Origin of the sequence: Trichococcus ilyis (assembly GCF_900109135.1) — a bacterium.
Classification (GTDB): domain Bacteria; phylum Bacillota; class Bacilli; order Lactobacillales; family Aerococcaceae; genus Trichococcus; species Trichococcus ilyis.
On the sequence record NZ_FNYT01000027.1, the window covers coordinates 1 to 41064 of the forward strand.

The window sequence follows — 41064 nt, forward strand, 5'->3', positions numbered from 1 at the left end:
TTTTGTTCCATTCGGACAGGAAATGGTTGAACACGAACCGGGAGCAGCCGATGGTCTTGGCAATCAGGATTTGTTGTTCCTGATTGGGGTAGATCCGAAACTTGTAGGCTTTGTGGATCAGCATTGCCAGTCACCTCCTTCTGCCACCTATTATACACGAACATTTGTTCTTGGTCGAACGGGAGGGCCTTCTTTAACAACAAGATTTTTCGAAAAGAATAGGCTGACGCCTACCGCCATTCATCTCCCACCTACTCATTGGGCTGTGCCTTTTTCATTCCTAGAGGTGGGAGTCTTCTGGCGGAAAATGATAAAACAGCATAGGAACGCAAATGACAGCTTTCATTTGCGTTCTTTATTGATGGCGTTCGACAAATGCTACCAAGGCGCCCCTCCCGCGCATCTGAAGGCAACAAACAGGGATGTTGCGCTAAGAATAGGGCCTGGGTGGGATCGAATTGTCGAATACACTCCAGCATTCAACAATTTCGCCTTCTGCAGACGTCAAACAATCGAACGTCCTCTCAGCGTTCGACAAATTTGGCCACTTCACGAATAAAATTGTCGAATAGGCAACCAGCGTTCGACAAATTCGGCCGACCGCCCTCCAATCAAAAGGGCGGCAGCGCCAATAAAACCAAAAACGAACGCAAAGAAGCGGCCGCCCGGCAATGGGCGGCCGCTTCTTTAGGTTGTGCGCGACATAAACATAAAGCAGCAATCCTGGAATCCGTCCGCAACTCTGGCGAAAGGGCACCCGCCGGAGTTCGTCGGTAATAGCAAGCCTCAACTCCTGCGAAGCCGGCTCCATCGGAGAACGCAAGCAGAATGTTGGCTGAACTTCGGCGAAGCCTCCGTTCACCGGAGGAGAACAGTGCAGATCCCTGTTTCTGTTTTTTTTGCAGCCTATTCCCCTAGCCCCTCAACAGAGCATCAACCAGTCTCAGCCATATTTCCTCATCGAAACCGCCTGGATCAGCACAATCGCCAGGCTGGTCAGCAGGGCGACGAAGACGATGCTTTGGATGCCGCTGAGGTTGATGACGACGGCAGCCAAGCTGGCGCCGAACGCACCGCCCAATTGGATCAAGGAGCCGTTTATGCTCAGCATGAAGCTGGATTTGTTGTCGGTCACTTGGGCGATGCCGGTGTTGAGCTGAAGACCGGTGAACCAGGCGCTCATCAGCCACACGATGATGAAGAGCACGCTTAGCCATTTCGACGGTTGGAAAACAAGGATCAGCAGCATCGCCGCCGTTTGGAGCACCGCCCCGAGCATCATCGACTTGGCATATCCGATCGCATCCGAGACGTGGCCGCCGATCAGATTGCCTACGAAAGTGGCGAGGCCGAGCGCAACTAGTATCAGGCTCATCAGCGGCTCGACGGAAGGGAAAAGCAGCAACAAGTACGGCGTTGCATAGGTGTAGAACGCATTGTAGCCCATGAACATGGTCAACGTATAGGCAAGCAGCAACAACGTTTTCCCGTCCTTAAAGAACTGCAGCTCGTTTTTCAGATTCAGTTTGGTGGCCTCGTGGTCCGCTTTCGGCAAATATTTCAGGAAATAAGCCAGAGACAGCATCATCATGCCGTTCAAAATCCAAAAAATGCTGCGCCAATCGAAGACAGCGGATAAGACCCGAGTCAATGGAACGCCGATGACAAGCGCCAAGGAGCTGCCCATGATGTAGAAGGCCAAGGAACGACCTTGCCTATCCTTGGGGGAGAGCGCCAAGACCGTCGAAATGGCCAAGACACCATAGCTGTTGGCGGAAATCCCCATCAGCAAGCGCACGATGAGCAGCTGGACAAAGCTTTGGGCATAGATGAGGGCGAAGGTCGTCAAAATCGTCAGCAACAGCATGAGCTTCAGCATCCGGCTGCGTTCGACCTTCCGGAACAGGATCAGAGTGATCGGCACCCCGAACGCCGCCCCATAAGAGTACATCGTGTTCAACAGTCCGGACTCTGCCACCGAGATGCCCAGCGAAACAGCCACTTTGTCCAAAATACCGCTGAACACAAAAGCCGTCATCGCCAGCACAAAACTCATCGCGCTGAAGACCAGTAACATAAAATTTGGTTTTTTCATAATATTCTCCTTCAGGAAGGGATTTCCAACCCTATTTTGTTTGCGGTTACAAAACAACGTGCCCGGAACCTCCGGGCAGCTTTTCCGCATATAAAACTAGTATACAGGTTGAACTGAACTTTAAGTCAAGCTTATTCGTGAGAATTTCTGTCGCCGTAATCAGCGGCTGGAGAATGCTGATACAAAAATGTAAAGTAGAGAGCGACAAATTCGTAAAGTTAATCGGTACAAAAACGTAAAGTAGATACCAACAAATTTGTAAAATTGAACGGGAAAATATGTAAAATTGAAACGGAAAATATGTAAAATTGGATTTGCAAAAACGTAAAATACGTGCTAACATTTTTGTAAAGTTAAGGCCTACAAAAACGTAAAGTGAGTGAGTCGCATGTATGAAAAACGAATCATTGACGAGTCCTTAAAAAGCTACTTCGAGGATTTGCCAGCCATATTGATTGAAGGCGCAAAAGCCGTAGGAAAAACGGAGACTTGTTCGCACCTGGCGAAGACCGTCTTCAGCTTGGACAACGAGGCCACTCGGATGCTCCTGAAAGGCGACCCTGAAATCATTTTGAGAGAGGAACACCCGGTTCTATTGGATGAATGGCAATTGCTCCCAGAAATATGGACGTTTGTCCGACATCAAGTGGATAAAGGATTACCTTCAGGCAGCGTGCTTTTCACAGGCAGCAGCATCAAAGTCAATTCCCGGATCCATAGCGGAGCAGGCCGAATCGTCAGGATGAAAATGCGGCCCTATTCGATAGAGGAAAGGAAAATGTCTGAAGAATATATTCGGATTTCCCAACTTTTTGGATTATCGGATACGAAGAAAATCAGCGGGAAAACGGATAATAAAATCACAGATTATTTAGATGAAATTTTTAAATCGGGATTTCCGGGTATCCGAAGTAAAGCGGAACGTACGCGAAAATTACTGTTGAGCAGTTACACAACAAACATTGTGGAGCATGAATTCAGCGAGAACGGTTTTACGGTCAAAAAGCCGGAGAGTCTGCTCGCTTGGATGAAAGCCTATGCTGCGTCCATCGGTACCTCAACCAGTTTCCAAACCATCATCGATGCTGCTATGGCTAACAATAGTGAGGCGCCAAGCAGGCCGACCGCAAATAATTATCGCGAGGCTCTAAAGATTTTGTACATCATTGATGAAGTGCAGCCGTTTTTAGCAATCGGCAAACTCTATCCCAATTTAGCGAAAGCGCCAAAACATTTCATGCTGGATCCCGCGATTGCGTTGAGCCTGCTTGGGGTGAGCCGCGAACAACTGGAAACCTACAAGGTACCCAAGCACGTCGGAAAATTCAATCAAACGTTGATAGGTCAACTGCTGGAGTCGCTAGTGTACCAGAGCTTGATTGTCTATGCCGATGCGAATGATGCGCAGCTGTATCACTTTCGGGACGCAAAGGGAACGCGGGAAATCGACTTCATTCTGCAAAAAGGCAATTCTCTGATTTTGTTCGAAGTAAAAGCCGATCCAGATGCGAAAGATCAGTATGTAGAGCACTTAAACTGGTTTGAGGATACCGTAAACGATGAATTTCAAGTAACCAAGGTGCTACTGAATACAGGCCCTTATGCATACACGAGAGAATCGGATCGGGTGCATGTGATCCCAATTGCGATGCTAGGGGTTTGATAGGAGTGGGACAAATTCACGTGACCGACAGCATGTTGTAGTGCTTCAGCAATCGGATGTCTTCCTTGGACACTTTCAATTTTTCGATCAGCTGCGCATCTTCCTTCAAGGGGGTTCGGGAGAAAAGCATTTTTACCGCGATTGGCATCATCGGGCGCGAAGATAGGCCGAAAAACAAGCCCCATTTCGTGTTGGCGTCCAAAAATGAAGCCAATATGCTGATTGTCACTTGCTCCATGTATGTGTCCTGGTTCCGGAGCACAATATTGGTATGCGCGTCGTAATGCTCGATGTTGCCGTAATACGTGTTTTCGCAATCCTGATAATGGTCATAATCCTTGATATTCATATACATGTAGATGTTGTTTTCGCCTGCCTCTTCCGTAGGGACGATGTCGAAAACGCACGTGATGACTTGGTTTGCGCGCCCGTCGTACACGTAGGAATAGAATTGGTTGACCCCGGAGAAGAAAGCTGGATTCAGGGGCTTCACATTTTTTGGATCATTATTTTCGGCGGCAGGCAGCAGTTGGTTAATGTGGACGCCGATTATATCCGCCAGCTCATACAAGGTTGCGATGTCGATGACGATTTCGCCGCGTTCATATTTTGAGAGCGTCGCTTTGCTTTTGCAGATTTTTGCGGACAGTTCCAGCAGCGTCATGTTTTTGCGCTTCCGAAAATTCCGGATCCGCATGCCGATTTCCTGATTGATATTAGTCATACAAGGTGACCCCCAAAGTTTCGTATAAATTGAAAAAAGTCTGAATTTCGATGCTTTAAATGATAGAACGATTATAACATAGGCGAACGGGTCGGAAAATCTAGTCTGAATAGATTTTTTGCCTCGTTTTTTCCATTCTGAAGAAACTTTGGCTGGTTTGTGCGGGGTACTCCGATGTAATAGATTATAGATACAAATCTGAAAGAGAAAGTTGGGCGCCAGAATGTATGATTTTGACGAAATAATCGAACGAAGAAACACCAATGCGATGAACACGGATGGCTTCAGGGAATACATCTTCCGAGATGACGGCTCCATGACGTTTCCTTACAAGGACGAAGAATTCATCCGCATGTGGGTGGCGGACATGGAATTCGCCACACCGGATGTGATCATTGATGGGATCAAAGAACGGTTGGAAAAGCGGATTTTTGGCTATACGCGTATTTTTGGAAATGAATACTATGGTGCCTTTTCTAATTGGTGCAGAACAAGATACGGCTGGAACTTCGACAAGCAGCATTTGGTCATGTCGAATGGGATCATCCCCGCGCTGTACGAATTGGTCGACTACATCTGCGCGGAAGATGAAAAAGTCCTCTTCCTGACGCCTTCCTATGCCTATTTCAAATATGCAGCGGACTACAACAACCGGGAAGCGGTGGCGAGCGACCTGATCAATGAGGCCGGAAGATACCAGATCGATTTCGCGGACCTGAAGAAGAAGGCTTCGGACGAAAAAGTGAGCCTGTTGATCTTGTGCCACCCGCATAATCCTACCGGCAGGATCTGGACCGAGGAGGAGTTGCGGAAGATCGGGGAGATTGCCGTCGAACACAAGCTGTGGGTCATTTCGGATGAAATCCATTGCGATCTGCTGCGAAGGGGCAAGCAGCACGTCCCATTCGCAAAAATCATCCCGGACTACGACAAAGTGATCACATGCATGGCCCCAAGCAAAACGTTCAATATGGCAGGCTTGATGATTTCGAACATCATCATCCCGAATGAGGAATTACGTAGCGTCTGGTCAGCCAGACACTATAACTTCGACAATCCACTGAGTGTCGCGGCCGCGCAGGCAGCCTACGAGAAGGGCGGTGACTGGCTGGAGGAGCTCACGGACTATTTGGACGGGAATTTCTCTTTCACCAAAAAACACCTTGCGGAACACCTGCCGGAAGCGACCATGGAAGTATCTGAATCAACCTATCTCGCCTGGGTGGACGTGAGCCGCTATTTCTCGGAAGCAGAAAACTTGCCGCTGTTCTTCGCGCACGAAGCCGGTGTCCTTTTGGAAGGCGGCGACATGTTTGTCCAAAACTCGGACGGCTTCATCCGCCTGAACCTCGCCTGCCCCAGAGCCGTTCTGCAGGAAGGGCTAAGACGAATCAGCGAAGCGATCAATCGGTCTTGTGTGGGGCAACAGCAGCTCATGACAACGAGGAAGCAACAAAATATCTGTGAGGGGGTTACACTTTCCATCCCGGCACCGTCTTTGTAAGTAGAGACCTACGATGCTCCGATCACGGACATGGGGCGGCGGTCGGGTCCGAGACCGAAAAAGAAAGTAGGATGGAAATGATGGAGAAAATGATAGACGTATTTGCGATGGGATATGGGACCGTTCCGAGAATGGTGATGACTGACAGAGAACTGACGGTAGAGGCGAAAGCGATTTATGGGTACTTTGCCGCATGCATCGGAGCAGGAGACACGCATTTCCCTACGGTGGAGGACATCTGCAAAGACCTGAACATGGGCATGGAACGCTTCCAGAAGCACAAGAAACTTCTGTTGGCTAAAGGCTACCTGACCATCCAAAAGGACCCTGCCGCAAATGGGAGATTCGGCAGGAATATTTATGTGGTTCAGCAGATGGATTTGTTACAATATAAATGAATACAGCACAATCTAAACTCTACAAGGGGTAATTATTCTTGTAGAGTTTTTTTCTGTGTAAAAGAATCCTTCAAATCCAATGTAGTAGAAATCTGTTCTGTTTTCAGCATAACTTTGCAGATAAATAAATGCTTTTGAAAATAGTTGCAGCAAGCAATTGTCTATACCCGTTAGTTTATACCGATAACCTGCAATCCAGAGTTATCCAAATTAACGAATTGTATAGAATAAAAGGTGTTATAATCAAGGCCATATCAATATTTGTATGTGCTGAATCAATCAACTTTGAGTAGCTATGATCAACTAATTTCATAGAGTGATTTTGCAACATGTCAAAAAATGAAGCGCTATCATTGTTGCAGGAACTTGTCATATTCAGTTACTGCAATGGGATCTATAATCATAAGTGTAGTTTGATAACGCTAACAAAAAGAAAACTCGAGTTAAGGAAGTGCTTATCAGAATGCTTACGAAGCGGCAAAAAAAAATATTGGATCTAATGATCCACCAAAATGATTTTCAAACGGTGGATTATTTTTCAAAGAAATTAGGTGTTTCAAAAAGGACAATACATTCCGAGATTAAGATAATCGAGGATTATGTAAAAAGTTCAGGTGAATACATCGAAAAGAGGAGGGGTGTCGGAATCGCCTTGAGAAAGGTGAATGAAGAAATTGACCCAATGGAAATGGATGAGGAGGCAGATGTGTATTCAACCATTTCCAGAAGAATCGAAATCATGAAGTACTTGCTTTTTGATGAGAAGGTCAGCTTCAGCAGCCTTTCAAATCATTTCATGGTCAGTAAAACATCGATCAAAAATGACTTAACGTTTGTGATGAAGGTCCTGAGTGAAGGAAACAACTGCAAGCTTCAGGGAGATATTAATGGAACAAGGTTAATTGGAGCGGAAGAGGATATCCAAAAGGCATTTCTTCAATTCAATCGATATGTTCTGAGCAACTCTGATTATTATATCGAAGATGAAATCACGAAAAAGATGAAGTTGCTGGAAGTGTATTACGGGGAACAACCAATCAGTGTCTGCTCCAACATTTTATATAACTACGTAAGAAACCACGCAAATGTTATTTCAGACTATTATGTTCAAAACGTTTTGAATATTTTTGTCATCTTGATGTATCGGATAAAAATGGGCCATCATATCAGCGTGACTACTGCAGTAAATCATTCGGGAGAGGATGCATTTTTTGAAGAGAGCGCAAATGAATTGTTGAATAAAGCGGCGTTGAGGCTTGATTTATCGTATACCCCTGAGGATGTGAAATATCTTTCCCATCATTTGATTTTGAATCGGTTCGAATCACTACCAGAGCAAAAAATTGACGTTTTGATAGTCGACAGCCTGCTGGATCGCGTTTCGGAATCATTGAACATCAATTTTTCCGGAGATGAAAAACTGGGCAGTCAACTAAGGAATCATATTCCACCGATGATTTATCGTTTGCGGGCGAAGAACAAAATTGAAAACCCATTCACTTCCCGTATCAAAACGGAATTTTCCCTTACCTTCAATGTGATTTGGGTGGTGTTGAGTGAATACGAAAAGGAACTTGGAATTACCTTTAATGAAGATGAAATCGCCTTTCTGACGATTTATTTTCAAGCGGCTATCGAGAGAGCCAAGGCGAACCGCAGAATACTGGTTGTCTGTCAAATGGGAATCGCGACTTCGGAACTCTTGATCAACAGGATTAAAAATGTTCTGCCATCACTGGATACATTAGAAGCTGCATCAGTAATGGAATTGGATGAGATTGATTTGCACTCCTTTGACTTGATTCTGTCCACTATCAATATCGACCTCCCAAACAAAAAAGTCATCTATGTCTCGCCCTTCTTGAATGATGAAGATTTATCAAAAATCGGAAGTGAGTTGTATAAACCCACCAAGCAAGTTGTAGAGAGACCTTTTTCGGGATTTGATAATTTAACAAAGTATATAGATGCAGAGTTCACTTATCTAAATACCAATTTCACTTCCAAAGAAGAGTTGATTGCAGGTATCGGGAAAAAATTGATTCAAGCCGAATACATCACACAGGAGTTCATAGAGAGTGTAAGTAATCGGGAGACAGCAGGCGGAACGGATTTGCCCACCGGGGTAGCTGTACCCCATGGAAATTCACATTATGTGAATAGAACAGTTGTTGCAGTCATCAAAAATGCCAAAAAGTTTAAGTGGAAAAATTATTACGTAGATGTTGTCTTTATGATATGCATTTCAAAACAAGATACGAAGGAAACCCGGAATATTCTGGCGGATATATACAATATCATAGATGGCCCAGAGAGGCTCAAAGGTATCAGAAGAGCGTCTTCTACAGATGATTTATTAAAAGGATTTAGGAGTGAGGTATATGGAACAAATGCAGGAGAAGGGTAACAGTGTCATTTCAAGAGAATTGATTTTTATCGATGAAGAATTTTCAACCAAAAATGAGGTCATTGCATTTATCGTCAAGCAAGCCGAAGCGACCGGATATGTGAGTGAATTCAAGGATTTTTATGATTCAGTCCAAAGAAGGGAAGCAGAGGTTCCTACGGCAATAGGTTATCAGATTGCGATCCCTCATGGAAAGACCGGTTCGGTCAAAAACCCATTCATAGCCTTCCTTCGGACGAAGGATGAATTTCAATGGACCGCAGACAATGAGGAAATGGTTCGTTTAGTATTTTTGATTGGTGTGCCACAAGAGAGTCCAGGGAAACTGCATCTGAAATTCATTTCCCAGTTGAGCAAGAAATTACTGGATGATGAATTCAGAGAGAAGCTATTAAACCAAACTGATAAGGGTAAAATTTTTGAACAATTGAATTCAATAGAAATTTAGGAGGAAAAGAAGATGAAAGTAGTAGCTGTTACAGCATGTCCAACAGGAGTAGCACATACGTATATGGCGCAAGAGGCAATCGAAAAAGAATGCAGAAAACGTGGTTATGAAGTCAAAGTAGAAACCCAAGGCAGCATGGGGATCGAAAACGAACTGGAACAAGAAGAGGTGGATGCAGCAGATGTAGTGATTCTGGCGGTAGCAATCAGCATTGAAGGAGAAGATCGTTTTGAGGAAAAAATGGATGCCGGAAAGGTGATTCAAATCGATCCAGGTGAAGTGATCAAACATCCTGCGGACCTACTGGATAAAGCTGAAAAATTATAAACATTGTACTTATCAAAGAATGAGGAGATGACGGAAAGTGAAAAAGGAAAATAAGGTTTTCAAGGATTTACAAAAAGCATTTAATACGGGTGTTTCCTACATGTTGCCAGCAGTTGTAGTCGGGGGTATTTTTCTTGCCACTGCATTAGCTACGGGTACGGCAACTGACGCAGGGATGGAAGTCACTAATCCTTTCATGAAGAATCTCCTTGATTTAGGGATTGCTGGTTTCTCGATGATGATTCCCCTTTTGTCGGGTTATATCGCATACTCTATGGCCGGAAAACCCGGCATCGCACCCGGAATGATTTTAGGTTATGTTGCGAATAACCCTATCGGGGAAAGTCAAGTGAAAACAGGATTCCTTGGAGCGATGATTGTGGGTATTGCTGTGGGATACGTAGTCAAATGGTGTAAAACATGGAAAGTGCCAGCAACAATTCGGACCATTATGCCGATATTAATAGTTCCCGTGTTTACAACGTTTGTAGTCGGGCTTGTCTACATCTATATCATTGCTGTGCCAATTGGAGCCGGAATGAATTGGTTGGTTAGCGTTCTTGGCGAAATGCAGGGCGGCAGCGCAATTGTTTTAGGCTTGATTATTGGTGCCATGACAGCGATTGATATGGGTGGCCCGATCAATAAAACGGCCACGGCCTTTACATTGGCTTTAATGGCAGAAGGTATTTATGCACCAAACGGGGCGCATCGGATTGCAGTAGCGATTCCGCCTTTGGCAATGGCCATCTCCACATTCATCGATCGCAAAAAATATACTTCCGAAGACAAAGACTTAGGTATTTCCGCCTTCTTCATGGGTTTGATCGGTATTACGGAAGGTGCGATTCCATTTGCGGTCAAAGACATCAAACGGGTATTGCCTGCGATCATTATTGGTAGTGCTGTCGGTGGAGCGTTGGGTATGGCAAACGGTGTTGAAGCGTTGGTTCCTCACGGAGGCCTGATTATTTTGCCGGTCGTAAACGGCAAACTATGGTATTTCTTGGCAATGATGATCGGTACATTGGTATCAGTAGCTATTCTGCACTTTACTAAGCCGAATCTGGTTGAAGAAACACAAGGAAAGAATAATGAGTTCAAAACGAATTCTGAAGATACAGAGATCGTTAAATAATAAAAAACAATACCAGGGGGAAAAGATAATGACAAAATTACCTATCAAAAGCGTTGTAGAAGGACTATTAGAATTACAAAAGACCGGTGAAAGTGCCACTATATTGGGAATTGGACCGATGTCAAAAAATTGTGTGCAAGCTACATTAGAATTATCAAAAGAAGATGACTATCCGGTAATGTTTATTGCCAGCCGCAACCAAGTGGATGCGGATGAGCTGGGCGGCGGCTATGTGAATGGCTGGAATCAATTTACATTTGCTGCAGCTGTCGAAGAAGTAGCGAAGGCAATCGATTATGATAACTTATACTATTTGTGCCGTGACCATGGTGGACCTTGGCAGCGTGACCAAGAGCGAAACGACCACATCCCTACAGATGAAGCGATGGTATTGGGGAAAAAATCTTATGTCGCGGATATAGAAGCAGGGTTCGACCTATTGATGATCGATCCGACCAAAGATCCATTTGAAGTAGGCAAGGTGATTCCATTGGATACTGTTTTGGAAAGAACGGTAGATTTGATCGAATTCTGTGAAAAGGAACGTAAGGCAAGAAACCTTCCGGAAATCGGATATGAAGTCGGTACGGAAGAGACGAATGGCGGTTTGACGTCTACGGAAACCTATGAAACGTTTATTCTACGCTTGAAAGACGAATTGGAAAAACGTGGGTTGCCGATGCCAACGTTCATCGTGGGACAGACAGGTACATTGATCCGGAAAGGGCAACAAGTCGGGACGTTCAATTTCAAGAATGCTTATGATTTGGCACAGATGGCTAAGAAATACGGTGTGGGATTGAAAGAACATAATGGCGACTATTTGGATGATGTAACTTTATTGGAGCACATCCCTTCCCAAATCACAGCCACAAACATTGCCCCTCAATACGGAACGGAAGAAACACGTGCTTATATGAACCTGGCTGAAGTGGAAGCGAAATTGGTGGAATATGGTCTGGTCACGGATCAATCGAATACGCGCAACATCATCCTGCTCAATGCCATCAAGAGCGGACGCTGGAAGAAATGGATGGTTGGGGAGCAAAAGAATTTGACTGCTGATCAAATCATGGCAGATGCTGAGTTGACCGAGGAAATCCTGGATGTGGCCGGACACTATACATTCAATGATGACGAAGTAAAAGTTGAAATCGAAAAAATGTACAAGAATTTAGCTGAACATAATATCGATGGACAACGTTACGTCATCGACCATATCAAGAGACCGATTCGAGACTATGCTGAATGCTATAACTTGAAGGGTGCTACTTCGAGAATCAAAAAAGTAGCTGAGTAGAGCCGTTTGTATCAGCTCAATAATTAATAATAGAAAATGAATAGAGTATCTGAACGAGTGACACTACTAAGCACTCATTGGATACTCTTTTTTAAAAAGGATGAGTGAAAAAATGTTTGAAAAAGTAGACGTGAAAGCGATAAACACAATCCGTACCTTGAGTATAGATGCAGTTGAAGCCGCAAATTCAGGGCATCCTGGCTTACCGATGGGAGCCGCTCCGATGGCTTATGTGCTCTGGTCAAAATTCCTGAAGATCAATCCGCTCACTTCAAGAGAATGGACAGACCGGGATCGTTTTGTTCTTTCAGCCGGACATGGATCTGCAATGTTGTACAGTTTGCTGCATTTGTCAGGGTATAAAGTCTCACTTGATGACTTGAAACAATTCCGTCAATGGGGTTCAAAGACACCAGGACATCCGGAAGTCCATCATACGGATGGTGTAGAGGCGACCACCGGACCATTGGGCCAAGGGATCGCGATGGCGGTCGGTATGGCGATGGCGGAAGCACATCTGGCGGCTACTTACAACAAAGAGGATTTTCCGATAGTCGACCACTACACATACGGCTTGTGTGGCGATGGTGATTTGATGGAAGGCATCTCCCATGAGGCGTGCTCGTTAGCAGGACACCTTAAACTGGGTAAACTGATCGTATTGTATGATTCGAATGATATCTCGCTCGATGGGCCAACGGATAAATCCTTCACGGAAGACGTTGGAAAAAGATTCGAAGCTTATGGTTGGCAACATATCTTAGTGAAAGACGGCAATGATTTGGATGCGATCTATGCGGCTATCGAGACTGCCAAGGCCGAAAAGGATAAGCCGGCATTGATTGAGGTGAAGACGGTCATCGGGTATGGATCGGCCAGCCAAGGAACTTCCAAAGTGCACGGTTCTCCCTTAGGGAAAGTGGATGCCGAAAATGTTAAGACTTTTTATGGGTTTGATAAGGACAAGAAATTTGATGTATCCGAAGAAGTATATGCGCATTTCCGGAATGAGTTAGTCGTCAGAGGGGAAAAAGCCCAGCAAGAATGGGAAGAATTGTTTGCTGGCTATAAAGCGGCCTATCCCGAACTGGCTGAGCAGTATGTAATAGCCCATTCAGGGGAGCTCCCGGAGGACTGGGATAAGAATCTGCCGACTTATGAAGTGGGTGCGAGTGCCGCCAGCAGGGTCACCAGCAAGGAAACCATCCAGGAGTTGGCTAAGGCGATACCGTTCTTATGGGGCGGGTCCGCAGATCTGTCTTCTTCGAACAACACGATGGTAGCCGGTGTATCCGATTTCGAGCCATCAGACTTCTCCGGCCGCAATATCTGGTTCGGTGTGCGCGAATTTGCTATGGCCGCTGCCATGAACGGCATCCAACTGCATGGTGGGACAAAAGTTTACGGCGGAACATTCTTTGTATTCCTAGACTATCTGAAAGCGGCAGTGCGTTTGAGTGCCATCCAGAAAGTGCCGGTAACCTACGTGTTGACCCACGATTCAGTGGCTGTAGGGGAAGACGGACCTACCCATGAGCCGATTGAACAACTGGCGAGCTTGCGTTGCATGCCAAACGTACATGTCATCAGACCCGCCGATGGCAATGAGACAGTCGCAGCATGGAAAGTCGCGATGCAGTCCAAGGAGACGCCTACCGTCTTGGTGCTGAGTCGACAAAACTTACCAGTTATTCCTCATACTAAGGAACTGGCTGAGGATGGTGTGGCAAAAGGCGGTTACGTGTTATCCAAACAGCAGGGCGATAAACCTGACGGCATCCTGATCGCAACCGGATCGGAAGTCCACCTTGCGATCCAAGCGCAGAGCAGCCTGTGGGCACAAGGCAAGGATGTCTCCGTCGTTTCGCTGCCTAGTTTCGATCTGTTCGAACGCCAATCAGCGGAATACAAAGAATCCGTGTTGCCGAAAGACGTGAAGAAGCGCGTATCGGTGGAAATGGGTGCTAGCTTCGGATGGGAACGTTACACCGGAGATCAGGGTGACAGTATCTCGATTGATACCTTCGGAGCCAGTGCACCCGGTGAGACGGTCATCCGCGAATATGGGTTTACGGTAGAACGAGTCGTTTCTGTTTTTAATGCGTTATAGAAAAGAGAAGGGGATAAGACTCATTGGAGTTTTGTCCCTTTTTGTACTAATGTAAAGATAAATGAATTACACATTACGGAGGAGGATAAGTATGGTGACAACTTTCATATTTGATGTTGATGATACATTGTACGATCAACTGGAACCCTTCAATAGGGCGTTCAAAAAACATTTCCTGCGCTTCAAGGATGAAGTGGACATAGAAAATTTGTATAAACTGAGCAGAAAATACAGCGACGAAGCGTTCGAATCAACCGGCTACGAAATCAAGAAGCTGAGAAAAATGCACATCTACCGCATCTCGAAGGCTTTCGAGGAACTAGGCATCCGGATAACCGAAGAGGAGGCGTTGTCTTTCCAACTGGACTACGAAACGTTCCAAAATGAAATCAAGCTGATCGATGAATTCCCTCAAATCTTTGAACTGCTGCTCCAGAGGGGCGCCAAACTCGGGATCATCACGAATGGCGCGGATGCTAACCAAATGAGAAAAATCAAGCAACTGGGCCTCGGAAAGTGGATCGCTCCCGAAAATATGTTGGTATCGGAAATTGCCGGAGTTTCCAAACCCAACAAAGAAATTTTCGAAGCGCTAGAGGAAAAGATGGGATTTTCAAAACACGATGTGTACTACATCGGCGATAACTTCAACAACGATATTGTCGGCGCAGCCGCGGCAGGGTGGAAAACAATTTGGGTAAATTTCCGGAAGCACGCAGCAAGGGATCCGAAAATAACAGCAACGTATGTGGTGGAGCAACCAATGGACTTGTTGAAATTATTGGATCATTTAACAAAGATAAACTTGTAGGGCATTGATGTTCTATATTCACATCGGAATTATGCAACGACTGTTCTAGATTTTTATTTTTTTGTAATAATCAGGGTAAAGAATCATTAACTATCGCACTATGAACTGGGCTCCAACCAGGCAAGCCGCATTTCCAGCAAAGAAATGATCCAGGCTATCTCGAAAACGGTTCCCGCTTTCTGGGGCGGTTCGGCCGACCTTTCGTCCTCCAACAACACGATGGTCGCTGCCGAGAAAGACTTCGAACCCGGCCAATACGAAGGCCGCAACATCTGGTTCGGGGTGCGCGAATTCGCCATGGCTTGCGCCATGAACGGCATCCAGCTGCACGGCGGCAGCAAAGTCTACGGCGGCACGTTCTTCGTCTTCACGGACTACCTGCGCCCGGCAGTCCGGCTCGCGGGCATCCAAAAAGCGCCCGTGACCTATGTCTTGACCCATGATTCGGTGGCTGTCGGGGAAGACGGCCCGACGCACGAACCGATCGAACAACTCGCCAGCGTGCGCTGCATCCCGAACGTGCAGGTGATCCGTCCGGCCGACGGCAACGAAACGGCGGCAGCCTGGAAACTGGCGCTGGAAACGACGGACAAACCGACGATCCTGGTCCTGAGCCGGCAAAACCTGCCGGTGCTGGAAGGGACCACCACAGATGTCTTCGAAAAAGTTGCCAAGGGCGGCTATATCGTTTCCGATTCCGAAAAGGCTGTCCCGGAAGGCATCCTGATCGCGACCGGTTCGGAAGTTTCGCTGGCGGTCCAGGCCCAAAAAGCCCTGCAAGCGCAGGGCCAGGATGTCCGCGTCGTCTCCCTCCCGTCATTCGATTTGTTTGAACAGCAATCCGCTGCCTACAAAGAAGCAATCCTGCCGCAAGCCGTGACTAAACGCGTGGCGGTCGAAGCCGGCGCCACATTCGGCTGGGAACGTTATGTCGGCTCTGCAGGAAAAATCATCGGCATCGACCACTTCGGCGCTTCCGCGCCGGGGGACAGAATCCTGAAAGAGTTTGGGTTCACGGTTGGAAATGTCGTAAACATGTATAGTAGTTTGTAAAAAAATCAGTTCGGCCTCTCCAAAAAGCGATTTTGAAGGGGCAGGACTGATTTTTTTTGAGATTGATTGGCCGACAAGGTTTACTGACGGTTATATTGAAAAGATGAAAGCTTGGTTGGAATATTGAGTTTATGTATATATTCATGAATACAATTTTTCGCGCCGTTAATACAAAAAAATGAATAGCAATCATTTTTCATAACATCGATAATATCCGCCAACTTAACTGCCTGACATATTTTGAAGGATTCCAATTGATTCGGAGTGTCTGGCATAAGGATGATGTTGATGCGTTTCAACTGTTATGTAAATATTTTTATACGGGAATAAAAAAGTGCGGGAAAGTGTGAACGAAAAAATAAACTAATGTTTGACAGCGCTTACTTTATTGGTATAATAGGTGTCAGGTAATATATCATGCAATTTCGGAGATGCATAAGATATTGCTGAAAATGAACTTGGGGGTATTATAATGCAGGAAGTAGTGGAATTATCGGAAAACAGTCCAGAGCAACTGGTGGTACTGATTCAGCAAGGGCATGCAATGTATTTTGAAGAACTTTTCTATAGGTTTTTGCCTTTGGTGAAAAAGTTCAACAAAGTGTATTATCTGCGCTCTTTGGAACAAGAAGATTTTTGGCAGGAGGCGCGGATGGTTTTGCATAAAGCGGTGCAAGCGTATGCTCCCGAGAAAGGTCTGCAGTTTGCAAGCTTCTACAAATTGACGCTGAAGCATCATATTTTCAGTCTGATCAGGAAAGAAAGTGCGGTCAAGCGAAAGATCGATAAAGGCTCGGTGTCGTTGGATGAAATATTGGAGAATCAATACAGCAATCATACGGAATTTTCGTTCGAAGGAGTTGCTTCGACGCGCTTTTCTCCTGAAGAAATCGTGATGGTGAAGGAGAGTGCATCCGGTTACTTCGAAAGTTTATCGGAATTTGAGCAAGCAGTTTTTGTGCGTTTCCTCAAAGGGTCCGCTTTCTCGGCAATTGCTGAAGAATTTGATTGTGACGTAACATCGATCAAGAACGCCTATGATCGATGCCACCGTAAAATGAGACGTTTGTTGGAATGATATCCTAATGAATCCTCGCCGGAAATGATTTTCCGGCGAGGTGTTTTTTTCTTTCCGGAAAAACAGGCCCTGAGTTCATTTCTGGGGCCTCATTGTGCTACACTTTAAGTACGAATTTGATAAAGTTGGGATAAGCTGATGAACAAAAATAAACGTTTGATCTATATTTCATTATTGGCGGCGCAGGGTGTTGTCATAACGCTGCTGGAGCGGGCGATTCCGTTTCCGTTCGCGTTTGCGCCGGGTGCGAAGCTGGGGTTGGCAAACATCATCACCTTGTTGGCGATCTTTACATTGCCTTATAAGGATAGTTTCAAAGTTGTGTGGATGCGGCTGTTGATTTCCACTTTGTTGGGCGGGACATTATCGACCTTCCTATACAGTTTTGCGGGGGCTTTTCTGAGCTATGGCGGGATGCTTTTGGTCCGGCTGTTGGGGCCGAAGCGGGTCAGCATGATCGGCATCAGCGCGGCCGGCGGGATTCTGCATAATGTCGGCCAGCTGGCGGTGGCGAGTCTGATTGCGCAGTCGTTCAGTGTGATGCTCTACTTGCCGATCCTTTCCGTGACCGGCATCTTCTCGGGGATCGCGGTCGGGGTGGCGGCGAATTATCTGCTGGAGCATGTCTCGACGATCCGCCAGTTCCAGCTGGAAGAGGCCGCTAAAAGCAAATTGACGAAGGCGTGGTATGAGGCTTCGCTGGTCTACAGGGAAGGGCAGGACTAGCGGTTTATTGCGGGGACATCTCGGTTGCGAAAGGTTTTAAGGCGACGCGTGAGGAAGAAAACAAAGTGAAAAATATGAGGAAATGCTCATAGATAAACTTTTTCATGCTACTTCCGGGTTATGCATGGACAATTATTCACAAATGCACTATACTTATAAATGTGGTTATTTTAAATAAGTGAACTGGCGCAAAGCTGCGCTGCACATAGAAAAAGGAGACTACAAGGATGAGTAAAAAGAATATTGTGGTTGTGGGAGCAGGCTTTGCCGGTGTGGCCGCCGCGAAGAAGCTGTCCCGCCATTTCAAGAAAAATCCGGATGTCCTGATCACCTTGATCGACAGACATTCCTACCAGACGTACATGACCGAGCTGCATGAGGTGGCAGCGGGACGCGTACAGCCCGATGCGATCCAATACGATCTGCAGCGCCTATTCAGCCGCAACCGCAACGTGGACATCGTCACCGACGAAGTGACCCACGTCGACCGCGAGCAGAAAGTCGTGACGACCAGCAGCCACAGCTTCAATTATGACTACCTGATCCTGGCGATGGGCGGGGAGCCGAACACATTCAACGTGCCGGGCGTCGATGAGCATGCCTTCACGATGTGGTCTTGGGAAGACGCGAACAAAATCCGCCGTCATATCCAGGATACGGTCGAAGCCGCTTCGAATGAGCACGATGATGCCAAGCGCAAAGCGATGCTGACGGCTGTCGTCAGCGGGGCCGGGTTTACCGGTGTCGAATTGGTCGGGGACCTGATGGAATGGAAAGACCATCTGGCCAAAGCCAACAAACTGGATCCGGCTGAGTTCAGCCTCTACTTGGTCGAAGCCGCACCGCAGATTCTGGGTGTCGTGACCGAGAAGGAACAACAAAAAGCCGAAAAATACATGCTGAAGCAAGGCATCCAGATCATCAAAGGCAATGGCGTCGCCAACGTCGAGAAGGACCGCGTCGAGTTGTCCGACGGAACAATCATTCCGACGCATACTTTGATCTGGACGGCTGGGGTAAAAGCCAACACGGATGCAGCGGCTTACGGCATCGAACAAGCAAGAGCGGGCCGTTTGGTAGCCAATAAATATATGGAAGCGAAAGATTCCGATGGCGTCTATTTGGCAGGGGATTTGGTCTACTATGAAGAGCCCGACAAAGACAACGCGCCGGTGCCGCAGATCGTGCAGTCCGCCGAACAGACGGGACACACAGCGGCCGCCAACATCATCGCTTCGATCGAAGGCACAGAGAAGCACGAACACAAAGGCACGTATCAAGGCTTCATGATTTCGATCGGTTCCCGTTACGGCGTGGCCTACTTGATGGACAAGATCCACTTGAGCGGTTTCTTCGCGATGCTCGTGAAGCACATCGTGAACTTGTTCTACTTCATGACGATCGGCTCAGGCTATTATTTCGTGCAATACATTTATCATGAATTCTTCCATATCAAAGAAAAACGCAACATCTTCCGCGGCCACCTGTCCCGCTTGGGCAATGTGCTCTGGGCCTTGCCGCTGCGCGTCTTCTACGGCAGCATGTGGACCTGGGAAGCGGTCAAGAAGATCTACGGTCTCTACGGCACGACTTCCTGGTTCGGCGATGACATCGTCCTGCCTTTCGCCTGGCTGAAGGAAGCGACGACCGGTGCCTCCCAAGCGGTAACGGAAACGGCCACTGCCGTCAGCCATCCGGTCTTCGGTTTGAGTTACGCCTACGGGGAAGAGCCGATGATGATCTTCAAAGAAGCGCCGGAATGGTTCAACAGCATCATGAAGATCATGATCCCGAACGTGGAAATGGCGTTGTTCTTCCAGAAGTTTATGACGATCGTCGAGTTGCTGATCGGCTTGGCCATCATCGCGGGCTTGTTCACCTTCCTGGCGAATGCCGCAACGATCGCCTTGGTGGCTGCGTTCTCCTTGTCCGGTATGTTCTACTGGGTGAACATGTGGTTCATTCCGGTTGCCATCGCCCTGATGAACGGTTCAGGCCGAGCCTTCGGGTTGGACTACTACGTGATTCCGTGGATCCAGAAGAAACTTGACAACTGGTGGTACGGTAAGACAAAATCAATCTATAGACCGGGCGTCGGTCAATAATAACGATCTGACAGGGTTAAGGTGGGGAGACTTGCCTTAGCCCTTTTCTTTTAAGCAAAAGAACGAAGAGGTGACGGGAAATGAGGAAATACCTGAAAATGATCCGCAGAGGCGATCTTTTCATCATCCTGCTTTTGATGGCGGCTTCCTTCCTGCCGTTGGGGATTTTCGGCTATCATCAGGCCAATGCGGAGAGCGCTGACAAAATCGCGGTCGTCAGCGTGGACGGCAATGTGGTGAAGGAATTTGTGCTGAAGGACGACGGCAAGACGGAAACCTATGTCTATCGCGACGACCACGGCCACGAAAATGTGATCGTGCGCGAAGGGGCGACGGTCCGGATCGAATCCGCCGACTGCGATGACCAGTTGTGCGTGCGGATGGGCGCGAAGGATGGCATCGGGGAAACGATCATGTGCCTGCCGAACCGCGTGCTGGTTGAGGTGCGCGGAGCCGACGGAGCGGCCAACGATGCCGACGAAGAGGCCCTCGACATCATTTCCTGATCCCCGCTTAAGGCAGAACAAAAGGAGTTTCACGATGAATATTCATGCGATGTGGGACCGGTATCCGCTGCTGCAGGCGGAATTGGTCGCCACCAATGAGCTGTTGGAAAAAAACATAACGATCAAAAATCAGGCGGTCAGGGAAGCGATCCTCGCTCGGCTGCTTTCGGGTGGGAAAATGCTGCGGCCGGCCTATTGCCTGCTGTTTTCATACTTTTCCTCGCAACGGGATGCGGAAAGGGCGCAGGCGATTGCCGCCGCGGTGGAATTGTTGCATACCGCGACGTTGATGCATGATGACGTGATCGATGAGGCTGGCACCCGCCGAGGCCAGACGACAATGAACCGGGCATTCGGCAATCAGATCGCCGTCTATGCGGGGGATTATCTCTTCACGGTCTGTTTCCGCTTGTTGTCTCAATATGCCGACAACGCAGCTGTGCTGAAGATTGACACGAACGGGATGGAAAGCATCCTGATCGGCGAGCTGAACCAGATGGATATGCGCTACAATCCGAACATGCGCATGCGTGATTATCTGCGCCAGATCCAGGGCAAGACGGCTCAGCTGTTCGCTTTGAGCTGCTATGCCGGTGCCTATGGAGCGGATGAGGACGAGAAGTTGGCGCAACTGGCCTATCGGATCGGCCACAACATCGGCATGGCCTTCCAGGTCATGGATGATGTCTTGGACTACACGCAGGACGAAAAGACCTTGGGCAAACCGGCTCTTAGTGATTTCCGCAATGGCATCTACACGGCGCCTGTACTTTACGCAATGCAAGCCGACCGTAAAGCCTTCGCTGCCTACGTCGCCAAAGGGGCGGATGTGACAGCGGAGGAGCTGGCGGAGATCCACGATTTGGTGGAACGCTGCGGCGGCAATCGCGCTGCCCAGGCTTTGGCCAAGAAGTACACGACCAAAGCGCTGAAGCTGATCAAAAAATTGCCGGACCAGCCCGTAAAGGAAACGCTAACGAAAATAACTGAGCAATTGCTTTATCGCAATATGTAGCGGTATCCTTGTTGGGATGGCCTGGATTGACAGTATTTATTTTCCGGATAAATCATCAGAAAATAATGCTTTTTTGATAAATATAAGGATTTTATTTGGCTAAAGATGTAACAAATGGTATGATAAGTAAGTGGAAAGATATCGGGGGCTTGTGATTGGCGTCACATATCTAGCCATATAACAAAAAAGAACAGGGTGGGATAGATTATGGAATTAAAGAAAACGTTATCTACGGCAACTCTTTTGCTGGCATCAACTTTCGTACTGGCAGCCTGCGGCGGCGCGGACACTGACACTGAGGCAGAATCTTCTGCAGCGGCTTCATCCGAAGTTGTGGCTGAGTCTTCTTCTGAAGCTGTTTCAGAAGCGGCGGCTGAACTGCAGGACGGCACATATACATTAGTTGAAAAGAACTTTGACACACGCGGCTGGAAAACTGAATTCTCGATCACTGTAGTGGACGGCAAAATCACGGAATCGGCATACGAGAACGTGAACGAAGCCGGCGCGAAGAAATCGGAAGATGCGACTTACCAAGAAAATATGGCAGCGAAAGTTGGCATCGGACCGGCTGATTACTTCCCGGCATTGAACAACCAGTTGGTTGAGAAGCAAGATCCGGAAGCGGTTGAAGTCGTTACTGGTGCAACAGGTTCTACTGATACTTTCAAAAAGTATGCTCCAATGTTGATCGACGCAGCTGAAGCTGGCGACACAACTACGATCGAAATCGACAACGTAGTCGAAGAATAAGCTGTTTTTCCGCTTTTGGGGTGGAATCGGCAACAAAAAAGATTATCATAGACAGGTAGGGACAGCGTTCTTGTTCCTGCCTGTCTTTTTAAATGGAATGATGGGGTGAACGGATGGGAAAATATGCAAATAAGGCCGGTCTGGCGGGAACACTGCTGCTGGCGCTGTTCTTTGCCGGTTGCGGAAACGCGGCGGTGGAGGAAGAAGCGGCGTTACGCAAGGAGCCGTATGAGAAAACGGAATTTCTGATGGGGACGTACGTGACGGTCCGTGTCTATGACGAAGGCAAAGAAGCGGTGCTGGAAGAGGCTTTCGACCGCGTGGAAGCGTTGGCCGACAAAATTACGGTCAATGAACCAGGTTCCGAGATCGACAAGGTCAATGCTGCGGCAGGGGCGGAAGCGGTGCAGCTGTCGGAGGACATCTATCCGCTGGTGCGTAGTGCTTGGGACTACAGTGAAGCCTCGGGAGGCGATTTCGACCTGTCGATCGGGCCGATCACGGAGCTTTGGCACATCGGTTTCGATGATGCGCGCAAGCCGGAACAGAGCGAAATCGATGCGGCGCTGACTTTGGTCGATCATGAACGCGTTGTGCTCGACGACGAGTCGCAGACGGTCCGACTGGAAGGCGCCGGAATGCGTCTGGATTTGGGCGCCATCGCCAAGGGCTACATCACCGATGAAGTGAAGGAACTGCTGGTGGAGGAAGGCGTGACGACCGCCATCATCGACCTTGGCGGCAACGTCTATGTGCTGGGAGGCTCGCCGCTGCGCGAAGGGGAAGCCTGGAACGTCGGCATCCAGGATCCATTGGCTGCACGCGGGGAAACGATCGGCAAAACGAAGCAAACGGACCGCTCGATCGTGACTTCGGGCATCTACGAGCGCTACATCGAAGTGGACGGCGTCAGCTACCACCATCTGATGGATCCGGAAACCGGCTATCCGTTCGACAACGACATCGCCGGCGTTTCGATCATTTCCGACAAGTCGATCGACGGGGATGCCTTATCGACGCTCGTCTTCGGACTGGGGATGGAAGCTGGCCTGGCCTATGTCAACGGACGCGACGATATCGAAGCCGTTTTTGTCACAAAGGACATGAAGGTCTATGTTTCGGACGGGCTGATGGACAATTTCGAACTGACGAACGCCGACTATGTCTGGGAAAATGAAGAGGAGTGAGCAGCATGACTGTACCTGTATTTTTGGAATTCGTGGAAATCAAAACCAAGCTGGCCAGCCTGTTTCCCTTTGTGCTGGGGACCTTGTTTACGCTTTACCGTTTCGGCAGCATCAATGCGCTGAACACGATCCTGTTCTTCATCGCCATGGTCGTCTTTGATATGGCGACGACGGCCATCAACAACACGATGGACTTTGTGAAGGCGAAGAACTTGGTCTACCGCGACGAGGAAAATATCCTCGGCAAAGCGGGCATCTCCGTCAAAAAAGCCGCGACCATCATCGTCTCGATGATCGCTTTTGCGGCCTTGCTCGGTTTGATCCTGACGGCGCGGACGAATCTGCTGCTGCTCGCGATCGGGGCGCTCTGCTTCGCGATCGGGATCCTCTATACGTTCGGCCCGTTTCCGATTTCGCGGATGCCTTTGGGCGAAGTGGCCTCGGGGCTGACGATGGGCTTCGGCATCTTTTTCATCGCCGTCTTCGTGAATGTGCCGGCCGGAACGTTGGCGTCGCTGCTGCTGCAATGGCCGAACTTTACGTTGGCTGGGAACGTCGCCAATCTGCTGATCATCCTGCTGCAGTCGGCTCCGCTTGTGTTCAGCATCGCCAACATCATGCTGGCGAACAATATCTGCGACTACGAAACGGACATCTCCAACCACCGCTACACGCTGACTTTCTACATCGGCAAACCGATTGCCGTGCGCCTGTATTCCTGGCTGTACTACGGGGCTTTCGCCGCGACGAGCGTTTCCGTGCTGTTCGGCATCTATCCGGTCTGGATGCTGTTCATCTGGGCGATCTTCCCGGTCATCCAGCGCAACATCCACCGCTTCAAAGCCAAACAGGACAAAGCGACCACCTTCAACCTGGCGATCAAGAATCTGATCCTCTATCACGGGTTGGAGATCATCCTGCTGATCGTGTCGCTGATCCTGAAATGATCACGATCAGAGAAGGAGCCCCTGCGGATGAGTTTTTCCTGAAGGAAATGACTTATCAGGCGATCTATTCGCCCAAAGGCGGGGGCTTTTTGCCGCGGAAAATATTGGAGGAGCCGGCGATCCGGCGCTACTATGCGGACTTCGGCAGGAAAGGCGATAAGGCATTCGTGGCGCTGTCCGATGGTCAGGCTGTCGGGGCCGTGTGGATCCGTTTTGCGGCGGCTGCCCAGAAAGGCTACGGCTTTGTCCGCGCGGATGTGCCGGAGCTTACGCTGGCGGTGCTGCCGGCTTTCCGCGGGCGCGGCATCGGCACGGCGCTGCTGGCACGGATGCTGGCTGAACTGCGGGCGGCGGATCTGGAGGCCGTCTCCTTGAGCGTGGCCCGCTCCAATCCGGCGCGAAAACTGTATGAGCGGCAGGGGTTCCGCGTTGTGAAAAAACAGCGAAATTCTTGCACGATGTTGATTGGATTAAAATAATGATATAGTAAAACGTTTTCAGAAAAAACCTTTCCGGACAAGTATTTAAAATTGTGTCCAAAATGTTACTTCTTGCTTTTAATGAAAGCGCAGTTGCGTTATAATGGCTATGGATTCGGAGTATCTTTTCTTTCGGAATCTTCATTTATTGCACAAGAAAGCGCTATATTCATCCCCTGCATTTTCCGTCCGCTTAAATAAAGCGCACGAGGCCAGTTGCGGCGGAGCGGGTCCGCTTGTTCCGCAAAGCAGCTGTCCTTGTCCCTATTTGGAGGATTTAAAATGAAGGACAAAATTTTTGGGGTTTTGCAACGTGTGGGACGTTCCTTTATGTTGCCGATCGCCATTTTGCCGGTAGCCGGACTCTTTTTGGGTATCGGTGGATCATTCACTAATGCTACGACACTGGAAACATATGGTTTAACGGAACTGATGGGTCAAGGGACGTTCATTTATGATGTGCTGAACGTAATGAACCAGGCCGGATCGGTTGTTTTTGGGAACTTGCCGTTGATCTTCGCTGTCGGCTGTGCCATCGGGATGGCGAAAGCTGAAAAAGCGACTGCCGCTTTGGCTGCCGTCATCGCTTTCCTGATCATGCATTCATCCATCGGCGCTATGATTGTAGCCCGTGGCGGCGCGGATCAGTTCATCGAAGGGTCCATCTCAAACGTATTGGGTATCGAGTCATTGCAAATGGGTGTTTTTGGAGGTATGATCGTCGGTTTGGGTGTTGCTGCACTTCATAATCGCTTTTATAAAATTCAATTACCAGCTGCTCTTTCATTCTTTGAAGGCACTCGTTTTGTTCCGATCATTTCATCGATCGTCTACTTGTTCGTAGGTATCCTGATGGTTTACATCTGGCCGCCAGTGCAAGAAGGCATCAATGCGATCGGTGCTTTGGTTCAAGGTTCCGGTTATGCCGGAACATGGTTGTATGGATTCATGGAACGTGCGTTGATTCCGTTCGGTCTGCACCACGTATTCTACTTGCCGTTCTGGCAAACAGCGGTGGGCGGAACGATGGAAGTCGGCGGCAAAATGATCGAAGGGGCACAAAACATCTTCTTCGCACAATTGGCTGATCCGGACACAACTGTCTTCAGCGTTGCTGCTACACGTTTCATGTCAGGTAAATTCCCGTTGATGATCTTCGGTTTGCCTGGTGCTGCTTTGGCGATGTACCGCACTGCCAAGCCAGAAAAAAGAAAAGAAGCCGGCGGACTTTTGTTGTCCGCTGCCTTGACTTCCATGCTGACAGGTATCACTGAGCCGTTGGAATTCACGTTCTTGTTCGTTGCGACACCATTGTATGCCATCCACTCTGTTTTGGCGGGTGCTGCTTACATGCTGATGCATATGTTTAATGTGGGCGTCGGTATGACCTTCTCGGGCGGATTCATCGATATGTTCCTTTACGGGATCCTGCAAGGGAATGCGAAAACGAACTGGATTTGGATTGTGATCGTCGGTCTGGGCTACTTCGTCGTGTACTACTTCCTGTTCACATTCCTGATCAAGAAATTCAACTACAAGACTCCAGGTCGCGAAGACGATTCCACAGAAGTGAAGTTGTATACGCGTGCTGACATGAATGCGAAAGCGCAAGAAGGCGCTGCAGACGTTGCATCAGTCGTGAAAAATGAAACCGATGAGATGTCCGCTTCCATCATTTATGGTCTGGGCGGCGCTGCCAACATCGTGGACGTCGACAGCTGTGCGACACGTCTGCGTACAACCGTTGCAAACGGAGATTTGGTCGATGCGGAATTATTGAAAGGCACGGGAGCATCCGGCGTCATCCATAAAGGGAATGGCGTGCAGGTTGTTTACGGACCGAAAGTTTCCGTCATCAAATCAAACCTGGAAGAATTCATCGAAAGCGGCAGTGCCGCAAAACTGCCTTCCAAAGAAGACTACTACGGTCTGAAGGCTGTTGAAAAAACGGAAGAAAAAGCAGCGGAAAAAATAGCAGCGCCTGCTGCTGAAGAGAAAGCTGCAGTTGCGGCCACTTTGCGTTCGCCGATCGCGGGTACAGCCATTCCATTGACGCAAGTGGATGACGCTGCTTTCGCCAGCGAAGCGTTGGGTAAAGGGATCGCAATCGAACCTGCAGTCGGTGAAGTCGTTTCACCGATCAATGGTAAAGTCGTCATGGTTTTCGACACGAAGCATGCTATCGGTCTGGAATCGGACGAAGGCGTTGAAATCCTGATCCACATCGGATTGGACACTGTCAATCTGAAGGGTGAAGGCTTCACTGCCCACGTTAAGGCTGGGGATTTTGTCGAAATCGGAGACAAATTGGTTGATTTCGATATCGAATTCATCAAGGCCTCCGGTTACAAGACAACTACGCCTATCGTAGTCACAAACACTTTCAATTACAAAAACATTGAAACTGTTGCGGAAGGCACTGTCGATCTTGGCGATGCAATCGTTACAGTTCAATAAGAAGTAAGATTCAACGCGGATAAGGCAATGCAGAACTGAATAGCGCAACAAAAAGGTTTCCGGTCTCAGATCCGGAGGCCTTTTTGTATTTCTGGGCCGATCCGCCAAAAAATAAAAAGGTTGACTATTCGGGGCAGTCGCTCTAATATTAGCTTGTATTGTGTACACAAATAGAGAGAAAATAGGTGAGCGACATGGCTATCAGAAAAGCCGCATTAGCCTGTACCGTATGTGGATCAAGGAACTACACCATCACACCTACTGAAAAAGGTCGTACAGAACGTTTGGAAGTCAAGAAATTTTGCCGGTACTGCGGAAAGCATACCTTGCATAAAGAAACGAAATAAAGACGAAACTGGCAACATATAGTAGGAGGAGTAAGCATGAAATTTCTGAAGAGCGTAGCGGATGAAATGAAGCAAGTGACTTGGCCGACTGGTAAGGAATTAGCAAAATATACAAATACGGTAGTCGTTACCACAATCTTATTCGCATTATTTTTTGCCGTAGTAGATTTTGGGATCACAGAGGCAATGGATTTAATCTTAAATTAAAAGAAGATTTGTAGCCATACGGTCTTCGTGATGCTATAATGTTAACGCCGTACAGAAGGAACCTTTCAACACAGGAAGGTTTTTTTGTTTACAAAGAATTGAAGTCAAATAAAAATCCACCAAGAAAGAAGATGCAGAAATGGAAACGATCGAAAACGAAAAACAATGGTACGTGTTGCACACTTATTCGGGTTATGAGAACAAAGTGAAGCTGAACATCGAATCGCGTGCGCAAAGCATGAACATGGAAGACCATATCTTCCGTGTCGTCATCCCGGAAGAAGAGCAAGTGGAAGTGAAGGACGGAAAAGAGAAGGCTACTACGCAAAAAACCTTCCCTGGTTACGTATTGGTCGAAATGATCATGTCTGATGAAGCGTGGTTCGTTGTCCGCAATACGCCGGGCGTCACCGGTTTCGTCGGATCGCACGGAGCGGGAAGCAAGCCGTCCGCTCTATTGAATGAAGAAATCGAAGTCATCCTGAAGCGCATGGGCATGAGCACGCGCACGCGTGACGTGGAATTCGAAAAAGGCGAAGCCGTCACGATCACCGATGGGGCATTCAACGGCTTGTCAGGGTTCGTTGAAGAAGTGGACAGCGAAAAAGGCAAGCTGAAAGTCATGATCGAAATGTTCGGCCGCGAAACGATCGCCGAACTCGATTACGACCAAGTCGACAAAGGCTAAGAAAAGCGGAACAGGTTCGTTGCGCATAATTATTTTCAAGAAACTATTGCATTTAGTCTGGAGTGCTGATACAATATGTCGGTACGTTCAGGCGTATGGATTGAGTGGGAGGGGAAATCTTAACCCCATTAAACCACATCACGAACAATCAAGGAGGTATGTCTCGTGGCTAAAAAAGTTGTTAAATTAGTTAAGTTACAAATTCCTGCAGGTAAAGCATCTCCTGCTCCACCGGTAGGTCCAGCTTTGGGTCAAGCACAAGTAAACATCATGGGATTCTGTAAAGAATTCAATGCGCGTACAGCTGACCAAGCAGGTATGATCATTCCCGTCGTCATTTCTGTATATGAAGATCGTTCATTCACCTTCATTACTAAAACTCCTCCAGCTCCAGTATTGCTGAAAAAAGCTGCAGGTATCGAATCAGGTTCAGGCGAACCAAACAAGAAAAAAGTTGGTACCGTAACTCGTGACCAAGTTAAAGAAATCGCTGAAACAAAAATGGTAGACTTGAATGCAGCAGACGTAGAAGCTGCTATGCGTATGGTCGAAGGTACTGCCCGCTCAATGGGTATTACAGTTCAAGACTAATTCAAAAGGCAGCTTCTCATGCGGTCTTCCGGACGCTCACAAGACGTTTTGGGCCGCAAGTGGGAGGTAAAACCGTTAAAACCACAATCTAGGAGGAAAATTCATGGCTAAGAAAAGTAAAAAATTCCAAGATGCTGCGAAAAAAGTCGATTCTACTAAAGCATATTCAGTAGAAGAAGCAGTAGCATTAGCGAAAGAAGTCGATTTTGCAAAATTCGACGCAACTGTTGAGGTCGCTTACCGTTTGGGGATCGACACTCGTAAAAATGACCAACAAATCCGTGGAGCAGTCGTGCTTCCGAACGGAACTGGTAAAACACAACGCGTTTTGGTATTCGCTAAAGGCGAAAAAGCTAAAGAAGCTGAAGCTGCTGGTGCAGACTACGTAGGCGATGCTGACATGGTTCAAAAAATCCAAGGCGGATGGTTTGAATTTGATGTTGTTGTTGCAACACCTGACATGATGGGTGAAGTTGGACGTTTGGGTCGCGTATTGGGACCTAAAGGTTTGATGCCAAACCCTAAAACAGGTACAGTAACAATGGACGTAACAAAAGCTATTGAAGAAATCAAAGCTGGTAAAGTTACATACCGTGCCGACAAAGCAGGTAACATCCACGTTCCTATCGGTAAAGTATCATTCGACGATGCTAAATTGATGGAAAACTTCCGTACTATCCACGATGTAATCTTGAAAGCTAAACCAGCAACTGCTAAAGGCCAATACGTTAAAAATGTAAGTGTAACAACTACATTTGGACCTGGCGTTAAAGTGGACGCAAGCTCTTTATAAAATAAACCTTGACCTGAACGGCTATCTTTGGTATAGTCGTTTAGGTTAATATATGCTACCGAAGACAGCAGGGGGCGCGAGCCTTAATCGTCCTGCCGAGGAAGAATCCAATGAGATATTTATGGATCCTCTATGTCTAGGTGACATAGAGTTTTTTGTTTTCGACAAGAAATTCTATCATAAAATCCAGGGGGTGAAATATAAGATGAGTGAAGCTGCTATTGCACAAAAACAATTGTTGGTTGAAGAACTGACAACTAAAATCCAAGAATCCGCATCTGTAGTCGTTGTTGACTATTTAGGTCTTACTGTTGAACAGGTGACTGAACTAAGAAAACAATTGCGTGAAGCTGGCGTGGAAATGAAAGTTATCAAAAACTCTCTAATGACACGTGCTGCTGGCGCTGCAGGTTTGGAAGGCATGGAAAGCATCTTCAAAGGACCTACTGCTGTAGCGTTCAGTACTGAAGATGTTGTGGCTCCGGCTAAAATCATGGCTGAGTTTGCAAAAACTGCTGAAAAACTAGAAATCAAAGGCGGTATCATCGAAGGCAACGTTGCTTCTAAGGAAGAAATCGAAGCTTTGGCGAAACTACCAAACCGCGAAGGTATGCTTTCTATGTTGCTTTCAGTTCTTACAGCACCATTACGCAACGTTGCGTTGGCTGTTAAAGCTGTATCCGATCAAAAAGGCGAAGCTGCATAATCTGCAGTTCTGTTGAGAAAAGCTTCCTGCGGGAGGCGCCCAAAAAACTAAAACCAAAAATGGAGGAACAAAAAATGTCATTAAACATCGAACAAATTATTGCTGACATCAAAGAAGCAACAGTTTTACAATTAAACGACCTAGTAAAAGCAATCGAAGAAGAATTTGGCGTAACTGCAGCAGCTCCTGTAGCAGTCGCAGCAGCAGGTGCAGTAGCTGCTGAAGAGCAAACTGAATTCAACGTTGAATTGACTTCAGCTGGCGATTCAAAAATCAAAGTAATCAAAGTTGTACGTGAAGCTACAGGCCTAGGCTTGAAAGAAGCTAAAGCTTTGGTAGACGGCGCACCAGCAATGGTTAAAGAAGCTGTATCTAAAGAAGATGCTGAAGCATTGAAAGCTCAATTAGAAGAAGTTGGCGCTTCTGTAACAGTTAAATAATCTTTTCCCAAAGATTGTTTCTACAGAAACACAATTCTTGATTGTGTAAATAGGGTAGCCAGGATAAGCGATTATCCTGGCTTTTCTTGTACAGTGAGAAGGAGTTGGGAATATGTCGAATCATTATTACACAAAGAATCCGGAAACGGAAAGCAAGGAGTCGTCCTGGAATTTTCGGCTGCGGGATCGCGACTTCCGCTTCATTTCGGACAGCGGGGTCTTCTCCAAGAAAACCGTCGACTTCGGCTCGCGGTTGCTGATCGAAACCGTGCAGTTGCCCGATGAGGTGGCAGGGGATATACTGGACGTCGGCTGCGGCTACGGCCCGATGGGATTGGCGCTTGCGCACGCTTATCCGGAACGGCTGGTGGAGATGGTGGACGTAAACGAACGGGCTATGTCTTTGGCGCGCCGAAATGCGGAAGCCAACAACATCCGCAACGTGAAAATCTACGAATCGAACACGTACGACCAAGTGCCGCAAGAAAGGCAATTTGCTGCCATCGTCAGCAATCCGCCGATCCGTGCCGGGAAACAGGTTGTCCACCGCATTCTGTCGGAAGCGCACGGGCATCTTTTGCCGGGAGGCACATTGACTGTCGTGATCCAGAAGAAGCAGGGCGCGCCGAGTGCCGAACAGAAAATGCTGGAAGTCTTCGGCAATGCTGAAGTGGTTGCGCGCGACAAAGGTTATTGGATCATCCAGTCAGTCAAAGCCTGATGTCTCTGCCGGACCGCTCCGATGGCGAGCAAAAGGCTGTTGACAAACGAAATCCATGTGTGTAGAATAGTAAGGTAATATAGACGCATAAGATAATTCAGGAAACGCGACTGAAATATTGTCCAGACGCGCTTTTCGAGGCAGAAAACAAAAGAAAGAGTAATTTTCTCAGAAATTGCAACCTTCTTTTGGTTTTTTTTTGCCAAAAAAACGTTGCGGAATGTATGCGTAACAAAAACGTAACATTTGTTGCGGAAATGCAACATGATAGTGCGCTGTCGCTAAATGTCTAAATTTAAGTAGGGGTGAAGAAGTTGTTAGGGCATAATGAAAAATTCGGGAAACAACGTACCCGCAGAAGTTATTCGCGTATCAGTGAAGTGTTGGAGCTTCCTAACTTGATCGAGATCCAAACGGATTCTTACAAATGGTTCCTGGAAACCGGAATCAAGGAGATGTTCAAGGACATCACGCCGATCGAAGACCACACAGGAAACCTGGCATTGGAATTCGTCGACTATGAATTCCACGAGCCGAAATACACGGTTTCCGAAGCACGTGCACATGATGCCAATTACTCGGCGCCAATCTATGTAAAACTGCGCTTGATCAATAAAGAAACAGGCGAAATCAAAGACCAAGAAGTATTCTTCGGTGATTTCCCATTAATGACCGACATGGGTACTTTCATCATCAATGGGGCGGAACGTGTTATCGTCTCCCAGTTGGTCCGTTCTCCAGGTGTCTATTTCCATAATAAGATCGACAAAAACGGAAAAGAAAGCTTCGGCAACACCTTGATTCCTAACCGTGGCGCATGGTTGGAATATGAAACGGATGCCAAAGACATCTCTTACGTCCGCATCGACCGCACCCGGAAAATTCCTTTGACGGTATTGGTCCGCGCATTGGGCTTCGGGTCGGATGATCAGATTCTTGAGATCTTCGGCGACAACGAAAGCCTGCGCTTGACGATGGAAAAAGATGTCCATAAAAATGCATCGGATTCCAGAACAGAAGAAGCCCTGAAGGATGTCTACGAGAGACTCCGTCCAGGCGAACCGAAAACGGCCGACAGCTCGCGCAACTTGCTGAATGCTCGTTTCTTCGACCCAAGAAGATATGACATGGCTCCGGTTGGACGCTACAAAGTCAACAAAAAATTGAACGTCAAAACACGCTTGTACAACCAGACATTGGCTGAAACATTGGTCGATCCTGAAACAGGCGAAATCATCGCAGAAAAAGGAACCGAATTGGACCGCGGCGTAATGGAACGCTTGGCGCCTTATTTGGACAACGGCTTGAATCAAGTGACGCTGTATCCTTCCGATGATGGTGTTGTGACGGATCCGGTCGTCATGCAAGTAGTGAAAGTCTACTCCAAGAAAGATCCAGAGAAAGTCATCAACGTGATCGGCAATGCCGAAATTTCCGATGACATCAAACATTTGACGACTGCGGACATCTTTGCTTCCATGAACTACTTCTTCAACCTTTCTGAAGGACTGGGAACAACCGATGACATCGACCACTTAGGGAACAGACGTATCCGTTCGGTCGGCGAATTGCTGCAGAACCAATTCCGTATCGGTTTGTCACGGATGGAGCGTGTCGTGCGCGAAAGAATGTCCATCCAGGACGTTTCTACCGTCACGCCGCAACAATTGATCAACATCCGCCCGGTAGTGGCCGCCATCAAAGAATTCTTTGGTTCTTCCCAACTGTCACAGTTCATGGACCAAACGAATCCGCTGGGCGAACTGACGCACAAACGTCGTCTTTCTGCCTTGGGACCCGGTGGTTTGACAAGGGACCGTGCCGGTTATGAAGTCCGGGACGTTCACTATTCCCACTATGGCCGTATGTGTCCGATCGAAACGCCTGAAGGCCCGAATATCGGACTTATCAACAGCTTGTCCAGCTACGCCAAAATCAACAAATATGGTTTCATCGAAACGCCTTACCGTCGTGTGGACTGGAATACGCACAAAGTTACCGACATCATCGACTACTTGACTGCCGATGAAGAGGATAACTTCACGGTTGCGCAAGCCAACTCGGTCCTTCTGGAAGACGGAAGCTTCGCCAACGATATCGTCATGGCCCGTTATATCCATGACAACCTAGAAGTTCCGATCGAACGCGTCGACTACATGGACGTTTCTCCAAAACAGGTAGTTGCTGTCGCTACAGCCTGCATCCCGTTCCTGGAAAACGATGACTCCAACCGTGCCTTGATGGGTGCGAACATGCAGCGTCAAGCCGTTCCGTTGATCAACCCGCAAGCGCCGTTCGTCGGTACCGGGATGGAATACAAAGCCGCCCATGACTCAGGTGCAGCCCTGTTGTGCCAACATGAAGGTGTGGTTGAATACGTGGATGCCAAAGAAATCCGTGTCCGCCGCGACAATGGTGCTTTGGATAAGTACGATATCATCAAATTCCAACGTTCCAACTCAGGGACTTGCTATAACCAACGTCCGATCGTAGCTTTGGGAGACCGCGTTGATGTCGGCGAGACATTGGCAGACGGCCCATCAATGGAAAAAGGCGAAATGGCCCTTGGGCAAAACGTATTGGTTGCCTTCATGACTTGGGAAGGTTACAACTACGAGGATGCCGTCATCATGAATGAACGTCTTGTGCGTGACGACGTCTATACGTCCATCCATATCGAAGAATATGAATCAGAAGCCCGTGATACGAAGCTTGGACCTGAAGAAATCACGCGCGAATTGCCGAACGTCGGCGAAGATGCTTTGAAGGATCTTGACGAGCGCGGCATCATCCGCATCGGTGCGGAAGTCAAAGACGGCGACATCCTGGTCGGTAAAGTCACGCCTAAAGGGATGACGGAACTGTCTGCGGAAGAGCGTCTGTTGCATGCCATCTTCGGGGAAAAAGCCCGCGAAGTTCGTGATACTTCCTTGCGTGTGCCTCACGGCGGCGGCGGAATTGTCCACGACGTGAAGATCTTTACCCGCGAAGCAGGCGATGAACTGGCTCCTGGCGTGAACTTGCTGGTGCGTGTCTACATCGTTCAGAAACGTAAAATCAACGAAGGGGATAAAATGGCCGGACGCCATGGTAACAAAGGGGTTGTATCCCGTATCATGCCGGAAGAAGATATGCCATACATGCCAGACGGCACACCGGTTGATATCATGTTGAACCCTCTAGGGGTACCATCACGTATGAACATCGGACAAGTATTGGAACTTCACCTTGGTATGGCTGCCCGCGAATTGGGCATCTACGTTGCCTCTCCGGTATTCGATGGTGCGGATGAAGACGACGTATGGGGTACAGTGGCGGAAGCCGGTATGGCGAGCGATGCCAAGACGATCCTTTACGATGGCCGTACAGGTCAACCATTCGATAACCGTGTATCCGTCGGCGTCATGTACTATCTGAAACTATCGCACATGGTCGACGACAAATTGCACGCCCGTTCGACTGGACCATACTCGTTGGTTACGCAACAGCCGTTGGGTGGTAAAGCTCAGTTCGGTGGACAACGTTTCGGAGAGATGGAAGTTTGGGCACTGGAAGCTTATGGTGCTGCCTATACCTTGCAAGAAATCTTGACATACAAATCAGATGATGTTGTCGGTCGCGTGAAGACATACGAAGCGATCGTCAAGGGCGAAACAATCCCTCGTCCAGGTGTACCTGAATCATTCCGCGTATTGGTGAAAGAATTGCAAGCACTCGGATTGGATATGAAAGTGCTTGATGAAGCAGAAGAAGAAATCGAATTGCGCGACATGGATGAAGAAGACGATGTTGTGAATATGGAAAGATTGAACAAACAATCTGAAGCAATGAAGAGAGACTAGTCTGTGTTCCCGGACGGCCGAAACCGTCCGGGTGCATATTTGATCGAGTCGCATTGCCTCACGAGAACCGCAGATAGAGCATTTTGGGCAGCTCAAAGAATAAAGGGAGGTTGGCCCCTTGATAGACGTTAATAAATTTGAAAGTATGCAAATTTCCTTGGCTTCTCCTGATAAGATCCGCAGCTGGTCTTACGGTGAAGTCAAAAAACCAGAAACAATCAACTACAGAACGCTGAAACCTGAAAAAGAAGGTTTGTTCTGCGAAAGAATTTTCGGACCGCAAAAGGACTGGAAATGTTCCTGCGGCAAGTACAATGGTATCCGCTACAAAGGCATCGTTTGTGACCGCTGTGGCGTTGAAGTGACGCGCGCGAAAGTCCGTCGTGAAAGAATGGGCCATATCGAATTGGCCGCTCCTGTAACGCATGTATGGTACTTCAAGGGCATCCCTAGCCGTATGGGTCTCGTATTGGATATGAGCCCGCGTGCTTTGGAAGAAATCATTTACTTCGCTTCGTACGTTGTCATCGAACCGGGCGATACAATCCTGGAATCCAAACAATTGCTGACGGAAAGAGAATACCGCGAAAAACGTGCGCAATTCGGCAACAGTTTCCATGCAGCCATGGGTGCGGAAGCGATCAAGCAATTGCTTGATCGTGTGGACGTCGATGCTGAGTGTGAAGAACTCAAAGAAGAGTTGAAATCCGCAACCGGCCAAAAACGTACGCGTGCCATCCGTCGTCTGGATATCTTGGACGCATTCCGTTCATCCGGAAACAAACCGAGCTGGATGATCATGGATGTTATCCCGGTAATCCCTCCCGATTTGCGTCCGATGGTGCAATTGGAAGGCGGACGTTTTGCGACGAGTGACCTGAACGACCTTTACCGTCGTGTCATCAACCGCAACAACCGTCTGAAACGTCTGTTGGATCTGAATGCACCGAACATCATCGTGCAGAACGAAAAACGGATGCTCCAGGAAGCTGTCGATGCATTGATCGATAACGGTCGTCGTGGCCGTCCTGTAACCGGACCGGGTAACCGTCCGTTGAAGTCTCTTTCGCACATGCTGAAAGGGAAACAAGGTCGTTTCCGTCAGAACTTGCTGGGTAAACGTGTCGACTACTCCGGCCGTTCCGTTATCGTAGTCGGACCGTTCCTGAAGATGTACCAATGCGGATTGCCGAAAGAAATGGCAATCGAATTGTTCAAGCCGTTCCTGATGAAAGAATTGGTATCCCGCGATATCGCAAGCAACATCAAGAACGCCAAACGCAAAATCGACCGCATGGACGACGATGTTTGGGATGTCTTGGAAGACGTCATCAGAGAGCATCCGGTATTGCTGAACCGCGCACCGACGCTTCACCGTTTGGGTATCCAAGCGTTTGAACCGGTCCTGGTCGAAGGGAAAGCGATCCGCCTGCACCCGTTGGTATGTGAAGCCTACAATGCCGACTTCGATGGAGACCAAATGGCTGTCCACGTACCGCTGGGCGAAGAAGCACAAGCCGAAGCGCGCCTGTTGATGCTGGCTGCACAGAACATCCTGAACCCTAAAGATGGCAAACCAGTCGTTACGCCATCCCAGGATATGGTTTTGGGTAACTATTACCTGACCCTGGAAGAAAAAGGCAAAGTCGGCGAAGGAATGGTCTTTGCAAATGCGCAAGAAGCTGGCTTGGCGTATGAAAGCGGGTTTGTCCACTTGCATACGAGAGTAGCGATCAGCACACAATCGTTGCCTAAGAAACCATGGACAGAATGGCAAAAAGACCGTCTGTTGGTTACAACGATCGGTAAGATTTTCTTCAACGAAATCATGCCGGATGAATTCCCGTACTTGAATGAACCTACCCAATTCAACTTGGATGTCGCGACTCCTGACAAGTATTTCGTAGAAGCCGGTGCTGACGTTCAGGCGTTCATCGAAAAACAAGACATCGTCGGACCGTTCAAGAAGAAATACTTGGGGAACGTCATTGCTGCCGTCTTCAAGAAATTCCAAGTGACGGAAACTTCGAAGATGTTGGACAGAATGAAGGATCTGGGTTACAAATTCTCTACCCGTTCCGGTATCACCGTAGGGATCGCCGATATCCTGGTATTGGAATCCAAAGCGGAGATTCTGGAAAAAGCCCATAAAAAAGTCGAAAATATCACGAAACAATTCCGTCGCGGTCTGATCACCGACGACGAAAGATACAACAGCGTCATCACAACCTGGAACTTGGCGAAGGACGAAATCCAAGTCGAACTGATGAAGTCATTGGGACAAGAAAACCCGATCTTCATGATGAGCGATTCCGGAGCCCGTGGTAACATCTCCAACTTTACCCAGTTGGCGGGTATGCGTGGTCTGATGGCCGCTCCAAACGGTAAGATCATGGAATTGCCGATTACATCGAACTTCCGTGAAGGACTAAGCGTTTTGGAGATGTTCATCTCTACCCATGGTGCGCGTAAAGGGATGACCGATACCGCCTTGAAGACAGCCGATTCCGGTTACCTGACACGTCGTTTGGTTGACGTGGCACAAGATGTCATCATCCGCGAAGACGACTGCGGAACTGACCGTGGTCTGATCGTCCGTTCCATCCAAGAAGGCAATGAAATCATCGAGGCCTTGGAAGAGCGTCTTATCGGCCGTTATGCACAAAAAACGGTTGTTCATCCTGAAACGGGTGCAGTTCTTGCTGCGCACAACCAATTGATCACAGAAGATATGGCGAAAGAAATCATTGACGCCGGCATCGAAGAAGTGACAATCCGTTCCGTATTCACATGCCACACAAGACACGGCGTCTGCAAACGTTGCTACGGCCGCAACTTGGCTACTGGCTCGAACGTTGAGGTCGGTGAAGCAGTCGGTACGATCGCTGCCCAATCCATCGGTGAGCCGGGTACCCAATTGACCATGCGTACGTTCCATACCGGCGGGGTTGCCGGAGACGATATCACACAAGGTTTGCCGCGTATCCAAGAAATCTTCGAAGCGCGTAATCCGAAAGGGCAAGCGATCATCACGGAAGTTACCGGGGAAGTTGTCTCCATCGACGAAAGTGCATCCGATCGCTCCAAAGAAGTGACCGTCAAAGGAATCACGGATACAAGAACGTACACGGTTCCTTACACTGCGCGCATGAAAGTGGCTGAAGGCGACTTCGTCCACCGTGGTGAGCCGTTGACTGAAGGATCTATCGAGCCGAAGAGCTTGTTGCGTGTCCGTGACGTGTTGTCCGTCGAAACGTACCTGTTGCGTGAGGTTCAGAAAGTATACCGTATGCAAGGGGTAGAAATCGGCGACAAACATATCGAAGTTATGGTCCGTCAAATGCTGCGCAAAGTCCGTGTCATGGATCCGGGTTCAACCGATATCCTGCCGGGTACATTGATGGACATCTCAGACTTCGAAGACCGCAACCGTGCAGTCATCAACGCTGGCGAAGTTCCGGCAACAGCCCGTCCAGTGCTGTTGGGGATCACGAAAGCGTCCCTGGAAACAAACAGCTTCTTGTCTGCTGCTTCCTTCCAGGAAACGACTCGCGTCTTGACGGATGCTGCCATCCGCGGCAAGAAAGACTCGTTGTTGGGTCTTAAAGAGAATGTTATCATCGGTAAGATCATTCCTGCTGGTACAGGTATGGCCCGTTACCGTAAGATGGAACCAAAAGCCGTCGAAGCCGAAAGTGAGAGCGTCTATAGCATCACTGACACAGCCGAAATGGGTTCGGATCTGTCTGACTACAAAGCTTAAAACAATAAACGTTCCGGAAAAGCAGAGGGCTTTTCCGGGGCGTTTTTTTGTTGTTTGGTGTTTTTTTGTTTGGTATTGGATTTGTGGGTTTGGTGGCGGGATTCCCCGCCAAAATGGTTTTGCCGGGGAATCCCGTCTGTGCGCGGCCGTTTTTTCTCCGCGAAGGTGCTTTCGGCAGGTTTTCTGACTGTGATTTAGACTGATTTTCCCCGCCAACATGCTTTCGGAGGGCTGATCCTGAGAAAAATAAAAAACCCCGGGTAGAATCAAAGGGAGGTCAACGCGCCGACAGCATTTGCGCAAAGTGCACCACGACAGCAGAAGCAGCGAGGAAGGGTCCGAACGGCAACCTGCGCCGTAGAGAACAGTTTTTCGTCAGGTAGCTGTGCAGAAAATAGAAACCCGCAGAGAAACTTGCCAGTAGGATGATGAACAGGGTGGGCTCCAAGCCGAAAGCAAGGCTCAGGATCGACAGCAGTTTGACGTCACCGCCCCCGATTCCGTCGGGAAGAGCGAGACTTGTGAAGAACAGCAAGGAAAAGATCGCCAATGAACTGATGAAGGCTGTCGGCCAGTCCGTGAAAGGAAGCGTCATCTGGCGGAATACGACACCAATCAACAATAAGAGTTGGAAGCGATCGGGAATCAACAGATAGAGATAATCGGCGATCGCTATGATCAGCAACAGTGAGAACAAAAAGGCGAGCGCAACCAACTGCAACAGATCCGTCGCATAGAAATAGTAGAGCAGACAGGCCAGGCAGCCGGAGATGATTTCCGAAGTGGGGTAAAGCACATCTATCTTTGCGGCGCAGTAGGCACATTTCCCGCGGTGGCATACATAAGAGACGATCGGAAAAAGATCTTTGGTCTGCAGCGTATGTTGGCAATGGGTGCAGTGGGAACGTGTGGTGGTGAAGTTTTCTTTGACGGGGATGCGCGTCCCCAGAACACTGAAGAAGGATCCGAAAATAGCTCCGAAGTAAAAAATGCATGTGTAGGCAACGATGGTCAAAACAATTCCTCCTTGGCGAACAAACTGACTATAGTATCCGCAATCGATCGGTTGAATCTTTTTCGACGCAGTTTTTTGGATGACAATTTGAAAAATAGGTTATTTGTTGTTGACAGGACATCTGTCAGGTGGTAGACTGTTTAAGTTGTCAAAACAATCCTTTGTCGCCTGTGAAAAATAATTATTGACAGATGATTGCGGATTTGATAATATATAAGAGTTGCTACGGCAGTTCAAATAGCGTCTGGATTATCTTGAAAAAATATTTCAAAAAGACGTTGACAACGAGCTTTGTAAGTGGTATTATAAATAAGCTATCACGTAACGAGTGATAACGATTGACCTTTGAAAACTGAACAAAGAATGAACGAACCAAATGTGCAGGAAGCTTCGATTTCGGTCGAGGCAAACGAAGGCGATACGCAGTATCGCAAACATAAAGTCAGCAAAAAATTAAGAGCTATTCAGCTTAACATGTAGGATTTCTGTACAAGAGTCCAACTTTTACATGAGAGTTTGATCCTGGCTCAGGACGAACGCTGGCGGCGTGCCTAATACATGCAAGTCGAACGGTCTTTTCTATGGAAGCTTGCTTCCACTGAGAAGATAGTGGCGAACGGGTGAGTAACACGTGGGTAACCTGCCCATAAGAGGGGGATAACATCCGGAAACGGGTGCTAATACCGCATAGGTTTCTTAGTCGCATGATCGAGAAAGGAA

General features: G+C 48.1%; 34 protein-coding genes, 1 rRNA gene, 1 pseudogene and 1 other annotated feature. Of the genes and pseudogenes, 32 read left to right on the top strand and 4 right to left on the bottom strand.

Features of this window, described 5'->3' with window-relative positions:
- Together BMX58_RS11470 and BMX58_RS11475 are read right to left on the bottom strand one after the other, a co-directional pair.
- The coding region (locus BMX58_RS11470) for a helix-turn-helix domain-containing protein (protein WP_165605757.1) at nucleotides 1-124 on the bottom strand (124 nt) is incomplete at its 3' end.
- 819 nt (nucleotides 125-943) lie between these two features.
- Nucleotides 944-2095 carry an MFS transporter gene (locus BMX58_RS11475; protein WP_068622798.1) on the bottom strand — a complete coding sequence of 384 codons (1152 nt, stop codon included), beginning with the start codon at nucleotides 2093-2095 and terminating at the stop codon, nucleotides 944-946.
- A gap of 388 nt (nucleotides 2096-2483) precedes the next feature.
- On the opposite strand from BMX58_RS11475, the gene BMX58_RS11480 reads away from it, so the two are divergent.
- The gene (locus BMX58_RS11480; protein WP_068622797.1) at nucleotides 2484-3758 is read left to right on the top strand and encodes an ATP-binding protein; all 1275 of its coding nucleotides are present in this window, start codon (nucleotides 2484-2486) and stop codon (nucleotides 3756-3758) included.
- A gap of 16 nt (nucleotides 3759-3774) precedes the next feature.
- Here BMX58_RS11480 and BMX58_RS11485 read toward each other — a convergent pair whose 3' ends face one another.
- Nucleotides 3775-4482, bottom strand: coding sequence for a helix-turn-helix domain-containing protein (locus tag BMX58_RS11485; RefSeq protein ID WP_068622796.1), 708 nt, complete (start codon nucleotides 4480-4482; stop codon nucleotides 3775-3777).
- A gap of 223 nt (nucleotides 4483-4705) precedes the next feature.
- Here BMX58_RS11485 and BMX58_RS11490 point away from each other — a divergent pair, with 223 nt between their 5' ends.
- From BMX58_RS11490 to rpoC, 30 genes and pseudogenes are all read left to right on the top strand, one after another.
- Nucleotides 4706-5986, top strand: coding sequence for a MalY/PatB family protein (locus BMX58_RS11490; RefSeq protein WP_084253886.1), 1281 nt, complete (start codon nucleotides 4706-4708; stop codon nucleotides 5984-5986).
- A gap of 80 nt (nucleotides 5987-6066) precedes the next feature.
- Nucleotides 6067-6384, top strand: a complete 318-nt coding sequence (locus tag BMX58_RS11495) for a helix-turn-helix domain-containing protein (RefSeq protein ID WP_162268616.1) — start codon at nucleotides 6067-6069, stop codon at nucleotides 6382-6384.
- Between the two features lie 463 nt (nucleotides 6385-6847).
- Entirely contained in the window at nucleotides 6848-8791 is a 1944-nt protein-coding gene (locus BMX58_RS11500) for a BglG family transcription antiterminator (protein WP_068622794.1), read from the top strand.
- Nucleotides 8766-9239, top strand: a complete 474-nt coding sequence (locus tag BMX58_RS11505) for a PTS sugar transporter subunit IIA (protein ID WP_068622793.1) — start codon at nucleotides 8766-8768, stop codon at nucleotides 9237-9239. Before BMX58_RS11500 ends, BMX58_RS11505 begins: the two co-directional genes overlap by 26 nt.
- 12 nt (nucleotides 9240-9251) lie before the next feature.
- Complete coding sequence (locus tag BMX58_RS11510; RefSeq protein ID WP_068622792.1) at nucleotides 9252-9566, top strand: PTS fructose transporter subunit IIB; 315 nt, start codon at nucleotides 9252-9254, stop codon at nucleotides 9564-9566.
- A 37-nt stretch (nucleotides 9567-9603) separates the two neighbouring features.
- Complete coding sequence (locus BMX58_RS11515; protein WP_068622791.1) at nucleotides 9604-10704, top strand: PTS fructose transporter subunit IIC; 1101 nt, start codon at nucleotides 9604-9606, stop codon at nucleotides 10702-10704.
- 28 nt (nucleotides 10705-10732) lie between these two features.
- Nucleotides 10733-12004, top strand: coding sequence for a class II D-tagatose-bisphosphate aldolase non-catalytic subunit (locus BMX58_RS11520; protein WP_068622790.1), 1272 nt, complete (start codon nucleotides 10733-10735; stop codon nucleotides 12002-12004).
- A 112-nt stretch (nucleotides 12005-12116) separates the two neighbouring features.
- Complete coding sequence (tkt, locus tag BMX58_RS11525; protein ID WP_068622789.1) at nucleotides 12117-14114, top strand: transketolase; 1998 nt, start codon at nucleotides 12117-12119, stop codon at nucleotides 14112-14114.
- A 91-nt stretch (nucleotides 14115-14205) separates the two neighbouring features.
- A complete protein-coding gene (locus BMX58_RS11530; RefSeq protein ID WP_068622788.1) occupies nucleotides 14206-14925 on the top strand; it encodes an HAD family hydrolase in 720 nt (239 codons plus the stop codon).
- Nucleotides 14926-15015: 90 nt separating this feature from the next.
- Nucleotides 15016-15978: pseudogene (locus BMX58_RS11535) on the top strand (transketolase-like TK C-terminal-containing protein); the annotation flags it as partial.
- Between the two features lie 472 nt (nucleotides 15979-16450).
- Nucleotides 16451-17056 carry a sigma-70 family RNA polymerase sigma factor gene (locus tag BMX58_RS11540; RefSeq protein WP_068622787.1) on the top strand — a complete coding sequence of 202 codons (606 nt, stop codon included), beginning with the start codon at nucleotides 16451-16453 and terminating at the stop codon, nucleotides 17054-17056.
- A gap of 138 nt (nucleotides 17057-17194) precedes the next feature.
- A complete protein-coding gene (locus tag BMX58_RS11545) occupies nucleotides 17195-17782 on the top strand; it encodes a Gx transporter family protein (RefSeq protein WP_068622786.1) in 588 nt (195 codons plus the stop codon).
- Nucleotides 17783-18009: 227 nt separating this feature from the next.
- On the top strand, nucleotides 18010-19887 hold the full coding sequence (locus BMX58_RS11550; protein ID WP_068622785.1) for an FAD-dependent oxidoreductase: 1878 nt from the start codon (nucleotides 18010-18012) through the stop codon (nucleotides 19885-19887).
- An 80-nt stretch (nucleotides 19888-19967) separates the two neighbouring features.
- Nucleotides 19968-20393 carry a NusG domain II-containing protein gene (locus BMX58_RS11555; protein ID WP_068622784.1) on the top strand — a complete coding sequence of 142 codons (426 nt, stop codon included), beginning with the start codon at nucleotides 19968-19970 and terminating at the stop codon, nucleotides 20391-20393.
- Between the two features lie 34 nt (nucleotides 20394-20427).
- On the top strand, nucleotides 20428-21408 hold the full coding sequence (locus BMX58_RS11560; RefSeq protein WP_068622783.1) for a polyprenyl synthetase family protein: 981 nt from the start codon (nucleotides 20428-20430) through the stop codon (nucleotides 21406-21408).
- A gap of 207 nt (nucleotides 21409-21615) precedes the next feature.
- Nucleotides 21616-22161 carry an FMN-binding protein gene (locus BMX58_RS11565; protein WP_068622782.1) on the top strand — a complete coding sequence of 182 codons (546 nt, stop codon included), beginning with the start codon at nucleotides 21616-21618 and terminating at the stop codon, nucleotides 22159-22161.
- Between the two features lie 113 nt (nucleotides 22162-22274).
- Nucleotides 22275-23348, top strand: a complete 1074-nt coding sequence (locus BMX58_RS11570) for an FAD:protein FMN transferase (RefSeq protein ID WP_068622781.1) — start codon at nucleotides 22275-22277, stop codon at nucleotides 23346-23348.
- A gap of 5 nt (nucleotides 23349-23353) precedes the next feature.
- Nucleotides 23354-24295, top strand: a complete 942-nt coding sequence (menA, locus tag BMX58_RS11575; RefSeq protein ID WP_068622780.1) for a 1,4-dihydroxy-2-naphthoate polyprenyltransferase — start codon at nucleotides 23354-23356, stop codon at nucleotides 24293-24295.
- The gene (locus BMX58_RS11580) at nucleotides 24292-24774 is read left to right on the top strand and encodes a GNAT family N-acetyltransferase (RefSeq protein ID WP_068622779.1); all 483 of its coding nucleotides are present in this window, start codon (nucleotides 24292-24294) and stop codon (nucleotides 24772-24774) included. Before menA ends, BMX58_RS11580 begins: the two co-directional genes overlap by 4 nt.
- A gap of 282 nt (nucleotides 24775-25056) precedes the next feature.
- A complete protein-coding gene (locus BMX58_RS11585; RefSeq protein ID WP_068622778.1) occupies nucleotides 25057-27231 on the top strand; it encodes a PTS sugar transporter subunit IIABC in 2175 nt (724 codons plus the stop codon).
- A gap of 194 nt (nucleotides 27232-27425) precedes the next feature.
- The gene (gene rpmG, locus BMX58_RS11590; protein ID WP_072763840.1) at nucleotides 27426-27578 is read left to right on the top strand and encodes a 50S ribosomal protein L33; all 153 of its coding nucleotides are present in this window, start codon (nucleotides 27426-27428) and stop codon (nucleotides 27576-27578) included.
- 36 nt (nucleotides 27579-27614) lie between these two features.
- Nucleotides 27615-27785, top strand: a complete 171-nt coding sequence (gene secE / locus BMX58_RS11595) for a preprotein translocase subunit SecE (RefSeq protein WP_068622777.1) — start codon at nucleotides 27615-27617, stop codon at nucleotides 27783-27785.
- Nucleotides 27786-27924: 139 nt separating this feature from the next.
- Complete coding sequence (gene nusG / locus BMX58_RS11600) at nucleotides 27925-28473, top strand: transcription termination/antitermination protein NusG (RefSeq protein ID WP_068622776.1); 549 nt, start codon at nucleotides 27925-27927, stop codon at nucleotides 28471-28473.
- A 165-nt stretch (nucleotides 28474-28638) separates the two neighbouring features.
- Nucleotides 28639-29064 (top strand): 50S ribosomal protein L11, encoded by a 426-nt coding sequence (gene rplK, locus BMX58_RS11605; protein WP_068562458.1) that lies wholly within the window; start codon nucleotides 28639-28641, stop codon nucleotides 29062-29064.
- A gap of 103 nt (nucleotides 29065-29167) precedes the next feature.
- Entirely contained in the window at nucleotides 29168-29857 is a 690-nt protein-coding gene (rplA, locus tag BMX58_RS11610) for a 50S ribosomal protein L1 (RefSeq protein WP_068622775.1), read from the top strand.
- A 40-nt stretch (nucleotides 29858-29897) separates the two neighbouring features.
- Nucleotides 29898-30024 (top strand) — a sequence feature (ribosomal protein L10 leader region).
- A 38-nt stretch (nucleotides 30025-30062) separates the two neighbouring features.
- Nucleotides 30063-30563, top strand: coding sequence for a 50S ribosomal protein L10 (rplJ, locus tag BMX58_RS11615; protein ID WP_068622855.1), 501 nt, complete (start codon nucleotides 30063-30065; stop codon nucleotides 30561-30563).
- A gap of 74 nt (nucleotides 30564-30637) precedes the next feature.
- A complete protein-coding gene (rplL, locus tag BMX58_RS11620; RefSeq protein ID WP_068622774.1) occupies nucleotides 30638-31003 on the top strand; it encodes a 50S ribosomal protein L7/L12 in 366 nt (121 codons plus the stop codon).
- A gap of 112 nt (nucleotides 31004-31115) precedes the next feature.
- Nucleotides 31116-31724 carry a class I SAM-dependent methyltransferase gene (locus BMX58_RS11625; protein ID WP_068622773.1) on the top strand — a complete coding sequence of 203 codons (609 nt, stop codon included), beginning with the start codon at nucleotides 31116-31118 and terminating at the stop codon, nucleotides 31722-31724.
- A gap of 314 nt (nucleotides 31725-32038) precedes the next feature.
- Entirely contained in the window at nucleotides 32039-35566 is a 3528-nt protein-coding gene (rpoB, locus tag BMX58_RS11630; protein ID WP_068622772.1) for a DNA-directed RNA polymerase subunit beta, read from the top strand.
- Nucleotides 35567-35684: 118 nt separating this feature from the next.
- Entirely contained in the window at nucleotides 35685-39329 is a 3645-nt protein-coding gene (gene rpoC, locus BMX58_RS11635) for a DNA-directed RNA polymerase subunit beta' (RefSeq protein ID WP_068622771.1), read from the top strand.
- Between the two features lie 277 nt (nucleotides 39330-39606).
- Here the strand turns inward: rpoC and BMX58_RS11640 are convergent, their stop codons facing one another.
- The gene (locus BMX58_RS11640) at nucleotides 39607-40344 is read right to left on the bottom strand and encodes a prepilin peptidase (RefSeq protein ID WP_068622770.1); all 738 of its coding nucleotides are present in this window, start codon (nucleotides 40342-40344) and stop codon (nucleotides 39607-39609) included.
- A gap of 504 nt (nucleotides 40345-40848) precedes the next feature.
- Between BMX58_RS11640 and BMX58_RS11645 the strand changes: the two genes are divergently transcribed.
- Nucleotides 40849-41064: ribosomal RNA gene (locus tag BMX58_RS11645) — 16S ribosomal RNA — on the top strand; the annotation flags it as partial.

What these genes read in the sequence shown, in the direction of transcription:
- BMX58_RS11475 (WP_068622798.1), bottom strand. Translation starts at nt 2,095, where the DNA reads ATGAAAAAACCAAATTTTATGTTACTGGTCTTCAGCGCGATGAGTTTT.
- BMX58_RS11480 (WP_068622797.1), top strand. Translation starts at nt 2,484, where the DNA reads ATGTATGAAAAACGAATCATTGACGAGTCCTTAAAAAGCTACTTCGAG.
- BMX58_RS11485 (WP_068622796.1), bottom strand. Translation starts at nt 4,482, where the DNA reads ATGACTAATATCAATCAGGAAATCGGCATGCGGATCCGGAATTTTCGG.
- BMX58_RS11490 (WP_084253886.1), top strand. Translation starts at nt 4,706, where the DNA reads ATGTATGATTTTGACGAAATAATCGAACGAAGAAACACCAATGCGATG.
- BMX58_RS11495 (WP_162268616.1), top strand. Translation starts at nt 6,067, where the DNA reads ATGGAGAAAATGATAGACGTATTTGCGATGGGATATGGGACCGTTCCG.
- BMX58_RS11500 (WP_068622794.1), top strand. Translation starts at nt 6,848, where the DNA reads ATGCTTACGAAGCGGCAAAAAAAAATATTGGATCTAATGATCCACCAA.
- BMX58_RS11505 (WP_068622793.1), top strand. Translation starts at nt 8,766, where the DNA reads ATGGAACAAATGCAGGAGAAGGGTAACAGTGTCATTTCAAGAGAATTG.
- BMX58_RS11510 (WP_068622792.1), top strand. Translation starts at nt 9,252, where the DNA reads ATGAAAGTAGTAGCTGTTACAGCATGTCCAACAGGAGTAGCACATACG.
- BMX58_RS11520 (WP_068622790.1), top strand. Translation starts at nt 10,733, where the DNA reads ATGACAAAATTACCTATCAAAAGCGTTGTAGAAGGACTATTAGAATTA.
- tkt (WP_068622789.1), top strand. Translation starts at nt 12,117, where the DNA reads ATGTTTGAAAAAGTAGACGTGAAAGCGATAAACACAATCCGTACCTTG.
- BMX58_RS11530 (WP_068622788.1), top strand. Translation starts at nt 14,206, where the DNA reads ATGGTGACAACTTTCATATTTGATGTTGATGATACATTGTACGATCAA.
- BMX58_RS11540 (WP_068622787.1), top strand. Translation starts at nt 16,451, where the DNA reads ATGCAGGAAGTAGTGGAATTATCGGAAAACAGTCCAGAGCAACTGGTG.
- BMX58_RS11545 (WP_068622786.1), top strand. Translation starts at nt 17,195, where the DNA reads ATGAACAAAAATAAACGTTTGATCTATATTTCATTATTGGCGGCGCAG.
- BMX58_RS11550 (WP_068622785.1), top strand. Translation starts at nt 18,010, where the DNA reads ATGAGTAAAAAGAATATTGTGGTTGTGGGAGCAGGCTTTGCCGGTGTG.
- BMX58_RS11555 (WP_068622784.1), top strand. Translation starts at nt 19,968, where the DNA reads ATGAGGAAATACCTGAAAATGATCCGCAGAGGCGATCTTTTCATCATC.
- BMX58_RS11560 (WP_068622783.1), top strand. Translation starts at nt 20,428, where the DNA reads ATGAATATTCATGCGATGTGGGACCGGTATCCGCTGCTGCAGGCGGAA.
- BMX58_RS11565 (WP_068622782.1), top strand. Translation starts at nt 21,616, where the DNA reads ATGGAATTAAAGAAAACGTTATCTACGGCAACTCTTTTGCTGGCATCA.
- BMX58_RS11570 (WP_068622781.1), top strand. Translation starts at nt 22,275, where the DNA reads ATGGGAAAATATGCAAATAAGGCCGGTCTGGCGGGAACACTGCTGCTG.
- menA (WP_068622780.1), top strand. Translation starts at nt 23,354, where the DNA reads ATGACTGTACCTGTATTTTTGGAATTCGTGGAAATCAAAACCAAGCTG.
- BMX58_RS11580 (WP_068622779.1), top strand. Translation starts at nt 24,292, where the DNA reads ATGATCACGATCAGAGAAGGAGCCCCTGCGGATGAGTTTTTCCTGAAG.
- BMX58_RS11585 (WP_068622778.1), top strand. Translation starts at nt 25,057, where the DNA reads ATGAAGGACAAAATTTTTGGGGTTTTGCAACGTGTGGGACGTTCCTTT.
- rpmG (WP_072763840.1), top strand. Translation starts at nt 27,426, where the DNA reads ATGGCTATCAGAAAAGCCGCATTAGCCTGTACCGTATGTGGATCAAGG.
- secE (WP_068622777.1), top strand. Translation starts at nt 27,615, where the DNA reads ATGAAATTTCTGAAGAGCGTAGCGGATGAAATGAAGCAAGTGACTTGG.
- nusG (WP_068622776.1), top strand. Translation starts at nt 27,925, where the DNA reads ATGGAAACGATCGAAAACGAAAAACAATGGTACGTGTTGCACACTTAT.
- rplA (WP_068622775.1), top strand. Translation starts at nt 29,168, where the DNA reads ATGGCTAAGAAAAGTAAAAAATTCCAAGATGCTGCGAAAAAAGTCGAT.
- rplJ (WP_068622855.1), top strand. Translation starts at nt 30,063, where the DNA reads ATGAGTGAAGCTGCTATTGCACAAAAACAATTGTTGGTTGAAGAACTG.
- rplL (WP_068622774.1), top strand. Translation starts at nt 30,638, where the DNA reads ATGTCATTAAACATCGAACAAATTATTGCTGACATCAAAGAAGCAACA.
- BMX58_RS11625 (WP_068622773.1), top strand. Translation starts at nt 31,116, where the DNA reads ATGTCGAATCATTATTACACAAAGAATCCGGAAACGGAAAGCAAGGAG.